Below are 48,139 nucleotides of genomic sequence, written 5' to 3' on the forward strand. Positions count from 1 at the left end.
CCGGTCGAGCCCACGAGCATGCTCACGATCTCGGCGGCGAAGACCTCGAGGTTGATCAGGTAGCGCACGGGGGTGCCGCTCTGCTGGATGAGCAGCATCGCGGGGAGCAGCCCGGCGCTGTAGGCCAGCACCAGCGTGTTGACCAGCGAGCCGATGTGGTCGAAGCCCACCGACATGGCCCGGCGGTAGAGCTCGAGCACCCCGTAGCGCGGGTTGGCCTGGAGCAAAGCCTGCACCACGGCCGCCTGGGTCACGGTCACGTCGTTCATGGCGCCCAGCGCCCCGATGACCACGCTCGCCAGGTAGAGCGAGACCAGGTCGAGGCCCTGGATGCTGCGGTAGGCGTAGAAGGCCTCCTCAGAGACCAGCCCGGTGAAGCCGAGCAACCGGGTGAACAGCGCGGCCAGCACCAGGGCCAGCAGCGTCGCCAAGGAGGTGCCGATCAGGGCCGCGGTGGTCTTGCGGTTGACGCCGTGGACGAGGTAGATGGAAAAAACCAGGATGCCGAAGGCGCCGATGAAGGTCACGAGCAGGGGGTTTACGCCCGCGTTGATCTGGGGGACGACGTAGAAGACCAGGGCCAGCAGGCTCACGGCGGTGCCCAGCAGCCCCCGCAGGCCCCGGCCGCGGCCGAAGACCAGGGCGCAGACGCAGAAAACGCCCAGCAGGATGAGCAGGTAGGGGATGCGCAGCGGCTCGGTGACGGTGACGTAGGTCTGCTGCTGGCCGCCCGCAGTGGTCACGGTGGTGCGGTAGAGCACCACGTCCGTCCCGACCCGCACCCAGCGGGGGAACCTGGCGGTGCTCGCCCCCGGCCCGATCTCCTCGATGGGCAGGTCAGCGCTTACCACGCTCCCGTCGCGCAGGCGCACCACGGCCTTGCCCCCGGCCAGCGCCTCGATGCGCCCCTCGAGGTAGCTCGACTCGCTCACCTCGCCCGGCTGCGGGGCGGGGCCGGGTTGGGCCAGGACCGGCAGGACGAAGAGCAGAAGCAGGGCCAGAACACGGATCACCAGGCTAGCTTATACCGCGGCTTGAGGGCTCCGTTAAAAAAGCGGCGGGTTTAAAGCGACGCTAAGCCCGGCAGGCCAGCAGCCGCGCCTCGATGCTCGAGCGGTGCCGCAGCAGGTGCTGGCCGATGAAGACGATCTCGGTCTCGAGCCCTTCCCCCGCGCCCTCCTGGGGGCTCGAGACCTCCTCGAGCACCTCGTACACCAGGCCCATCCCGGCGTGCTGGATCAGGACGGGCGGGTGGTCGGCGAAGGCCACGAAGCCCTTGGAGCGGAGGGCTTGTGCGGGCCAGGCGTTGAGCACCTCGGCCTCGAACTTCGTCCAGCACAGCGGCTCGGCGCAGCGGAAGACGAAGCTCTCGAAGCCGTACTCCTCGGCCTCGGAGGAGGGCTCGGACCACTCCTCCTCCCAGCCCTCGTCCCGCATGCCTTCGGCGTAGTCGTAGAGCCCGGTGTCCAGGAGCAGGGCGGGGTCGAGCCGGCCGTACACGCTGGGGTAGACGCGGGCCCCGGGGTTGAGGCCCCGGACGAAGGCCTCGAGGCGGCCCAGCTCCTCCGGGCTCACCGTGTCGGCCTTGTTGAGCACGACGACGTTGGTGAACTCGAGCTGGTCGGCCAGCAGCGGGGCGAGGGGTTCTTCGACCGCCCGGCCCTCGGCGTCCTCGGCCAGGCCCACGCGGTTCCAGGTGTCCCAGAAGTTCTGGGCGTCCACGACGGTGATGAGGCCGTCGAGGCGCACCCGCTCGGGGAGGTCGGCCATGTGGAAGGTCTGGGCGATGGGCAAAGGCTCCCCGATGCCGGTGGACTCGACGAGGATGTACTCCAGGCCCTCTACCTCCGACAGCGCGCGCAGCTCGTGCAGCAGGTCCTCGCGCAGGGTGCAGCAGATGCAGCCGTTGGAGAGCTCGACGGCGTGCTCGGTGGCGTGGCGCACTAAGCCCGCGTCGACGTTGACCGCGCCGAATTCGTTGACGATCACCGCGATCTTGCGGCCGTGGTCGGAGGAGAGGAGGTGGTTGAGCAGGGTGGTCTTTCCGGCGCCCAGAAAGCCCACCAGGACGGAGACTGGGACGGGTTTTTTCATGGTTCCTCAGGCGATGGTGCAAACAGATGGTTATACCAGATTCGGTCAGTTCGTCCCCATTCGGGAACGAACTGACCCGACCGAAGGGATACGCTTTCTTCGCCGACCGTCAGGGAGGGGTGTGCTCTAGGATTCAAAAAGATAGCCTCTGAAGGTCTTTGGTTTGGGTGATTATCTTTTTGAATCCGGTATTACAGGATGGCCGGTGCCTAGGCGCTCGAGCGCGCCGCGCCGGCCCAGCGGAGCGACAGGAAGTACAGCGGCACCCCGGCCAGGACCAGCAGCCAGCCGGCCCCGAAGACGAAGGGGCCCCAGGCGGCGCCGCCCAGCAGCAAGACCGCGGCGTTGAGCACGAACAAGAAGGCGACGAGGGCGCGCTCGAGGCCCCCCGCCCGCCGCCCGGAGCGCTGCTCGTGGAGCGCGTAGGCCACCGGCAGCAGCACGAAGACGAGCATGTACCCCACGTTGGCCACGGCCAGGATCTCGACGAGGCGGGCCTGGAAGGCCAGCAGCAGGCCGGCGTTGAGGAGGAGGTCGAGCACCAGCGAGCCCTGGGGCGTGCCGTAGCGGTTGACGGTGGCGAAGTAGGGCGGCAGCAGCCCGTCGCGGCTCATCTGGTAGACGGTGCGGGTGCTGGGGACCAGGATGGCGAGGGCGCTGTAGAGCAGGGCGGCCACCAGGAACAAGGTCAGGATCAGGGCCCCGCCCTCGCCCAGGTGGCGCACGAACAGCGGGCGCAGGCTGGCGAAGGGGTCGCTCGAGAGCGTGTCCCAGTCGGTGAGCAGGGCCAGCAGGAGCGGGATGCCCACGAAGGCCAGCACGCTCCACAGCGAGGCCCAGGCGAACATGGGCCGCGCGCGGTCCCCCCGGGTCTCGGCCACCACCGAGGAGATCATCTCGAGGCCGTAGCCGGTCCAGGCAATCACGAAGAACCACTTGAGCAGGCTCAGCCAGCCGGGGGCCTGCGCGAAGTCGAGGGTCAGGGCCAGCTTCTCGGGCGTCACGCTCTGGAAGGCCAGCCAGACCAGCACCCCCAGCGGCACGAAGACCAGCAGGGCGAGCACGTAGGACGAGACGACCACCCGCGAAAGCCCGAACCAGTTGAGCGCGTACAGCAACGCCAGGATGCCCAGCGCGAGAGGGACGGGCTCGAGCGCGGTCCCCAGGACCGACTCGAGCAGGCTGGCGCACAGGTAGCTGTTGAGCACGGTGGCCGGGGTCCAGGCGACCCAGTACCCCCAGCCCGAAAGGAAGGCCAGCACGCGGCCGCGGCCCCGGAAGAGCTCGAGCGCGTAGGTCGCGGTCCCCCCGGCCTTGTGGGGGAAGGCCCGGGCGAGGCGGTAGAGCAGCCAGGCCTGCAGCAGCCCCACCAGCACCACCGCACCCCAAACCAGCAGCGACCAGCTCCCGATCTCGCTGAGGGCCCATCCGGTTTGGTACACGCTGACGAAAAAGGCCCCACAGATCAGCAGCAGGCCTTGAAACCAATGGAGTGACGGAGGAAGCCGGTTCATAGAACAGTTCGGGAAGTATGGGATCGTACGTCCTACACCGAATGCCGAACGCCGAGAGCAGCCATCCACCAGCCCCCAGCCCTTGACTATCGACTATCGACTATCGACGGGCTTCCTGCGGAAGCCCCTAACACGCGCAACGGCTGGTGCAGCAAGCGGCCAGGTCGTCGGCCCACATGCCCCGCTTGCGGTAGACCTCGAGCGCCCCCTCGTCGAGCCCCATGCGCCGGGCGATGGCCTGCGCCACCACGGGGAAGCGGGCGCGGAACTTATAGATGAAGCAGAAGGCGGTGTTCAGGTGGTTGACCTTGGGACCGCACAGGAAGAGCCCCGGCGTGAGCGTGGACTCGTCCTGCTCGGTGAGCAGGGGCTTAGGGCCGTCGAAGGCGAAGAGGCCCCCCACCTTCTCGAGCCCCCCGCCGAAGCCGGTGGCGAGGACGGGCGGGTGGGCCACCCGGAAGCTGCCCCCCTCGTGGAGCACCTCGTAGTGGCCGTCCACGGCGCGGATCCCCTCCACTTTAAGGCGCGACAGCCGGACCCGGCCACTCTGGAGGGCGGCCTCGAGGCGCTCGTGGGTGTAGGGCGAGAGGTCGACGCTGGGCTCCCCGGTGCTCGACTCCCAGGGGGCGGCGGGGTCGGCCACCACCACCTTCTTCCCGGCCATCGCCAGGTTGTAGGCCGCGTCGATCCCCGACTCGTAACCCCCGACGACGAGGCGCTCCTCGCCCTCGAGGTCGGCCCACGAGCGCACCCGGCCGTAGTGCAGGCCGTTCCTGGCCCCCCTGAGCGATGCCTTGGGGAACTGGAACTCCCCCACCGCCCAGACCACGAAGCGGGCCTCGATGGGGCCCTGGCTGGTGTGGACCCGGAAGCCCTCGGCCAGGGGCTCGACCCGCCCGACGGCTGTCTTGGTAGCCACGGGCAGCTCGTAGTGCTTGACCAGCGCGGCGAGGTAGCGGGCGTAGTCCACGCCCGAGAGGTGCTCCTTGCCCAGGCTGTAGGCCGGGGAGGTGTCGGGGGTGAGGGCGTTGAGGTCGGGGAGGTTGAAGGCGTTGGAGGTGAAGGAGGGGGTGATGAAGCGGGTCTCCTTGGGCCAGCGGCGGAAGGAAGCCCCCACGCCGTAGCGGTCCACCAGCCCCACCCGCAGGTCCAGCTTCTGCAAGGCGATGCCAACCCCCACCCCGGCGGCTCCCGCGCCCACGACCAGCACGTCTACTCGTTCCACGATTCCTCCGTGAATGTAGGGGCTCGCGGCCCCGGCCAACGTTTCGACCAGCCTACCGCTCCGGGCCCTGCACCACCGAGCCTACGCTTTCAGTGCCGGAGACCGGCTCAGCGGAAGGCTTCGCACACCGCCTTGCCGTTGGCGCGGATGAGCTTCAGGTAGGTGTTGACGGCGGCGTCGAAGGCGTCGGAGTAGATCAGCTTGACCCTGGCCCCGGTGGCCTCGGCCAGCGCGCGGGCTTCGGCCTGGGAGAACTGGGGCTCGGCGAAGACCACCTTCACGCCCTGCTTCTTCATCTCCTGGGCCAGCTTGGCGAAGCGCTGGGGGCCGCGCTCCTGGCCCGCGAAGTCGGCGATGGACCCTACGCTGGTGATCCGGTAGCGGCGCAGGAAATAGCCCAGCGCCTCGTGCTGCGAGACCAGCTTGCGCCGGGCAAGGGGGATGGGCTCGAGGCAGGCCACCACCTCGGCGTCGGCCTTGCGGATCTCGGCGACGTAGCGGCTGGCGTTGGCGGCGTAGGTGGCCTTGCCGGCGGGGTCGGCCTGGCTGAGGGCGTCGCGGATCTTCTCCACGTAGCGCACGCCGTAGGTGGGGTCGAGCCAGAGGTGGGGGTCGTAGGCGCCGTGGGCGTGGTCCTCCCCCTTCCCCTCCTCCCCGGCGTGCTCCTCGCCCTCGAGCAGGCCCGGCATCCCCTCGGCCAGTTCGACCACGCGGGCGGTCTTGGGGAGTTGGGCCTCGAGCTTCTCGAAGAAGGGCTCGAGCCCCAGGCCGTTGGCGAACAAGAGCTTCGCGTTCGCGACCTCCCGGACTACCGAGGGTTTGGGCTCGAAGCTGTGGGGGTCGGCAGCGTTGGGCACTACCTGCACCACCCGGACCCGCTGACCGCCCACGTTCTGCACCATGTCGGCGATGAAGCCGAGGGTGGCGGCCACCCTGACCTGGGCCGAGGCCAAGCCCAGCCCGGCCACCGTGAGTATGAGAATGAGTTGGATCATGCGCATGGGTTCCTCCCGAGTCCGCTGCAACGCTCTATATTGATAATGAGTTATCATTCTTGTCAAGTCGTGGCTCTGCTATGCTGGGGCCATGGAGCGCTCCACCCGGCAACGGCAGGCCATCCGGGACACCCTGCGCGAAGCCGACCGGCCGCTGTCCCCCGGGGAGATCCTCGAGCACGCCCGCCAGCAGGTGCCGGGCCTGGGCATCGCCACCGTCTACCGCACCATCAACGCCCTGGTGGAAGAAGGCAGCGTGGTGGTCGTGGACCTGCCCGGCGAGGCCGCCCGCTACGAGATGGCCGGCAAGCAGCACCACCACCACTTCCACTGCACCTCCTGCGGCAAGGTCTTCGAGCTCATGGCCTGCCCCGGCGACCTCTCCTGGCTCGCCCCGCCCGGCTTCCGCGCCGAGCGGCACGAGATCGTGCTCTACGGCAATTGCCCGGATTGCCCGGCGTCTTAGGTTCTGCGTCTGGACCGTCGCATCGGGGCCGGTCAGGCCTTGGCAAGGCCTCCTGGCTAGAGTCGGGAACGTAGGAGGCAAGCCATGTTGAGGCAATTTTATTTCCCCGATAGATTCAGCGACTTATTGGACGAGCTCGAGACGCGCCTGGCCCAGGCCCAGGACCCCCGGCTACAGACCCTCGCGAAGGAGCTGCGCGGCCTAGCCACGAGCTTTTGGGACCTCTCGGACGAGCCCGGCCAGGGCGAGAGCCTGCTCGAGCTGCGCTTTCTGGGGCAGTCCAAGGTGCTGTTGGGGCAAAAGCTGGCCCCGCTGCGGCTGCGCTTCGCCGAGCTGCTCACCGCGCTGGCCCTGTACCCCGAGGGCTGCACCTGCGAGCAGCTGACCCTGCTGGTCTACGGCGAGGGCGGCAACCCCAATTGCTGCAAGACCGAGCTGTGCCGCCTGCGCGACCAGATGCCCATCGGCAGCCGCCCCTACCGCCTGGAGATCCCCTTCCGCGCCGACTTCCTCGAGCTGCGCGACCTGCTGGCGGCGGGCCGGGTCGAGGAGGCGGTGGCGCTGTACCAGGGGCCGCTGCTGCCCAACTCCGAGGCCCCGGTGGTGGTGGAGCTGCGGGAGACCCTCGAGGAGGCCCTGCGCCAGGCGGTGCTGGTGTGCGGCCGGGTGGACGCGCTGTGGAAGCTGGCCGGGCGGCTGCGCGACGACCTCGAGCTGTGGGAGTCGGCGCTGCGCCGCCTCAGCCGCCGCGACCCCCGCTGGGCCATCGCCTACGCGCACAACGCCCGGCTCTCGCACGACTTCGGGGTGGCTCGAGGCGGCACCCCCTTACGGGTTAAGCATTGATTAAGTGAAACCTTAATGTAACCTTCCGCGTGGTGAAATACAGCGATGTAGGTGTCTTGCGCACCGGAGCATTTCCCGACCGGGTTTTTCTTCCTGCATCGCCAGATAGACCGCGCTCTTCCCCGCGTTGCTCCCGTCCGGGGACGCAACCGTGCCGACTTCTACGCCAAGCCTCGCCGCCCCAACCGGCTCGAGCCCGTGGTGAAGAACGCTCGAGGGAGGTGTGAATTATGGCCGATGGACGCGAATTAGAGAGCTTACAGGCAGCATTGGCGAAGGAGGGCGCCCCCTGGCAGGCCGGGATCACCTCGGTCTCCGAGCTCCCGCAGAGTGAGAAGCAGCGGCTCCTGGGGGTTCCGCTCCCCGAGGGCAAGACTGAGGCCGACATCGAGCGGGAGATCGAGGCCAACCGCAGCGCCATGCGCGCGCTGGCCGCCACGGCCATCGGGGCCCCGGCGGCCATGGACTGGCGCAACGTCGGCGGCGGTAACTACGTGACCGCGGTGAAGAACCAGGGCGGTTGCGGCTCGTGCGTCGCCTTCGGCGTGCTCGCCGCGATGGAGTCGCGGCTGCGGGTGCAGCGCGGCAGCCCCGGGCTGGCCGTGGACTTCTCCGAGGCGCAGCTCTTCTACTGCCACGCCCGCGCCGAAGGGCGCAACTGCGGCAACGGCTGGTGGCCCGACAAAGCCCTCGACGCCCTGCGCGACAAGGGCGTCACCGACGAGGCCCACTACCCCTACACCGCGGCCGACCAGAATTGCAGCGGGCTGGTGGCGGGCTGGGAGAACTTCGTCTTGAAGATCAGCACCTACGACACCCTCTCCAACAACGCCGGCGCCATGAAGGAGTTCATCGCCACCAACGGCCCCATCGTGGCCTGCCTCTACGTCTACAACGACTTCTTCAACTACACCGGCGGCGTCTACCGCCACGTCTCGGGCGCGCTGGCCGGCGGGCACTGCGTGAGCATCGTGGGCTACAACGACGCCGGGGGGTACTGGATCGCCAAGAACAGCTGGGGGACCGGCTGGGGCGAGGCCGGCTTCTTCCGCATCGCCTACGGCGAGTGCGGCATCGGCAGCTACGGCGGGGCCTACGGGGTGACGCGGGTGCTCGAGAGCGGCTGGCTGTACAGCAAGAAGGTCGTCGGGCTGTGGACCAACAACGCCGACCGCAACGCCTGGGTCTACCTCAGCGGAAGCGAGGGCAACCTGGGCTGGCGCCGGCTGGCCTACGACAGCGACAACGTCACCCTCGACATGCTGACCCAGCTCTCCACCGCCAAGGCCTTCAACCGCCCCATCAACCTCTACCAGGACAACGGCGTGATCCGGGAGATCTACATACTGTAGGAGGAGAATCATGGCCAACAAGACCAGCCAAGTCCCCCAGCGGGCCCCCGAGGGCAAGGCCAAGCCCACCCTCACCCCCCCGATGACCTCGGTCATCGAGCAGGAGATCGCCAACGCCCCGCTGCCCATCGAGGACATCACGGGCCAGCAGGCGGCGGCCGAGCCCATGGCGCCCACCTTCGAGCCCCCCGCCGCGCGGGCCGTGGAAGGCATCACCGGCACCTGGATCAGCGGCAAGAAGGTCAGCATGCTGTGGGCCAACAGCGCCAACCGCAACGTCTGGCTGGCCCTCACCGACATCGGCTGGCGCAAGTTCGCCGACAACTCCGACAGCGCCGCCATGGCCTTCACCGTGCTCGCCGCCAACGCCAAGGCCACCCAAGGCCAGGTCAGCGTGCGGGAGGAAGCGGACGGCAAGATCTACGAGATCTACGTCTGGTAGAGCGGTTTGTGGGATGCCGGGCCGGCGCGGGCCGAGGCCGACCTTGCCGCAAACCACGACCAGGAAGGGATGGAAGGGGTGGGGGCCGGGGGAATGCCCCCACCCCCTGAGACCGGAGAGCCCATGAGGAAGGTGCTGACCGACGCCGACCACGACCGCGAGGTGGAGCTGCGGCCGGGGGAAGAGCTCGAGCTGCGCCTGAAGGAGAACCCCACCACCGGCTACCGCTGGAGCCTCGAGGCCCCCGACCCGGCCCTTCTCCAGCTCCTCGAGGACGACTTCGCCCTCGATCGCGGCGGGGCCATCGGCGCGGGCGGGGAGCGCATCTTCCGCTTCCGCGCCCAAGCACCCGGGCAACTCACGCTCAAGCTGCGGCACTGGCAGGCGTGGAGCGGGGAAAGCTCCGTGGACCGGCACTTCCGGCTACACCTGCGGGTGGCGGCCTGAGAGCGCTTCCCACGGCGAGCCTCCTGCGGAAGCTGCCCGCCGATAGCGGATGGCCCATAGCCGCGTCAGGCACGGCAGGGACGACCGGTCGTCCCTGCCGCGACCTTTCCCGGCGTAAGGAGCCGGTCAGCGGCGCGTGATACCCGATTCGGTCAGTCCGGCGCCGGACTGACCGGGCCGAAGTTATCCGCGTGGCGGAGGGCGGTAGCGCCCCTCGGGAGGGATGCGCTTGCTTCGCCGGCCGTCAGGGAGGGGTGTGCTCTGGGACCCGAAAAGATAGCCTCTGGGTCTCTTTGGTTCGGGTGATTATCTTTTTGAATCCGGTATGAGGGGGCCGTAGGCCTCGAGCCTGCGGCGCAGTTCCTCGTCGGCCGGGGCGCGGGCCCCGAAGCGGCCGACCACCCAGCCGGCGACCTGCACCGCCAGCCTCCCGGCAGCCTCGGCGTCCCTCGAGCGCAGGTAGTGCCCCAGGAAGGCCCCGCCGAAGGAGTCGCCGGCCCCCGTCGCGTCGATGGCCGCGTCGGCGGTGGCCTCGACCCGGACCACGCGCCCCGACTCGAAGATCAAAGCGCCCTCGGGCCCCAGCTTGAGCAGGATCACCATGCCGGGGAACAGCTCGCAAAGCGCCTCGAGCACCTCCTCGGCCTCCACCGCCCCCGTGAGGGCGCGGCCCTCGTCGAGGTTGGGCAAGAGGAAGTCCACGGAGAGCTCCTGCATCATGCGGCGGAACTTGCGCGGGCCGAGCTCGAGGATCATCTGGTAGGAGCCGGGGTCGAAGGAGACCGTCGCCCCGCCCTCGTGGGCGATCTGCGCGGCCCGGACGGCGGCCTGGCGGGGCGGGTCGGTGAAGAAGGACCAGGCGGTGAGGTGGACGTGCCCGGCCTGCCTCAGCACGGGCTCGGGCAGCTCCTCGGGCAGCAGGTCGAAGTCGGCGCCCTGCGAGGTGAGGTTGGAGCGCTCCCCGTGCGGGTCGATGAACACCAGGATGACCCCGGTGGGCCGGGCCTCGCTCCAGACCACGTGCGGGGTCACGCCCTCCGCGGCCAGGTCCTCCACGGCGTAGCGGCCGAAGCGGTCGCGGCCCACCTTGCCCACGAAGGCGGTGGGGTAGCCCACCCGCGCCGCCCACACCGCCAGGTTGGCCGCCGAGCCGCCCCCCACCAGTTGCACCCGGCCGGTGGTGTCGCCCCCGGGCAGCAGGGGGTGGTCGGGCTTGGCCAGCACGTCCCAGGCGAGGTCGCCTACGGACACCAGAAGTTTGGGTTCATGGCTCATCGGGGCATCCGGGATCGGGAGACCAGGGTCGAGGGCTAACTGAAAGCTTGTGGCTCGTGGTTAAAGGCTTTTCCCCACGGGCCTCCTTCAGGGTCTGGCGTCGGGCGTCGGGCCCGGCGCGCTCACTCCCCCCAGCGAAGCTTGGGCCTGCGGTTGGCCTGCACCTCGTCGAGGCGGCGGACCGGGGTGGTGTAGGGGGCGCCCTCGAGCCACTCCTTGTCCTTGCGGATGACCTCGCCCATGACGCGGGCGAAGGCCTCGAGCGTCTCCTTGCTCTCGGTCTCGGTGGGCTCGACCATCAAAGCCTCCTTGACGATGAGCGGGAAGTAGACCGTGGGCGGGTGGTAGCCCATCTCGAGGAGCCCCTTGGCGACGTCGAGGGTGCGGATGCCCTCGGGCGGCTGGGCCACGAACTCGTGCATGCAGGTGCGGTCGTAGGGGATGCGGAAGCCCTCGCCCTTGAGCAACTCCTTGAGGTAGTTGGCGTTGAGCACCGAAAGCGCCGCGCTCTTCTTGATGCCCTCGGCGCCCAGCATCTTGATGTAGGCGTACGAGCGCACCAGCGCCCCGAAGTTGCCGAAGAAGCTCTTGACCTGGCCGATGCTCTGGGGGCGGTCGTACTCGAGCGCGTAGCCCTCGCCCTGCCGCACCACCTGGGGAACGGGCAGGAAGGGGGCGAGGTGGGCCTTGACGCCCACCGGGCCCGAGCCAGGGCCGCCGCCGCCGTGCGGCACGGTGAAGGTCTTGTGCAGGTTGAGGTGCACCACGTCGAAGCCCATGTCGCCGGGGCGGGCCATGCCCATCACCGCGTTGAGGTTGGCCCCGTCGTAGTAAAGCTGCGCCCCCACCGCGTGGGCCGCCTTGGCGATCTCGAGGATGCGCCGCTCGAAGAGGCCCAGGGTGTTGGGGTTGGTGAGCATGATGGCCGCGACGTGGGGGCCGAGCTCGGCCTGCAGGGCCTCGAGGTTGACCTCGCCGTCGGGGCCGGAGGGGATCTCCTTGACCTGGTAGCCCGCCATGCTGGCGGTGGCCGGGTTGGAGCCGTGGGCGGAGTCGGGCACCAGCACCACCCGCCGCTGCTCGGCCTCGCCCCGGCTGGCGTGGTAGGCCCGGATGACCATGATCCCCGTGAGCTCGCCGTGGGCGCCGGCCGCGGGCTGGAGCGTCACGGCGTCCATGCCGGTGATCTCGCCCAGGTCGCGCTGGAGCTCGTACATCAGGCGCAGGGCCCCTTGTGCGGTGGAGGGGTCCTGGTAGGGGTGCAGGTCGGCGAAGAGCTGCACCGCGGCCTCGTGCACCTTGGGGTTGTACTTCATGGTGCACGAGCCCAGCGGGTAGAAGGTCACGTCGATGCCGATCTGGCGGCGCGAGAGGTTGGTGTAGTGGCGCACCAGCGTGAGCTCGTCCACCTCGGGCAGCCTGGGGGGCTCGGGACGGAGGTTCTCGGCGCCCAGCAGGGCCCCCAGGTCCACCTCAGGGGCCTTGGGGGGCAACACGCCCCGGCGGCCGGGCACGCTCTTCTCGAAGATGAGGGCGGATTCCACGGTGACTTCGGGCTTGTCGGCGATCATGCCAAAACCTCCCGCAAAGCAGCCTCCAGGCGCTCCAGGTCGGCCTCGGTGTGCTGCTCGGTGCAGGCGAAGAGGGCCAGGTGAGTCAGATTCCCTTCGGGACGGGCAGGCCCGTGCGCCTTGGGGCCATACTCCGCCGGGACCGGGCTCGCCGCGTGGATGCCGCGTTCGGCCAGGGCGCGGCGCACCTCCTCGGCGGGCTTGGGGAGCTCGAGGACGAACTCGTTGAAGAAGGGCGCGGGGGTCACCATCTTCACGCCCGGGATCGCGGCCAGCCGCTCGGCCAGGGCGTGGGCGGTGGCGACGGAGCGCACCGCGACCTCGCGCAGGCCCTGCGGCCCCAGCGCGGCCAGGTAGACCGCGCCCATCAGCGCGGTGAGCTGGGCGTTGGTGGTGATGTTGGACTTGGCCTTGGCCCGGCGGATGTACTGCTCGCGGGCCTGCAGGGTGAGGATGTAGCCGCGCTTGCCGTCGGCGTCGGTGGTCTCGGAGACCAGACGGCCCGGCAACTGGCGCACCAGCTCCGCCCGCACCGCCATGAAGCCGAAGTGGGGGCCGCCGTAGGCCATGGCGTTGCCCAAAGGCTGCCCCTCCCCTACCGCCACGTCGGCGCCGTAGGCGCCGGGGGCCTTGAGCACGGCCAGCGAGACGGGGTCCACGACCGCCACGAACTGCGCCCCCGCCGCGTGGGCGGCCTCGGCCAGGGGGGCCAGGTTCTCCACGGTGCCCAGGAAGTTGGGGTTCTGCCCCACCACCGCGCCCACCCCCTCGGGCAACCGGGGCACGGTCTTGCCCTCCACCAACGGCAGCGTCACCACCTCGGCGCCCACCGCGTCGGCGTAGGTCTGGACCACCCGGCGGTACTCGGGGTGGACCCCCTGCGAGAGGGCGACCTTCATCCGGCCGCTCTCGCGCAGCGCCAGCAGCACCCCCTCGGCCAGGGCGCTCGAGCCGTCGTACATCGAGGCGTTGGCGACCGGCAGGCCGGTGAGCTCGCTGATCATGGTCTGGTACTCGAAGATGGCCTGCAAGAGCCCCTGGCTGGCCTCGGGCTGGTAAGGCGTGTAGGCCGTGAGGAACTCCGCCCGTGCCGCCAGCGCCGGGACCACGGCGGGCACGTAGTGGCTGCGGATGCCCCCGCCCAGGAAGGAGGCCACGGCGCTGCCGTTCTGGGCGGCCAGCTCACGTAAGTGCCGCATCAGCTCGGCCTCGCTGAGCGGGGGGTCGAGCCGCAGCTCGGGGTCGCGGATCTCGGCGGGCACGTCCTCGAAGAGCTCGAGCAGGCTCCTGGCGCCCACGCGCTCGAGCATGGCCTGGAGGTCTTGGGGGGTGTGCGGGGTATAGTCCATAGCGTCTCGCTGATAGCTTATAGCCGATAGCGATAGCCAAAAGTCACCTGGGCTATCCGCTATCAGCTACGGGGCTATTGGCCTTTACTGGCTTTCCGCGAACTCCTGGTAGGCGGGCGCCTCGAGCAGTTTCTCCACGTCGGCGGGGTTGTCGGGCTTGATGCGGAAGATCCAACCCCCGCCGTAGGGCTCGGTGTTGAGCAGTTCGGGCTGGTCGTTGAGGTCGATGTTGACCTCGACGATCTCGCCGGAGACCGGGGCGTAGATGTCGGAGGCGGTCTTCACCGACTCCACCGCGGCGATGCCCTCCCCGGCGTCGACCTGTTCGCCCACGTCGGGCAGTTCCACGAACACCACGTCGCCCAAAGCGTCCTGGGCGTAGTCGGTGATGCCCACCGTCACGATGCCGTCGTTCTCCAGCAGGACCCACTCGTGCGTTTTGGTATAGCGAAGGTTATCGGGATATTCCATGATGCCTCCAAGCGTCAGGGCGCACGGCCCAACGGTTTTATCCTAACGGCGCGAACGGCAACTTGCTGACTTTTCCCGCATACAGTTTGCCACGGATTTCCACCTGCAGGGGAGTATCGACCGCGGCGTGAGCCGCGTCCACGTAGGCCAGGGCGATGCCCTTGCGGCTGAGGGGCGACAGGGTGCCCGAGGTGACGTAGCCCGCCTCCTCGCCGCCGGCGAACACCTTGTAGCCCTCCCGGGGGATGCCCTGCTCGAGCACCAGCCCCACTAGGCGCCGCTCGCAACTGCGCGCCAGCATGGCCGCCTTGCCGTAGAAGTCCTTGTGGGTCTTGACCACCCAGGCCAAGGAGGTGCACAGCGGGCTGGTCTCGTCGGTGAGCTCGTGGCCGTAGAGGGGGAGGCCCGCCTCGAGGCGCAGCGTGTCCCGCGCGCCCAGCCCGCAAGGCGTGACCCCAGCCTCCAGCAGCGCCTGCCACACCGCCTCGGCGTCGGCGGGGGCGATGAACACCTCGAAGCCGTCCTCCCCGGTGTAGCCGGTGCGGGCCAGGCGGGCGGCCTTCCCCGCGACCTCGGCCACGAAGGTGTCGTTCTTGCGGGTGGCCGAGAGGTCGGTGTTGCACAGCGTTTGCAGCTTCTCGGCGGCCTTGGGCCCCTGCACCGCGATCAGGGCCCAGTCCTCGGAGGCGTTCTCGAGCTCCACCGCGTAGCCCCCGGCCAGCGCCTGCACGTGGGCCCAGTCCTTCTCGACGTTGGCCGCGTTGACCACCATCAGGTACTCCTGCTCGCCGGTGCGGTAGACGTAGACGTCGTCGACCAGCCCGCCCTCGGCGTTGGGCAGCATGGAGTACTGCGCCCGGCCCACCTTGAGCTTGGACACGTCGTTGGGGGTGAGGTACTGCAAGAACTCCAGCGCCTGCGCCCCGCGGATCCAGAACTCGCCCATGTGGCTGACGTCGAACATCCCCGCCGCCTCGCGCACCGCCAGGTGCTCGGCGCTGATCGAGGTGTACTGGATGGGCATGTCGTACCCGGCGAAGGGCGCCATCTTCGCGCCCAGCGCCCGGTGGGCCACCGTAAGGGGTGTGGTTTTCACAAGGCTGATTATTCACCATCCCCGCCCGCGGCTGCATTGCGGTTTTTTCGGCTCGAGCGGGCCCTGGAGCTTAAGTCTGAAGGAGACACAACCAGGGCACTTCTCGGGCCACCGCATGGCACTGCCGTCTGACGCTCATCCAAAGCAAGCCGAAACCTTCAGAGGCAGGAGCTGGCACATCCACAATGCACGGCTGGGAATGCACGGATGGAAGTACATCTCGCTAGGTTCTATAATCCCTGTGCCTGGATCGCAATCACGACACCGGAGGTCAGGAGTGACGGAGGACATGCTGGAGCTGCTCCGCATCATGAACGAAGAAGGCGTGCGCTCGATCATCATCGGCGGGTACGCCCTTGCTTTCCTGGGCCAGCCGCGCTATACCAAGGACCTCGACCTGTGGGTGGACGCAAACCAGGCCGACCGCCTGCTGAGCGCCATCACCCGTTTCTTCGGCGGTGACAACCTGGGGTTGACGGTCGAGGACTTCGCCACGCCTGGGGTGATCCAGTTGGGCTATGAGCCCAACCGCGTCGACCTCATCGTGATCGAAGGCCAGGACTTCGACGGTGCCTACGAGCGCAGCCTTGACCGCAAGGTCGGGGGCGTTTCCCTCAAGGTGGTGAGTCAGGAAGACTTCGTGCGCCTGAAGCGGGCATTCGGACGCTCTATCGACCTGCGGGACATCGAGGGCTTGGACCCCGGAGGAAACCAATGAAGCTCAAGCCCGCAGCCCGCAAGTACCGCTTCGACGAGGTGCCTCCCGAGCGCGAGCGGTGGCTGGCCCTACCGCTGGAGGTGCGCCTGCGGGCGGTGGTGGAGATGGCCGAGTTCTGGGCGCGGGTGCGGCTCGAGGAGGCCCAGGCGCGAGGCGAGGCGCCCAGCCCGCCCATCTGTATCGAACGCATCTACCCGGTCGCAGTCAAACGGCCGCTGTCGAGGGGACCCCAGGCCCAAATCCCTCCAACCCCTGACCCCTCGCCCTAAGTTTCTCCAGGGTGACTCCATCAGAAGTCACCCTGGAACTCCGACAGCCGCACCAAGGCGTAGCGCGGGGGTGGCTTGCTCAGCCCGCCGTGGCGACCCTCGAGAGCACCAGGCGGCTCACCGCCTTGAGGGTTTCGAAGACGCCCACGCCCGTCGAGGCCACCGCCTCGAACATGCTGTACTTCTTGTCGGGGTCGATGACCATCTGCACCATCTCCACGGGCAGCGCGTCGGGGAGGTCGCGCTTGTTGGCCTGGAGCACGATGGGCACCTCGTCCATGGTCAGGCCGTACTCGGCGAGGTTCTCGCGCAGGTTGCGGAAGGACTCGGCGTTGGCCCGCAGGCGGTTGGGGGCGGAGTCGGCCACGAAGACGATCCCGTCGACGCCGCGCAGGATGAGCTTGCGGCTGGCGTTGTAGAAGACCTGCCCGGGGACGGTGTAGAGGTGGAAGCGGGTCTTGAAGCCCTTGACTTCGCCGAGGTCGACGGGGAGGAAGTCGAAGAACAGGGTGCGCTCGTCCTCGGTGGCGAGGGAGACCATGTCCCCGCGCCGGGTGTCGGGGATCTGGCCGAAGACCCACTTGAGGTTGGTGGTCTTGCCGGACATGCCGGGGCCGTAGTAGACGATTTTGAAGTTGATCTCGCGGGCGGCAAAGTTGATCGTGCTCATCTCAATCGGTCCTCTAGCATTCGCGCCTTAGTTTCCGAATAGCTCGTCCAGCAGTGCGTTGGCACCGTCACGGTAGTCGGTGTCGATACCGAGCTTGTTGGGCGTGACGATGGCTTCGCGGGTGAGCTGCTCGAGGGCCTGGGCGGCCTTCTTGGCCGTGAGCTTGACCCGCCCCAGCGGCGCGGAGTTGTCGAAGAGGATGGTCAGCAACGCCACCTCGCCGATCTCCTCGACGTAGAGGCCGTTCTGCTCGCCCTGGTGGACGATCTCCTGGAAGCGCGGCTCGCCGAGCATCTTGGCGAGGGCCTGGGTGGCGGCGGCGTTGCCGGCGATGAGGGTCGCGAGCGAGTCGAGCGCGGGGGGGCGAGGGGCCCAGAGGGCCTCCTTGTGCGCCAGCACGAAGCCCTTGCGGTCCAAGAGCATCACGTAGCGGGCGCCGCTCTCGCGCAGCAGCTCCTCGAGCGTCTTCATCACGCTCTGAAAGGTCGAGCCGTAGAGCGCTATTGCGGGCTCAATCATATCTAGGTAAGTTTAGCACCATGAAACTCCCCGACACGGTTATCCGTTACGCCCAGGAGACATTGCGCGACCTGGTGGCCCTCCCCTCGGTCTCGGCCGAGCACCGCGCCCTGCCCGAGACGGCCCAGCGCGTGAAGGAATTGCTCGAGGAACTGGGCCTGCGGGCCGAGATCCACCCCACGCCCGGCGCCCCGGTGGTCTACGCCGAGGGCGGGGAGGGCGGCCCTACCGTGCTGTTCTACAACCACTACGACGTGCAGCCCGCCGACCCGCTCGAGCTGTGGGAGAGCGACCCCTTCGCCATGACCGAGCGCGACGGGCACTGGTACGCGCGGGGCATCAGCGACGACAAGGGCGAGCTCACCTCGCGCCTGGCGGCGCTCAAGTGGCTCATCGACGAGCACGGCAGCCTCCCCTTCCGCGTGAAGTTCGTGGTCGAGGGCGAGGAGGAGGTGGGCAGCCCCAACCTCGAGGCCTACGTCGCGCAGAACCGCCAGCGCCTGCAGGCCGACGCGGTGATCTGGGAGTTCGGCAGCGTGGACACCTCGGGGCGCCCGCTGGTCTACTGCGGGCTCAAGGGGATCGTGGCGGTGGAGCTGCGGGTGCGGACGGCGGGCTACGACCTGCACTCTTCGCTGGGCGCGGTGGTGCAGAACCCCATCTACCGCCTCTCGGCGGCCCTGGCGAGCCTGCGCGATAACGACGGCAAGGTGCTCATCGAGGGCTTCTACGACCGGGTACGCCCGCTGAGCGAGGCCGAGGCCAAGAGTCTCGAGACCATCCCCGACGAGTCGGGGCACCTCAGCGAGCTGTACGGCGTGAAAGGGTTCCTGGGCGGGGCGAAGGGCACCGAGTTCTACCGCCGCCTGGCCGCCGAGCCGGTGGTCAACATCAACGGCTTCCACTCCGGCTACGGCGGCCCCGGCTCCAAGACGGTGCTGCCCGCCGAGGCCTTCGCCAAGCTCGACTTCCGCCTGGTCCCCGACCAGGAGCCGCTCGAGGTGGTCGAGCTGCTGCGCCGGCACCTCGACCGGCACGGCTTCGACGACGTCGAGGTGATCACGCTGGAGGCCGGGGAGCACCCCGCCCGCAGCGACCTGGGGGCCCCCTGGGCGCAGCAAGCGGTGGAGGCCCTGCGCGAAACCTACGGGCTCGAGCCCGTCGTGCACCTCAGCTCGGGCGGCAGCGGGCCGATGTACCCCTTCACCCACCACCTGGGCGCCCCGGTGGTGAGCATCGGCATCAGCTACCCCGGCAGCCGGGTGCACAGCCCCAACGAAAACATCCGCATCGCCGACTTCGAGCGCGGGGTGGCCGCCATCAAGCGGGCCCTGGAGAAGTTCGCAGGGCTGTGAGGCGGCGGGCTTTCAGCCGTCAGCGATCAGCGGAAGGCTCGTGGCGCGTGGTGGACCCCTCTCCGCCGGCGGGGAGGGGGTATCCCCCCTGCCCCCCTTGTTAAGGGGGGTGAAGAAGGGGCGTCTTGCGTCTTGCGTTTTGCGTTTGGCTTTTTGCGTACGGCGTAGGACGTACGACGTACGACCCGCGCTCAGCGTTTAGCGTCCAGCTATCAGCTATCGGCTATCGGCGTTCAGCGTTAGGCGTTTAACTCACGCATTGTGCCCTACCCCCTGGCTCATCCCCGCACCAGAAGCCTACCTTTGGCCTATGCGCTGGCTGGCTTTTCTGTTGCTGCTCGGGGCGGTTCAGGCCCAGGAGACCATCGCCGAGTTGCGAGCGCGGGGTTACGGCAAGGGCGAGCTGACCATTGAACGCACCCTGGCGCAAAACCGGGGCTTCACCCGCTACCTGGTGCGCTGGCCCTCGGAGGGCCTGACCCAGTACGGCTTCATGAACGTGCCCAGCGGCAAGGGCCCCTACCCGGTGGTGCTGGTGCTGCACGGCTACGTCAACCCCGCCACCTACCGCACCCTGGCCTACACCACCCGCTACGCCGACGCCATCGCCCGCATGGGCTACGTGGTCATCCACCCCAACTACCGGGGTCATCCCCCTTCGCAGGGCAGCCCGGAGGGGGTCTTCCGCGTCAACTACGCCATAGACGTGCTCAACCTGGCCGCCATCGTGCGCGGGCAGAGCGGCAAGGGGCCGCTCGCCAAGGCCGACGGGAGCCGGATGGGGCTGTGGGGCCACAGCATGGGCGGGGGCATCGCGCTGCGCGTCGCGGTCGTAGACCCGCGGGTCCGGGCCGTGGTGCTCTACGGCTCAATGTCGGGCGACGAGCGCAAGAACGCCAGCCAGATCTACTACGTCTACTCGGGCCGCACTCGAGGCCTGGCCGAGCTCAACGCCCCCGACGAACGCATCAAGGCCATCTCCCCCATCTACCACCTGCAAAACGCCCGCGCCGCCTTCAGCGTGCACCACGGCACCGCCGACGAGCAGGTGCCCTACGCCTGGAGCGTGGAGCTGTGCCAGAAGCTAAAGGCCCTGGGCAAGAGCGCCGAGTGCTTCAGCTACCGCGGCGCCCGCCACACCTTCCCCAGCGGAAGCCGCGCCGACGCGAGCTTCCTCGCCAAAGTGCAGGACTTTTTCGCCCGGACGCTGAAAGGTGCCGATAGTCGATAGCCGATGGCAGCGGCAGTGTGTCATCATCGACTGGCCTGACCGGCCTCCGTATGCGAAGCCTCTACGTCCACGTCCCTTTCTGCCCCACCCTCTGCCCCTACTGCGATTTTCACGTAGTGCGGCGCTACGGCGGGGTCGTGGAGGCCTACCTCGAGCGCCTCGCCGAAGAAGCCGTCGCGCTGCACGCGCGCTTCCCCGGCCCGCTGGACACGCTCTACTTCGGGGGCGGGACGCCAAGTTTCCTGCGCGGCCACGAGCTCGAGCGCCTCTTTGCCGCGCTCCCCTGGCGGCTTGAGGCCGGCGCGGAGGTGACGATGGAGGCCAACCCCGGCACCCTCAACGCCGAGCGGCTGGCGCTGCTGCGGAGCCTGGGGGTGAACCGGCTCTCCCTCGGGGTGCAGAGCTTCCAGGACGGCGTGCTGGAGAGCCTGGGGCGAGCGCACGGGCGGAAGGGGGCGCTCCGGGCCGTGGAGATGAGCCTCGAGGCAGGCTTTCACACCTCGGTGGACCTGATCCTGGGGCTCCCCGGCCAGGACTTCGCCGCCGACCTGCGCGAAGCCGCCGCGCTGGGGGTGGGGCACGTCTCGGCTTATACGCTCCAGGTCGAGCCCGGAACCCCCTTCGCGGCGCGGGGCGTGCGGCTGGACGAGGACCTCGAGGCCGCCGCCTACGAGGCGGCCGAGGCGGTGCTGGGGGAGGCGGGGCTGTCGCGCTACGAGGTCTCCAACTTCGCCCGGCCCGGCGAGGAGAGCCGCCACAACCGGGCCTACTGGCGCAACGACTTCTGGGGCGCGCTGGGGCCGGCGGCGGCGGGGCACTACCCCAAAGGGGTCGAGGGCCACGAGGTCTACTCGGTCAGGGCCACCAACCCGCCGCTCCCGCGCTGGCTGGGGGGCGAATCGCCCTGGCTCGAGGCCGTCGGCCCGCTCGAGCACGCCCGCGAGTCGCTGATGCTGGGGCTGCGGCTGCGCGAAGGGGTGGACGTGGGGGCGCTCGAGGAGCGTAGCGGGCTCGAGCTGTGGGGCCATCTTGAAAAGACGCTACGGCGGTTGGAGGAACGCGGGCTCATCTGGACACGCCACCGGCGCCTGGGGGCGACCCGCGCGGGATTGCCCCTGCTGCACCGGGTAATCCTCGAGCTGTGGGAAGCTCTCAGCGCGCTTCCCACGAATGCCCCACACGGCCTACCAGGTCGTGTGGGGTAAAACGCCGATCCCGGTGAAGGGCCGTAGGCCCCGGCGATGCCGGTACTCAGGCGGTGTTCGGGGGAAACGCGATCATGTGGATCGCTTGCGAAAGCACCCGCCAGTCACCTTGAACCGCCCTGCCTGACGCAGCTACCGGCTACCGACGACTTCCGCGGGAAGTCTAGTGCGTCGCCCTGATCTGGCCCCTGACCTCCCCGCTGGGAATGTCGCCGGGGCCGGTGTTGGGCGGGGCCACGCCGTCGTTGGTGTGGACGTTGACGTAGGCGTTGCCGGCTTCCATCGCGGCGATGAGGTCGCTGAGCGGGTGGCCTGCCAGCGGCCCGACCAGGTTGGCCGCGGTGATGGTGCCCTCGGCCAGGACGCCGTCGCTACGCCCCCCACCGGGCGCCGCCGGGCCGTACAGGAAGGCCACCACCGGGCCGTTCGCCCCCGCCGGGGCCAGGTGGATGTGCGACGCCACCACGTTTTCGATGTTGGCCACGATCAGCTTGTAGTGCAGTTCGCTGCCGTCGGCGCTGAGGCCGAAGAGCGCGTTGCCCCTGGCACGGCTGTCGTTAGCAGGCACCTCCTCCCCGCCGGAAAGCTGCGCCACGAAATCGCTGCCCACCCCCTGTATCGCGAAAACGCCCCCTGTCGCCGGGTCCATCCGGGCACACCCCGCCAGTGCGAACACCCCCACCACAGCCAATGCCCACCAATGCACTGCTTTCATGCCGACCCCCTTTCAGGCCTTACAAGCACTTTGGAGGTTCCGAAAGGTCTGGAAATACTTATATCGGATTCAAAAAGATAATCATCCGATCCGAAGAGCCCCGGGGGCTATCTTTTTGGACCCCAGAGCACACCCCTCCCTGACGGTCGGCGAAGCAAGCGCATCCCTTCCGAGGGGCGGCACCGCCCTCCGCCACGCGGATAACTTCGGTCGGCCGCCCCGCCAAGGCGGGGCGGCGCCGCCGTTCGGTGACGAACTAACCGAATCGGGTATTACATGCCTATGTACGCAGATCGCGGAGGAATGGATGCAACGGGCTCAGGTTCGGGCTCCGAACTCAGGCTCTCCTCGAGGTAAAAGGCCGGGTCTCAGACCCGGCCCTCGGCGTCTTGCGTTTAGCGTTGGGCGTTCGGCTATCCGCTAACGGCAGGTGTTCCCCCTCGAGGAGCCTACTTGGGCACACCCTCGGGCAGGTGAAAGCGCCCGTCGGGGCCGGGGTCGAAGGGCAGCACGGCGGTGACGGCCTCGAGGTTGACGGGGCCGTAGATGTGGGGGAAGTAGCCGTAGGAGTAGTCCTCGGGGCCCTCGTAAAACAGCGGCGACGTGAGCTTGGCGGGGTCGATGCACAGGAGCACCAGGCCACGGTGGCCGCTGAAGAAGGCTTCGGCCACCGCGAGGATCTGGCTGGGGGTCGAGCAGTGGATGAAACCCTCGCGCTCCAGGCTCTGCGCCCGGTACTCCCGCTGTCCCAGAGCGCGCTCCCACTCGCGGCGGGTGGTGATGTGGAAGATGGTGCGGGTGAGCTTCATGGCTAGTCCACCAGGTAGAGCAGGTCGCTCACGACCCGCGCGTACTCCTCGGGCTTGAGCCCCTTCTTAAGGATGCGGAAGCCCGGCGGGTGCTGGATGAGCTCGGGGCGCGGGGTGAGCTCGCGCAGGGCCTTGGCGTCGTAGTCGAGGGGCCAGTGGTCGAAGACGACCATCAAGTAGGTGAGGTCTTCGGTGATGGAGGCCACGCGCTTGCTCTCGGCCAGCAGGCGCAGGCGGGTGAGGGCCAGGAAGTTCTCGACCTCGGCGGGCGGCTCGCCGTAGCGCTCGCGCAGCTCCTTGCCGACGCGGGCCACCGCGGCCAGGCTCTTGCTCTCGGCCAGGCGGCCGTAGTAGCGGCTGCGGGCCTCGGCGCTGGGGACGTACTCGGGGGTGAGGCGGGCCGAGACCTGCAGGTCGAGGGTGACGTGGCGCTCGGGCTCCTTGACCTCGCCCTTGAGCTTGGCGATGGCCTCGGCCAGGAGCTCGGTGTAGACCTCGATGGAGACGGCGCGGATGTGCCCGTGCTGCTCGGGGCCCAGGATGTTGCCCACCCCCCGGATCTCCATGTCCTTCTCGGCCAGCAGGTGGCCCGAGCCCAGGTCGGAGAGGTCGGCGATGGCCGAGAGGCGGCGTTCGGCGGCCTCGGTGAGGCGCGGGGGGTGGAAGAGGTAGGCGTAGGCCTCCTTGTCGCGCCGCCCCACCCGGCCCCGGAGCTGGTAGAGCGCGGCCAGGCCCAGCCGGTCGGCCCGCTCGATGACGATGGTGTTGGCCTCGGGGATGTCCAGGCCGCTTTCGATGATGGTGGTGGCCAGCAGCACGTCGAAGGCGCCCTCGGCGAAGGCCAGCATCACCTCCTCGATCTGGCCCTCGGGCATCTGGCCGTGCACCACCCCGATGCGGACCTCGGGGACCAGGGCCTCGAGGTAGCGCCGCCGCGCCTCGATGGTGGCGACCCGGTCGTGGACGTAGAAGACCTTGCCCTCGCGCTCGAGCTCGTTCATGAGCGCCTCGCGCACCAAGCCGGGGTCGTAGGGCGCCAGGTAGGTCTGGATGGGCTTGCGGCCCGGCGGCGGGGTCTGGATGCTCGACATGTCGCGCAGGCCCACCAGGGCGCTGTAGAGCGTGCGCGGGATGGGCGTGGCCGAGAGGTAGAGGGTGTCCACCGCCTCGCGCAGCTCGCGGATGCGCTCCTTCTGGCCCACCCCGAAGCGGTGCTCCTCGTCGACGATCAGGAGGCCCAGGTCCTTGAAGCGCAGGTCGGGCGAGAGCAGGGCGTGGGTGCCCACCACGACGTCGGTCTTGCCCTCGGCCAGGCTCTTCTTGAGGGCGCTGGCCTCGGCGTCGGAGGTGAAGCGCGACAGCACCGCCACCCGCACCGGCAGCCCGGCCAGGCGGCTCTTGAAGGTCTGGTAGTGCTGCTCGGCCAGCAGGGTGGTGGGCACCAGCATCGCCACCTGGGCGCCGTGGGCCACCACCCGCCACGCCGCCCGCAACGCCACCTCGGTCTTGCCGAAGCCCACGTCGCCGGAGATCAGGCGGTCCATGGGGTGGGGGCGCTCGAGGTCGCGCAGGGTCTCCTCGAGGGCCTTCTCCTGGTCGGGGGTGAGGGTGTGGGGGAAGTTCTGCTCGACCAGAGGATCGAGCTCGGGGTTGGGCGCGAAGGCCCGGCCCGGCGTGGCGGCCCGCTTGGCGTGGAGCACGATCAGGCGGGCGGCCAGTTCCTCGGCGTCCTTCTGGGCCTTCTCCCGCGCCCGCTTCCACTCGCCCTTGCCCAGGCTGGACAGCCTCGGCGGGTCGTCGGTGGTGCCGGGGTGGCGCTTGAGGAGGGGCAGTTGCTCGACCGGCAGGTAGAGCTTGCCCTCCCCGGCGTACTGCAGGATCAGGTAGTCGCGCTTGGCCCCCAGCACCTCGCGGGGCTCCAGCCCCAAGAACTGCCCGATGCCGTGCTCGGGGTGGATCAGGTAGTCGCCCGGCTCGAGCGCCCCCACGTCCTGCACGTCCCCGCCCACCACCTTCTTGATGCGGGCCCCGCCCGCGCCGAAGGCGTAGAGGTGGGGCTCGGTGAGGTAGACCGTGCGGCGGTCGGGGTCGAGGAAAGCGCCCTCGTAGGGGCCGGGGACGAAGGTGAGGAGGCCGGGGTGGGCCTCGAGCTGCGCCGCGCTGCGCACGCTGACCCCCTCGAGCTTGCGCCTGAGGTAGTCGCGGCTCTTGGGGTGGCGGTAGAAGAACACCGCCGCGTAGCCGGCCTCCAGCCAGCCCTGGAGGTCGGCCTGGAGCTGGCTCACCCGCGCGCGGTAGGGCGGCAGGCTGGGCCAGTCCATGGGCATCACGCCCAGCTCGGGGCCGCCCAGCCCGAAGGCGATGCGGTCGCGACCCTCGATGAGCTTCCACAACTCGGCGGGGGCCAGCGCGGGGGTGTCGAGGAAGACGGGGCCGGGGAAGTGCTCGATCTTGCGGCCGGTCCAGGTCTCGGCCTTGCCGGGCTTGGCCGCGAGCACCCAGCGGGTCTGGGGCTTGCCCTCCACGCGCAGGGCCTCGAGCTCGTCCCCGAAGAACTCCAGCCGGAGGTTTTCGAGCTCCAGGACATCGCCTTGCACCTTGAAGTCCTCCTCGCGCAGGTAGCCCATGCGGTAGAGCCGGTCGAGCAGTTCGGAGCGCAGGTAGCGCTGCCCCACCTCCAGCACCAGCCGCCAGGCCGAGGGGTCTTCGGGGAAGGCCTCCATGGCCTCGTCGTAGCTGAAGACGAAGAGGGCCTTCTCGCCGTGGGCCTCGAGGCCGGGGTTGAGGTAGACGGTGCGGCCGAAGGGCCCCAGGGTGTACAGCGGCACCCGCTCGGGCGGGGCCAGCAGCACAGCGGGGGCCGGGGCCTGGGCGAATAGGAGGGCGCGGGCTACCTGCGGCAGCCCGGGCAGGTAATGGTTGTAGGGCAGGCTGATGGTCTGAGGCATGGCGGCAACCTGTCCAGTCTACCGCAAGCCCACCAGGACGGTGAATCCTGGCTCACGGAAGGCGGGCTGGCGGGACGTCGCGCTGCTGGGGGTGAGGCTCGGGGAGGGCCGCCCCCCCGTGGGCCGGCAGAGCCCGCCCCCGTCCGGGATAGGCGGCACGATTTTGTACTTCGTGAAGGATAAGCCGGATAATGCCCTCGTGGCTGGCTCGAGCCCCTCCCCCCGACCCGACCGGCGCGTCCACCGCACCCGCCGGGCGCTGGGCCAGGCCCTGGTCGAGCTCACGCTGCACAAGGGCTACGAGGCGGTAAGCATCCGCGAGCTGACCGAGCGGGCCGACATCGGCTACGCCACCTTCTTCCGCCACTACCCCGACAAGGACGCGCTGCTGCAAAGCCTGCTCGAGGAGACCCTCGCCGAGCTGCTCGAGCTGGTCATGCCGGTCGCGCACGACCCCGTGCACGCGGCCACGCGGCTTTTCCAGCACGTGCAGACCCGCCCCGACCTCTACCGGGTGCTGCTCAGCCTGCCCCCCTCCCACCCCCTCGTGCAGCGCATCTTCGCCGTGGGGGTCGAGAACATCCTCGCGTTCAGCCCACCCCGGCCCGGCGCGGCGGTGCCGGCCGACCTCGCCGCCCAGCACCTCATGGCCTCGGTGCTGCGCCTCCTGAAGTGGTGGCTCGAGCAGGGCATGCCCTACCCGCCCGCGCGCATGGGCGAGATCCTCAGCGCCCTGGTGATCGAGCCGGCCCGCCGGCTGGCCTTCGCGCCGTGACCGAGCGGGCCGGCTGGGCGACCGGGCTCAGACCGGGTAGGCGTGGAGGCCCAGCGTGCCCAGCCCGGTGTGGGCGGTCACGATGGAGCCCATGCGGATCACGCGGCCCTTGTCGAGCGTCACGCTCGTCTTGTTGATGAGCTCCTTGATCTCCTCGAGCATCTCGGCGGGCGCGTCGGCGTGGGCGACGGTGACCCGCACCCGCCGGCCCTTGAGGGGCTCGAGCAGGTTCTTGACCAGCGTCTGGGCGACCGTGTTCTCCCGCACCGCCCGCACGGTCTTGATCTTGCCTTCCTTCACGGTGAGGATCGGCCGCAGGCCCAGCAGGTCGCCGATGGTCTGCCCGATCTTGGGCAGGCGGCCCCCGCGCACGAGGTGCTCGAGGCTGGCCACGCTGAAGAACATGCTGTCCTCGCGCTGGATGCGGCGCAGCTCGCCGAGGATGGCCTCCTCGTCCCAGCCCATCGCCGCACACTCGGCCGCGCGGTAGACCAGCGCCGACACGCCGCCCGAGACGGTGCGGCTGTCGAAGACCCGGATGCGCCCCGGCGCGATCTTGTCGGCCGCCTCCCGGGCCCGCTCCACGGTGAGCGAGGTCTCCCCCGAGAGGTGGATCGACAGCAGGCGGTCGTAGTGGCGCAGGTGGCGCTCGTAGACCTCGAGGAAGTCCTCGACCGTGGGGGGCTCGGTGCTGGGTTGGGCCCCCTGGCGGATCTGGCCGTACAGGCTGTCCGGGTCGAGCTCGCGCCAGTCCTTGAAGCGGGTCGGGCCCACCTGCACGTACAGGGGCACCAGCCCCACGCCCAGCTCACGAGCGGCTACCGGGGAGAGATCGCTGGCCGAGTCGGTGATGATCCCTAGCTCCATGAAAAAACCTTCCTCCTCAACTGAAAGCTAAACCCCATACTGGACCTGCTCAAAAAGCATTGGTTCGAAGTCTACTACGCCCCGCGCCGGGAGAGGCGTAAATTTGTCACATGCCAATTCTGGTCACCGGCTTCGAACCCTTCGGCGGGATGTCCCACAACCCCAGCCAGGCGCTGCTCGAGCACCTTCCCCCGGCCGTCGGCGGGGTGCCCGTCGCCACCGCCTGCCTCCCGGTGGACTCCCGCCAGGTCGAGGCCCGGCTGCGCGAGCTCTACGCCCGGCACCGGCCCCGCGTGGCGCTGCACCTGGGGCTGGCCGCCAACCGCGCCCAGATCAGCCTCGAGCGCCTGGCGGTCAACCTCCTCGACTTCGACATCCCCGACAACGCCGGCCACCGCGCGGTAGACCAGCCCGTCCGGCCCGGCGCCCCGCTGGCCCTGCTCACCCGCCTCCCGGTGCGGGCCATCCGGCAGCGGCTGCACCAGGAGGGGATCCCCGCCCAGCTCTCCTTGAGCGCCGGGGCCTACCTGTGCAACCAGGTGATGTACCTCGCCCTCACCCTCCTCCCCCAGGAGGCGGCCTGCGGCTTCATCCACCTGCCGCCCGACGAGACGCTGGCCCTGCAGCGCGGCGGGGCCTACGTGCCGCTGGCGACCCAGGCCCGCGCCGTCGTGCTCGCGCTCGAGGCCTGCCTCGCCGAGCACCCGGCTGAGCCCCCGTCGCCCTGAGGGCAGCTCCCGCGAATACCTGCAGCAGGCAAACACCCGCCGATCCCGGCGGGTGTTTGTGGGAAATGCGATGGGATAGACTGGCACGCGTGACCCGGGTGCTCTTTCTCAGCGACGCCCCTACCATCGGCGGCAGCGAGGTCTACCTGCGCGAGATGCTCCCGAGGCTGCGGGGGCTGGGCATAGAGCCCGAGGCTGCCCTGCCCGCCCTCGAGGGCAACCGCCCCATCCGCGAGGCGCTGGCCGAGCGCGGCATCGCCGTGCACGCCTACGCCGACCCCGCCGAGATCCCCCTGCGGCACGACCTCTACCTCACCTCCACCTGGTACCCCCACAACGCCCTGCGCTTGTACCGCCTGCTGCCCGAGCCCCCGGTGATGCTGGTCCACGACCAGATCGAGGTCTGGTACCCGCTGGGGCTCCACCGGCTCTACCGGCTGGGCTACCGGAAGCTCCAGGTGCCCAACCTGCAGCGCGCCAGGGCCGTGGTCACCGTCTCGAACTGGGCCGCGCGCTGGCTGAAGGAGGTCCACGGGGTGCGGCCGGAGGTCTACGGCGTGCCCAACGGCGTGGACACCGAGAAGTTCCGGCCCCCCCTGCCGGGCGAGCGCGAGGCCCTTCGGCAGAAGCTGGGCCTCGAGCGCTTCACCGTGCTGGTCCCCCACCGCATGAGCCCGGAGAAGAACCACGGGCCCGCACTGCTGGCCGCCCGCCAGACCCCCGAGGTGGACTACCTCTTCGTGGGCGTGGGCGAGCTGATGGGCTACTGGCAGAAGATCGCCCGGCTCCTGGGGCTTCGCAACGTGCACTTCCTGGGCCGCCGCATGGACATGCCCGAGCTCTACCGCGCCGCCGACGCCATGCTCCAGCCCACCCTGGGGGAGAACCTCTCGCTGGTGACGCTCGAGGCCATGGCCAGCGGCCTGCCGGTGGTCTCCAGCCCCATCCCCGCCCAGGCCGAGCTCGTCGAGGACGGCGTCAACGGGCTGCTGGTGCCCGCACGGCCCGGCCCCCTCGCCCGCGCGGTGCGCGAGCTGGCCGCCGACGCGGCCCAGGCCCGGCGCCTCGGGGAGGCAGCGCGCGCGAAGGCCCTCCAGCACCACACTCTCGAGGCCTGCGCCACTGTTCTGGCCCAGATCTTGCGTAAACTGGTTTAGCTGGGATCGACATCCCGACGAGTGGAAACCATGTCGCAATACCGCATCTGTGCCATTTTGCCGACGCGCAACCGCAAAGCGTTGCTGCAGGAGTGCATCCGAGCACTCAAGGCCCAAACCCACCCGGTCGCCCACATCATCGTGGTGGACAACGCCAGTACCGACGGCAGCGCCGAGCTCGCCGCCCGAGAGGGGGCGGAGGTCGTGCAGTTCGAGCGCAACCTGGGGGGAGCCGCGGGCTTCCACGAGGGGATCAGCCGGGCCTACCGCGGCGGCTACGACTGGGTCTGGATCATGGACGACGACACCATCCCCCAGCCCAACGCCCTGGCCGAGCTGCTCAAGGCCGTGCCCCGCCTCGAGCGCCTGGGCCACCCGCCCGCCGTGCTGGCGAGCCGGGTGCTGTGGCAGGACGGCAGCGTCCACCCCATGAACTGGCCCTGGCCCAACCCCTTCCCCTACCGGCGCTTCCGCGCCGCCCGCCGCATGGGCTACGTGCCGGTGCGCTGGGCCGCGTTCTCCTCGGTGCTCGTGGCCCGCTGGGCCATCCACAAGTACGGGCTGCCCCACCGCGACTACTTCGTGCGCACCGACGACCTCGAGTACACCGGCCGGATCCTGCGCCGCGAAGCGGGCTACCTGGTCCCCAAGAGCCTCGCGGTGCACAAGACCCCCACCAAGTACACCCCGGCCTCGGCCCACCCCGAGCGCTTCTACTACGAGGTGCGCAACCGCATCTGGGTCATGCGCAGCCGCTCCTTCGGGGTGCTGGGCAAGGCCGCGCTGGGGGCCCACATCATGGGCGGCACGCTGGCCTACCTGGCGAAGAACCGCCCGGCCCTGGGCCTGCGCGTAGTCTGGAAGGGCCTGGTCGACGGCCTGGCGACCGACCCCGACCACCGCACCACGGTCCCGCCGCACTTGTCCGAGCTCGGCCGCTCCGCGGGCTGAGCCGGACGAGGCGGGCTCGGGCGGCTTCGCGCTTTCATCGGCGTTCTACGCTCGGGACGCTTGGATGTGCTATAAACTCCGATAATGCGTCTGTACCGGATCGGTCTGTTCACCGACGTGTACCTGCCCAACCCCAACGGCGTCTCGACGAGCATCTACCTGCTGCTGCGGGAGCTGCGGCGGATGGGCCACGACGCCTGGGTGATGGCCCCCGAAGGCCCCAACGACCCCGCCGGCGAGGAGGCAGTGGTGCGCATCCCCAGCGTGGCCTACCCCTTCTTCGAGGGGCAGCGGCTGGCCATGCCCTCCAGCCGCTACCTGCCCACCAAGTTCGAGATCATCCACACCCACACCCCGCTGTTCCTGGGCATGTGGGGCAGCGGCCTGGCCCGGCGGCGCGGCATCCCCCACGTTTCGACCTTCCACACCCACTACGAGAAGTACGCCCACTACATCCCCGGCCTGGCCGTGCTCGACCGCTACACCGGGGTCATCCAGAGCATCTCCCGCGCCTTCTACAACCGCTGCGAGGTGGTGGTCGCCCCCACCGAGCCGGTGAAGGCGCTGGTGGAGTCGTACGGGGTCGAGCGCCCCATCCGGGTCATCCCCACCGGCGTGGACACCGACATCCTCGAGCAAGCCCCCGAGGTGCCCTCCCCCTGGCCCGAGGGCAAGCGCCGCCTGATCACGGTGGGGCGGCTGGGCAAGGAGAAGAGCTTCGAGGTGGTGATCGAGGCCCTGGCCCTGGTGCGGCAGCACGCCGACGCGCACCTGGTGCACGTGGGCGAAGGCCCCGAGGAGGCCCACCTCAAGGCCTACGCGGCGAAGCTGGGGGTGCTCGAGCACGTCACCTTCGTGGGGGCAGTGCCCTACCGGGCCATCGGGGGCTACTACCGCCACGCCGAGGTGTTCGTCTTCGCCAGCGAGACCGAGACCCAGGGGCTGGTGCTGTGGGAGGCCCAGGCCATGGGCGTGCCGGTGGTGGCGGTGGGGGCCGAGGGCACGTTGCAGGGGGTGGACGAGGGCCGCAGCGGCTACCTGGTGCCCCCCCGCGACGCCGCGCAGATGGCCCGGCGCGCGCTCGAGGTCCTCTCCGACGACGCCCTGCGCCAGCGCCTGAGCCAGGGGGCCCGCAAGTTCGCCGAGGCCCGCAGCGCCCGCCGCATCGCCGAGAGCATCGTCGAGCTCTACGACGAGGCCACGGAGATCCAGCAGATCGAGCCCAAGAAGCTCATCTTCCCCTTTCCCCGTCTTCCGCGAAGTAGCCTTCCGTCCTCCCGCTGAGGTTGCGCAGCTGCTGCGCCAGGAAGGGCAGCAGCCCCTTCTTGAGCCGGCGGGCCGAGGTGCGCACCATGGCCTCGGGCACGTAGCGCACCCGCCCCCGTTCCTGCAGGGCCAGCCCCAGCAGCACGTCCTCGCGCGCGTGCACCGGGGGGTAGCCGCCGGCCTCGAGCGCCGCCTCCCGCCGGAAGGCCATGTTGGCCCCGCCCAGGTTGGGCTTGTCCAAAGCCGCCATCAGCCGCAAAAACAGCCGGTAGGCCCACTCCGAGGCCCACTCCTCCCACGGGCGCAGCCCGTAGAAGGCCATGGGACCGTACAGCGCCACCGCCCCGTCGGCGTGGCGGGCGAGGGCCTCGAGCCACTGCGGCTGTGGCAAGGAGTCGGCGTCGGTGGAGGCCACCCACTCGCCGGTGGCGGCCTCGAGGCCCGCCTGCCGCGCCGACGCGACCCCCGGGGTGGGGCAGGCGACCACCCGCGCGCCGTGCCGCCGGGCGATCTCGGCGGTGGCGTCGGTGGAGCCGTTGTCCACGACGATGACCTCGTGGGGGGGTAGGGTCTGGCGGGCGAGGGCCTCGAGCGCCCCGCCGATGAAGGCTTCCTCGTTGCGGGCCGGAATCACCACCGAAAAACGCTGCAAATCACGCCTCCGTCACATCGCCCGCGGGAAATGGCTCGGCATTTCCTCTAGGCAGGCTTTTCCGAACTCCCTTTATACTTTACCCGTGTTCCGGATCTTACCCTGGCGGCAGCGCGGTTTGGGCGCGCTGCTGCGGCTCATGCTCGCGTGGGGGCTGCTCGAGGGCGTCAGAAGCGGCTTCTACGCGGGCTACCTCATTCTCTACGGGCCCAAAGAACTCGGCCTGAACGCGGCGGTCGTGGGCCTGTCCTTCACCATTCACCTCCTGGCCGACAGCTTCGGCAAGGGGGTCGGGGGGTATTTAGTTCAGCGCTACGGGATCGGCGTGGTGACCATCTTCGGGGCGGGGATGGGGATGCTGGCGCTCTACGGCGCCTCCTCGGTGAAGTCCCCGCTGCTGCTGTTCCTGATCTCGGGGGTGTGGGGCATCTCCCTGGCGAGCATCCTGCCCGGGCTCAAGACCCTGAGCAGCCGCCTGGCCTTCCAGGGCCGCGAGGGCCGGGCCCTGACCCTCACCGACGGGCTCACCGCCCCCTGGGCCGGGATCGGCCTGCTGGGCGTGGGCTTAGTGACCAAGCACAACCCCGACCTGGCCTTCGCCCTGCTGCTGGGCGGCCAGATCGCGGCGGTGCTGCTGGGGATCAGCCTGCTGGGCCTGCCCATCGCCATGCGGCTGCACAAGCAGGAGTACTACCCCTGGCGGCGGCTGCTCATCTTCATCCCCGCGGCCTTCGGCCAGACCTTCGCCCCGGCCATGATCGGCTTCCAGGTGCTGCCCTTCGCCCAGAAGATCGGCCTGCTGCCCTGGCAGTTGGTGGTGCTGATGGTGCTGGGGGGCGGCCTGGTCTTCGCCTTGGTACCCTTCACCGGCCGCATCGCCGACCGGGTCTCGCCCCGCTGGCTGCTGATCCTGGGCCTGGCGGTCCTCGGCGTCTCGATGTTCTGGCTCGCCTCCAAGCCCGGCTTCAGCGAGATGCTCCTGCTGGCCGTGGTCGCGGGCGTCGGCTTCGCCTGCTTCGTGCCGAGCTGGAACGCGTTGGTGATCCGCATCCTGCCCGAGGCCAACCGCGCGGCGGCCTGGGGCACCATCCTGATGGTGGAAGGGCTGGGCTTCGCCCTAGGGCCCTCCGCCGGCGGGTTCATCACCGCCACGTTCAGCACCGTCTCGGTCACCGCCCGGGTCGGGGGCGCGATCTTCCTGGTGCTGAGCGTCTTCTACCTGATCGTGCTATGGAGGCCTTTCTGGAAACGCTGATCGGGCTCGCCGTACTGGCCTACGCCCTGGCCGAGGTGCTCGGCCGCTGGATGGGGGTGGGGGCCCTGGCCTGGGGCAAGCGCTCCGAGCCCAAAGTCGCCCTCACCTTCGACGACGGCCCCAGCGAGCGCACGCCCGAGCTGCTGGAGTTGCTCGAGCGCCACGGCGTCAAGGCCACGATGTTCCTCACCGGCCAAAAGGCCGAGCAACACCCCGAGCTCGTCGAGGCGATGCGGGCCGCGGGGCACCAGCTCGAGGCCCACGGCTACTGGCACCGCCCCGCGCTGCGGATGGCCCCCTGGACCGAGTGGGCCCACGTCGCCCGCAGCCCGGGGCGGCTCTACCGACCGCCCTGGGGCATCCACTCCCCCTTCACCCGCCTCTTCGCCCGGCTGCAGGGCAAGCAGGTGGCGCTGTGGGACCTCGAGTCGCGCGACTGGCTCGAGCACGACCCCGCCGCCCTGGCCGAGCGGCTGCTGTTCTACGTCAAGGGCGGCTCGGTGATCCTGCTGCACGACGGCCCCGAGCGCACGCTGCGGCTGCTCGAGCTCTTGCTGCCCAGGCTCAAGGAGTACGGCTACCAGCCCGTGCGGCTGGACGAGATGGAGCTGCGGCCCCTGGGCCCGCGGCAGGGGCTCGAGCGGGCCCTGCAGGGCAGCGAGGAGCGCTTCGACGCCAAGGCCGAGGTGTACAAGGCCGGGTACCGCTACAACAACGTCCTGAGGCTGCAAAAGCAGAAGTACCACGGCCCCGAGTTGCCGGACTACCCGCAGGGGACGCCCTGCATGTGGATCCACTTCGAGTCGGCGCGGCTGGCCGCCATGAGCCCCATGCAGGTGCTGCGGGCCTTCCGCGAGACGCTCAAGGAGGCCGCCCGGGTGCTCGAGGCCCAGCCCGACGTGCGCTTCATCTACGGCATGAGCTACCTGGGCGAGGGGGCCAAGGCGCTGGGCTTCGAGATGCACCCCCTGCCCCGCCGCGACGAGCTTTTGTCCAAGATCACCACCGCCTGGTTCTCCTGGCTCTACCGCGGCGAGCTGCCCAAGCACCTCTTCAGCGACCCTGCCCAGATCGTGTACATGACCCGCGAGACCCTGCTCAGCCGCTACGGGAGCGCGAAGCCAGCAGCCACGCCTTCTTCCCCACCCCCGGCACCCGCTGGACCGCAAACCCCGCCTGCATGAGGCCGCGCCGCACCTCCCCGGCCACCGAGTAGGTGCTCAGCAGGGTTCCGGGCATCGCGGCGGCGTAGAGGCGCTCGAGCACCGGCAGGCTCCAGGGCAGGGGGTTGACCTCCGGGCTGAAGGGGTCGAGGTAGATCGCCGTGGCCCAGCGCTCGGGGAAGGTCGCCCCCAGCACGTCCTCGAAGCGCAGCTCCAGGCGGCCCCAGTTGCCCGAGAGCTGGAGGGGCCCGGCAGGGCCGCCGGGTTCGGGCCAGCGCTCCAGCACCTCCCCCCAAACCTCCCGCGCCGCGCCCTCGAGGGGCACCTCCACCGACTCGAGCAGGGATCGCCCCAGCGGCGCGAACTCGTAGCTCAGGTACTCCAGCTCGACCCCGCGGCTCAGGGTGTTCTCCAGGGTTACCCGGAAGTTGACGCCCAGCCCGAAGCCCACCTCGAGCACCCTGGGCTTGGGGTCGAGGTGGGTGCGGGTGAGCTCGAGGTAGAGCTTGCGGGCCTGGGTGAGCGCCCCGTGCACCGAGCTGTAGGCCTCCTTGAACACGGGGTGCACCAGCGTGGCCGAGCCGTCGGCGGTCTCGAGCCGCTCGAAGCCGGCCTGAGGGAAGCGTTCAGGGCCGGGCAAGTTCCACCCTCTCGGCTTCCTGGCGCATCAGGACCCAAAGCGCCTCGACGTGGCGGCGCTCGGTGAGCTCGGCGCCGATGGACACCCGCGCCATCCAGCGGCCCTTGAGGACGGCGGGGGTCAGGTAGGCCCTGCCGGAGCGGTTGACCCGGTTCACCCAGCCCAGGGTGTGCCGGTCGAGCTCCTCGGGGCTCAGGCCCGCGGGCTCGTAGCGCACGCAGACGGTCTGGAGGGGCACCGGGGCCAGCACCTTCCAGCCGGGGGCCTGGCGCACCTGGGCCTCGAGCCAGCGGGCGTTCTCGAGGTCGCGCCGCAGCCGCGCCTGCAGGCCCTCGACCCCCTCCTCCAGCAGCGCGAACCAGATCTTGAGCGCCCGGAAGCGCCGCCCCAGCGGGATGCCCCAGTCGCGGTAGTTCCGGGCGCTGCCGTCGGCGGCGGTCTGGAGGTAGGAGGGGTTGGTGGACATCACCCGCACCAGGTGCTCGGGGTCGCGCACGTAGTAGAGCGAGCAGTCGAAGGCCGTGCCCAGCCACTTGTGGGGGTTGATCACCACCGAGTCGGCGTGCTCGACGCCGTCCCACATCCAGCGGCACTCGGGCAGGATCATGGCCGAGCCCGCCATCGCCGCGTCCACGTGCAGCCACAGCCCGTGCTTCCGGGCGATCTCGGCGACGGGGCGCACCGGGTCGAGGGCGGTGCTGGTGGTGGTGCCCACCGCCGCCACCACGGCGCAGGGCCGGCGGCCTTCGGCCAGGTCGCGCTCGATGGCCGCCTCGAGCAGGTCCACGCGCATGGCGTGGGCCTCGTCGGTCTCGATGAGCCGCAGGTTGTCGCGCCCGAAGCCCGCCAGCAGCACCGCCTTGGGCACAGAGCTGTGGGCCTGGTCCGAGACGTAGGCCACCAGCGGCCTCTCCTCGGCCTGGAGGCCCCCTCGAGCCTGCGAGTGGCCGGTGGTGCGCTCCCGCGCCGTGAGCATCGCCACCAGCGTGCCCGTGGAGGCGGTGTCCTGGATCACCCCCTGGAACTCGGGCGGCAGGCCGAACATCTGCCGCAGCCAGTCGTTCATCACCTCCTCGAGCTCGGTGAGCGCGGGGGCCGCCTGCCAGGAGAGCCCGATCTGCCCCAGCCCGGTCGCCACGATGTCGGCCAGGACCGAGTGCAGCGGCGCGTTGGAGGGGAAGTAGCCGAAGAAGTTGGGGCTCTGCCAGCCCATCAGGCCGGGAACCAGCTTCTCCAGCTCCTGAGGAATGCCCCCCAGCCCCACCCCCTGCCGGGGCGGCGTCTGCGGGAGTTGCGAGCGCAAGAACCCCGGCTCGACCTGCGCCATCACCGGCAATTCCTCGACCCGCTCGCGGTATTCGGCGATCCAGTCGATGAGCCGGTAGCCGATGCGTTTGAATTCCTCGGGGGACATGGGGATATGCTAACGCTTGCCGGGTGGGCTACGTCGAACGCTGGATGCGGAATGCTGATAGCGGATAGCCGGGCGCGGGTCGTGCGTCGTACGTCGTACGTCCTACGTCGTACGCAAGACGCAATACGCAATACGCCTTGGCCCTCGGCCCTCGACTTCCCCCGTCCCTTGACCCCCGCCCCTCGAGCCAAGACAATGCAATGCATGGAGATCACGCCCGAGTTGATCCGCCATCTCGAGCACCTCGCCCGCCTCGAGCTCTCCGCCGAGGAGGAAGCCCGCATGGCCGGGGATCTCAAGAACATCTTCGACTTCTTCGAGAAACTGGGCGAACTCGACACCGAGGGCCTACCCGAGCTGGCCCGCCCGGTCGAGCTGACCAACGTGCTGCGCGACGACGAGCCGGGGGCGGTCCTTTCCCAGGAGGAAGCGCTCTCCGTAGCCATCGAGGCCAAGGACGGTTTCTTCGTCGTGCCGAGAATGATCGAGTAATGCCGTATGCCGTACGTCCTACGCATCCGCTATCCTCTTTGGCGTACGACGTAGGACGTGATACCGGATTCAAAAAGATAATCTTCCAAATCAAAAAACTCCAGAGGCTATCTTTTTGAATCCTAGAGTACACCCCTCCCTGACGGTCGGCGAAGCAAGCGTATCCCTTCGGCCCGGTTAGTTCGCCGCCGTTCGGCGCCGAACTAACCGAATCTGGTATAAGACGTAGGACGCTCACATGCTTGACATCAAGTTCATCCGCGAAAACCCCGACCTCGTGCGCAAGGCCCTCGAGCAGAAGGGCAGCACGCTCGACCTCGACGAACTCCTAGCCCTCGACCGCACCATCGGCGACCTCAAGCGCCGGACCGAGTCCCTGCAGGCCGAGCGCAACGCCAACGCCAAGGCCGCGGCCAAGGCCACGCCCGAGGAACGCGCCGCGCTGATCGAGAAGGGCAAGCAGATCGCCCAGCAGCTCGCCGACCTCGAGCCCCAGCTCCGCGACCTCGAGGCCCAGCTCAAAAAGCTGCTCTACCTCACCCCCACCATCCCCTGGGAGGGCGCGCCCGTCGGCCCCGACGACTCCTTCAACGTCGAGACCCGCGTCCACGGCAAGCCCCGCACCTTCCTCTTCGAGCCCCTCGACCACGTCGAGCTGATCAACCGCAACGGCTGGGGGGAGCTCGAGCGCATCTCCAAGCTCTCGGGCTCGCGCTCCTACGCCCTCAAGGGCGACCTGATGGTCTACGAGCAGGCCCTGCTGCGCTTCGCCCTCGACCAGCTCGTCGCCAGCGGCTTCACCCCCGTCAGCGTGCCCGCCTACGCCCGCGAGGAGGTGTTCTACGGGCACGGCCAGTTCCCCACCGCCCGCGACCAGGTCTACAAGGTCGAGGGGGACGACATGTACCTCGCCGGGACCGCCGAGGTGCTGCTCAACTACCTCCACGCCGGCGAAATCCTCCCCGAGGCCGAGCTCCCCAAGACCTACGTGGGCGTCTCGGCCTGCTTCCGCAGCGAGGCCGGTTCGGCGGGCAAGGACGTGCGCGGGCTCATGCGCGTCCACCAGTTCAACAAGGTCGAGCAGTACGTGCTGTGCAAGGCCGACCTCGAGGAGTCGAACCGCTGGTTCGACCTCATGCTCGCCAACTCCGAGCGCATCCTGCAAGCCCTCGAGCTGCCCTACCGGGTGCTCGAGGTGAGCACCGGCGACATGGGCCTGGGCAAGTACCGGCAGGTAGACCTCGAGACCTGGGTCCCCAGCGAGAACCGCTACCGCGAGACCCACTCCTGCTCGGCGCTGCTGGACTGGCAAGCTCGCCGCGCAAATCTGCGCTACCGCGGCGAGGACGGCAAGGTGCGCTACGCCTACACCCTCAACAACACCGCCCTTGCCACCCCCCGCATCCTGGTGATGCTGCTGGAGAACCACCAGAACGAGGACGGCACCGTCACCGTGCCCGAGGCCCTGCGCCCCTACTTCGGCAAGGAGCGGCTTGAACCGACCCGTTGAATCGAAGCTTGGCCCTAACGCCTACTTACTGGGATTCCTATGTATCTCAGCAGCTTGCCTTATATCCCTACCAATATTCCTTTCCCGTCCGATTGCTGAGATTGGATGGCCTATCTGGGCTTATCTCGCCGTTACTCTGGGGTCTGCCAGGTATTTCTTCACCTCGAAGGTAGAGATACACGAACACCAGGTCCGGGTTCGGGGCTATTGGGGTTGGCGTGTGGTCGCCTACACCCAGATCCAGCGCATTCAAGAGATGGCTTCCCCTGGAAGGGAGGCGTTGATGTATCTGTTTACAGAGCCAACAATGATTCTTCACCTGAAGAATTCACCGTTTGGGGTGGTCATCCCCTTATACCTCTACTCGAACAGCCAGGAAGTACGTCGAACCATCGAACATCGCATGATGGCGCATCATGCAAGACCATTTACCGATCAGCAAAAGGTTTAGCATTTCTTACTCGGCATTTACGGCAAATGGCCCTCGAGCCGCTCCAGAATCTCCGGCGGGATGCGCGTGGCCCGCCCCTCCCGGTTCTGGCAGAGGTGGCGGCTGTAGCCCTCGGCCAATAGGGTTTCGCCGCGCCAAACGCGGTAGTCGTAGCGCAGGGCCCTCGAGGAGAGCTCGCTCAGGCGCGCCTCGACCTCTACGGTGTCGCCGAAGCGGGCGGGGACGCGGTACTTGAGGTTGACCTCGACCACGGCGAAGGCCAGGCCCTGGGCCTCGATCTCGGTGTAGGGGAGGCCCAGGCGCTCGAGCCACTCCACGCGGGCGAGCTCGAGCCAGGGGATGTAGCGGGAGTGGTGCACCACGCCCATGGCGTCGGTCTCGGCGTAGCGCACCTTGACGGGAACGCGGATCGTCACGGGCCCTATCTTAATACCGGATTCAAAAAGATAATCACCCGATCCAAAGAGCCCCAGAGGCTATCTTTTTGAATCCTAGAGCACACCCCTCCCTGACGGTCGGCGAAGCAAGCGTATCCCTCCCGAGGGGCGCTACCGCCCTCCGCCACGCGGATAACTTCGGTCGGCCGCCCCGCCAAGGCGGGGCGGCGCCGCCGTTCGGTGACGAACTAACCGAATCGGGTATTACGGTTCAGACCGCCTCGACGAAGCGCAGGCGGGGGATGCGGCGCAGCTTCATGCGCTGGGCGAGCTCGTCCTGAAGGAAGCTGTGGGCGTGGTTGAGGATGTTCACGGTGTCGGCGGTGCGCTCGAGGGCGCTGACGTACACCACCGCCGAGGCGTTGTCGGGCGAGAGGTCCACGCGCTCGATGCCGACGAACATCGGCAAGCGGGGGTCTTGCAGCTCGTCGTGGATGATCTCGGCGAGCAGGCGGGCGGCTTGTTGCTCGAGGCGTTGCTTGCTGATGCTCATGGCGAAGTCCCGGGATCTCCCCCGCTCGGGGGGAGACTCCCAAGTATGCCCCACCGGCTCGCGGGCTTTCAAGCCTGGTCGAGCTGCTGCACCAGTTGCACCATCTCGGCCGAGACGCCCTCGATCAGCTCGGCCGGCCCCTCGACCATCACGCGCACCAGCGGCTCGGTGCCCGAGGGGCGCACGTTGATGCGGCCCTGCCCCGCCAGCCGGGCCTCGGCCTGGGTGATGGCCGCGTGCAGCTCGGGCTTTTGCATCAGGGCGTGCTTGTCGCGCACCCGCACGTTCTTGAGGAGCTGGGGGAACATCGGCAGCGCGTCGTGCCACTCCACGAGGTCGCGGCCCGACTCGAGCATGGCCGAGAGGGTGAGCACGGCGGTGAGCATGCCGTCGCCGGTGGGGGCGTGGTCGAGGAAGAGCACGTGGCCGCTCTGCTCGCCCCCCAGGGTCAGGCTGCTGGCCTTGAGCTTCTCGTACACGTAGCGGTCGCCCACGGCGGTGCGGTAGAAGGTGACGCCCGCCTCGCGCAGCTTGACCTCCAGGCCCATGTTGCTCATCAGGGTGCCCACCACGCCGGGCTCGCGCCGCACCAGGGCGTTGAGGTAGAGCATGTGGTCGCCGTGGAACTCGCGCCCCTGCCGGTCGACGAGGATGGCGCGGTCGCCGTCGCCATCGAAGGCCACGCCGAGGTCGTAGCCCATCTCGACCACCTGGGCCTTGAGAAATTCGGGGTGGGTCGAGCCGCAGCCCTTGTTGATGTTGCGCCCGTCGGGGGTGTTGAACATCACGAAGACCTCGGCCCCCAAGCGCTGGAAGAGGCGGTGCGCCAGGCGGTAGGTGGCCCCGTTGGCGGTGTCGAGCACGATCTTGAGGCCCTCGAGGCTGCGACCCTTGGAGGCCAGGAAGTCGAGGTACATGCGCTCGGCCTCGCTGAAGTCGGCCACGGTGCCGATGCCGTCGGTCTTGAGGTCTTGCTCCAACAGCTTCTCGATCTCGAGCTCCACCTCGTCGGGCAGCTTGTCGCCCTGGGCGCTGAAGAACTTGATCCCGTTGTCCTGGTAGGGGTTGTGGCTGGCCGAGATCATCACCCCGGCCGTGGCCCCGAGCTGCTTGGTCAGGTAGGCCACGCCCGGCGTGGGCAGCACCCCCAGGTGCTCGACCCGCACGCCCTGCGACATGAGCCCGGCGGCCAGGGCGGCCTCGAGCAGGTCGCACGACTGCCGGGTGTCCTTGCCCAGGAGCACGACCGGCCGGCGGTCGTGGGACTTGAAGTACGCACCGGCCGCCTGGCCGAGCTTGAGGACGAATTCGGGCGTCAGGGGCGGCTCACCGGCCACGCCGCGCACGCCATCGGTGCCGAAGTATTTGCGACTCACGGCGAATAGTCTAACGGGGAATGTCGATGGTCGATAGCGGATAGTCGATAGCCGGGCGCGGGTCGTACGTCGTACGTCCTACGCCAAACGCAAGACGCCTCAGCCCTCGACCTCGAGTGCCACAGGCCCAATGTGCTCCGGACGGCCCACGACTGCCCGGATTCGCGGCATCCTGTAGGCATGCGCTGGTTGCTGGCAGGTTTGGCGGTCCTGGGGTTGGCGGGGGCGCAGCAGGCCCCGCGGGGCGGTTTCGTGGACGTGCCGCCTTGCCACTGGGCGGCGGAGGCGGTGCGGGCGCTGGCGGCGAAGGAGTTGGTCCAGGGGAGCCCGGCGGGCTCGAGGGAACTCGTAGAGAACGCCCTGCGGCAGGTGTTCGAGGGGCTCAGGTGCGGCGATCCGGGGTGGAGCCTCGAGTTCCTCGAGGGCGCCCCTCCCGGCTTCGCGACCGGCGCCGTGGGGAAGATCGACGGGTTCGAGCTCCGGGGGCTGCAAACCCGCGTCAGCGGGGGCGAGGCCACGGTCAGCTTCCAGGTGGTCATCTCGGAAGGGGGCAGCGTTTACACCCGCCGGGGCACGGCCCGGCTCGTGTCGGGTCCGGGCGGCTGGCGCGTGGTTTATAGCAGCTTAGTGGCGCTCGGCCTGCCCTACTTCAGGTAGGGTCACACCGGCCCGCACTTTTTGGGATAGATTATGAACAGGTGAACCCCTTGGGCGAGTTGCTGAACTGGTGGAACTTCGTCTTCGCCCTGCCCCTGGCGGTGGGGCTGCTGCTGAGCCTGGGGGTGGTGCTGATGGGCGCCCACGGCGATCACGCCCACGACGGCGACGCCGACCACGGCCACGGCGACCATCCCGACCCCGGCGACCACGGCCACGGCTCGCCTTTGGGCGACCTGGCAGGCTTCTTCGGCTTCGGACGCGGGATCTCCCTCTCCCTGCTGCTGCCGATGCTGATGGCGACCTGGGGGCTGGTGGGGTTGGTCAGCAACAACTGGCTCTCCAGCTTCCTGCCGCCCGCGCTGTTCTTCCCCGTCTCGGCCCTGCTGGGCCTGCTGGGCGCTGCCCTGGTGGGGCAGGGCCTGGCCCGGCTGATGGGTCGCCTCTTCGCCAGCCGCAAGAGCGCCATCCAGACCGGCGACCTGGTGGGCATGTGGGGCCGCGCGGCGTTCCGCGTCACGGCCACGGGCGGAGCGGCCAACGTGCGCGACCGCTTCGGCAACATCCACCGGGTGGTCTGCCAGACCCTACCGGGGGAGCCCGAGCTCGAGGCGGGCCGCGAAATCCTGGTGCTCGACTACGACAAGGAGCGCGGGGTCTACCTCGTGCAGGCCCACCCCTTCCCACAGGAAGCCAGGCCCAACTGACCCGCCGGCCGGCGGAAACGCTTAGAATAGCCCCGTACCACAGCTAAGCGGCTCCAGGGTGAGGCTTACGGCCTCGTCCCGACCCGAGGGAGCATGGGAGCGCCGCAGTGAGTTTGCTGCCATCGCCGTTCTGCAGACCCACTACGGTGCGGCTTAAAGCCTTCCCGCGCGGTTGCTAGGCGGCCGCAAGCCCTGTAGGATGCGCTGGTATCGGAGGTGATTCCAAAATGGTAGTGGCGTTTGTCGTGGTGTCTATCGCCCTCATCGGCCTGTCGCTCTTCGGCCCCTCGTACGTGCCCAACTGGTCGGCGCTCAACAGCGCGGTGAGCGGGGTGCTGGGGCTGGTGGTGCTGCTGGTGGGGCTGCTGGCCTGGATGATCCAGCGCTTCTACATCAAGCCCTCGGCCAACCTCGCCTACGTGATGACCGGCTTCGGCGGGCGGCGGGTGATGATCGACCGCGGCGGCTTCTTCTTCCCCATCATCCAGCGCTACGTGCCAGTGAGCCTCGAGACCATGAAGCTCGAGGTCGAGCGCAAGGGCCCCGACGCGCTCATCACCAAGGACAACCTCCGCCTCGACGTCAAGGCCGAGTTCTACATCAAGGTGCTGCCCAACGAGACCGACGTCCTGAACGCCTCGCGCTCGCTGGGCGAGAAGTCGGTGACGCCGCAGGCGGTGTCGGAGCTGGTGTTCGAGAAGCTGGTCTCGGCGCTGCGCAGCGTGGCCGCGACGCAGGACCTCGTGGAGATCCACGCCCAGCGCGACGTGTTCGCCACCTCGGTGCAGCAGCTCGTGCGCAGCGACCTCGAGCAAAACGGCCTCACGCTCGAGTCGGTGACCATCTCCCGCCTCGACCAGACCTCCCAGGACCTCCTCTCCGACTCCAACATCTTCGACGCGCAGGGCAAGCGCAAGATCACCGAGATCACCCAGGCCGCCCTCGTCGAGCGCAACCGCCTCGAGCAGGAGGCGCGGCGGGCCATCACGCTCAAGAACGTCGAGACCCAGCAGGAGATCCTCGGCCTCGAGCGCACCCAGGCCCAGGCCGAGGCCGCCCAGCAGGCCGAGATCGCCAAGGTCACGGCCGAGAAGAAGCGCGAGGCCGACATCTACCGCATCGAGCAGGAGCGCCTGACCCGCGAGGCCGAGATCGTGCAGGAACAGTCGGTCAAGACCGCCGCCATCGAGCGCGACAAGCTGCTGCTCTTGAAGGAGCAGGAGCGCCAGACCACCGACGTCGAGCGCGAGAAGGCCGTAGCCCTGGCCGAGCGCGAGCGGGAGATCGCCGTCACCGAGGCCGAACGGCGGCGGGCCGAGGCCGAGAAGGCCGCCCTCGAGGCCCAGGCCGAGCGCGAGAAGGCCAACCAATCGGTGATCACCGTGCAGCAACTGGCCGAGGCCGAGCGCGAGGCCCAGACCCGGCTCATCACCGCCAAGCAGGCCATCGAGCAGGACCGCATCCGCAAGCAGACCGAGGCCGAGGTGGCCGCCTTTGCCGAGGTGCGTAAGGCCGAAGCCGCCAAGACGGCGGCGCAGCTCGAGGCCGAGGCCGCCATCACCCGCGCCCGGGCCGAGGCGGAGGCCCAGGAACTCATCGCCAAGGGCCAAACCGCGGGCAAGATGGTGGACGTGGACGTCGAGCGCGAGCGCGTCAGCGTGGAGCAGGCCCGGGTCAACGTCGAGCGCCAGGCCCTAGAGAACAAGCAGACCTACAGCCAGGCCGCGCTCGAGTTCGAGCTGCAGAAGCTCAAGGTCGAGGCCCTGCGCGACGTGCAGGCCGAGCTCGCCCGCTCCATCGGCCAGTTCATGAGCAAGGGAAACATGAACATCTACGGCGACCCCGCCACCCTCGCCAAGATGACCGAGCAGTACACCAAGGGCCTGGGCGTGGGCAATTTCCTCGACGGCATCAGCACCGGCTCCAACGGCCAGTCCACCGAGCTCATCCAGCAGATTCTCGAGCTCGTGCAGGGGCTGGCGAACAAGAGCGGGCTCAGCACCGACAAGAACCCGCCGTCAAACAATTAGAGGCGGGGGCTTTCAGCTCTCAGCTTTCAGCCGTCAGCTATCAGCCATCGGCCGTCAGCTTGTGGCTCGCGGTTCACCCCTCCCGGCCGGCGGGGAGGGTTTATCCCCCCAGCCCCCCTTGCTAAGGGGGGGGAACAAGGCGTCTGGCGTCTTGCGTCTTGCGTCTTGCGTTTGGCGTTTGGCGTACGACGTACGACCCGCGTTCAGCGCCCGGCTATCGGCGTTCAGCGCTCGGCATTCGACGTCGGGCACGTGCGGATATCTATACTGAAACCCATGGGTGCTGCAAGCCAACTCCGGCGGATGTCCCTCGAAGAGTACTTTGCCTTCGAGGAAAAGAGCCGTCGCAAGCATGAATTCGTCAACGGCGCTGTCTACGCGATGGCCGGGGGGAGCCTCACCCATAACCGCATCGCGCTGAACATCGCCGGAGCGCTGAACGGGGCGGCTCGAGGCAGCGGCTGCCAGGTGTTCATCACCGACGTCAAGCTCAAGATCGGGGATGAGCGGGTGTACTACCCCGACGTGATGGTCACCTGTGACCCTTCCGACAACAACGAGCTCTACGTGACTCGTCCGTGCGTTCTGGTCGAGGTTCTCTCCCCTACCACCCAGCGCACCGACCGTACCGAGAAGCTCGAGAAGTACCTCGAAATCCCCAGCCTCAGGCTGTACGCCATGGTCAGCCCGTACCGGCGCCAGATCGAGGCCTACGAGCGCGCGAACGATCGGTGGGAGTTCAAGACGCTGAACGAGGGCGGCAGCCTCGAGATCCCCTGCCTGGCCGCCAGCCTCTCGCTCGATGAGGTTTACCAGGGTATCGCTATTTAGCCTCGAGCCAGTTCGACCCGGTCCCCGTGCCCACCTCCAGCGGCACCTCGAACTCCCAGGCCGTTCGCATGACCTCGCGGGCCAGCTCGGCCACCTCCTCGGCCTGGTCTTCGGGGGTTTCGATCACCAGCTCGTCGTGGACCTGGAGCACCAGGTGGGCGCCGAGGGGCTCGAGCCTAGGCCCCAGCTTGACCATGGCGAGCTTCATCAGGTCGGCGGCGGTGCCCTGCACGGGCATGTTGAAGGCCATGCGCTCGGCGGCCTGGCGCACGCTGGGCACCTTGGCCGAGAGCTCGGGCACGAAGCGCTTGCGGCCGAACAGGGTTTCCACGTAGCCGCGCTCGCGGGCCTCGGCGAGGGTCTTGTCGATCCAGGCCTGCACCTTGGGGTAGGCGGCGAAGTAGCGCTCGATGAAGCTGCTGGCCTCGGCGTAGGGGATGGCAAGCTCGTTGGAGAGCCGGTGAGCGCTCATCCCGTAAAGGATGCCGAAGTTGATGGTTTTCGCGGCCCGGCGCCGGTAGGAGTCCACGGTCTCGGGGGCGATGCCGAACATCCAGGCGGCGGTCTGGGTGTGGATGTCGCGGCCCTCGAGGAACACCTGCTTCAAGTTCTCGTCGCCCGAGAGGTGGGCGAGCAGGCGCAGCTCGATCTGGGAGTAGTCGGCGGCGACGAGGCAGAAGCCGGGGCGGGCCACGAAGGCCTTGCGGATCTTGCGGCCGACCTCGGTGCGCACCGGGATGTTCTGCAGGTTGGGGTCGGAGCTCGACAGCCGCCCCGTGGCGGTCACGGTCTGGTTGAAGCGGGTGTGCAGCCGCCCGGTCTTGGGGTGGATGAGCTTGGGCAGCGGGTCGAGGTAGGTGCCCTTGAGCTTGGAGAGCTCGCGGTACTGGAGGATCTTCTCGACGATGGGGTGAAGCGAGCGCATCTCCTCGAGCACGCTCGCGGCGGTGGAGCGCTTGCCGGTGGTGGTCTTCTTGCCCGCGCCCCCGGCCTGCAGCTTGAGCTCGTCGTAGAGGATGGCCTCGAGCTGGTCGCGCGAGTTGACGTTGAAAGGGCGCCCGGCCAGGCGGTGCACCTCGGCCTCGAGGTAGCCCACCTCCTTGCCCAGCTCCTCGGAGAGTTCCTGGAGGTAGGGCACGTCCAGGGCCACGCCCTGGGCCTCCATGCGGGCGAGGATGCCCGAGAGCGGCTGCTCGACCTCGCGGTAGAGCCACCACAGGCGCTCGTCCTTGGCGGTGCGGCGCTTCAGGGTCTCCCACAGGCTCTGGGCGGCCAGGGCCCGCTGGGCGGGGTCGGTGCTCCAGTCGCCCGCGCCGTAGCGGCGCACGGTCCCGGCGGGCTCGCTGTTGGCGGGGTCGTAGAGGTAGGCCAGCAGCATGGGGTCGTCGCCGGGGGGCACCCAGTAGCCCTCACGCAGCAGCAGCACGCTGAGGTCCTTGGCCTCGAGGCTGTCGAGGCGGCCCAGAGCTTTCAGGCCGGCCAGGCTGGTCAGGCCCGTATAGACCGTGTCGTCCTTGGCGGCGGCCAGGCCGGTGAGCTCGGCCCACATCGGCTGGGCGCGGTCGAGGGTGAAGCCCAGGAAGGCCCCTTCGGGCGGGGGCCAGGGGGCCTCGGTGGTGGGGCGGTGGGCCTCGAGGAGCCCCAGGTCGCGCAGGATGGAGCCGAACTCGAGCTGCTCGAGCATCTCCCGCAGCTCGGCGGTCTTCGGCTCGCGGCGGTGGGCCTTGGAGAAGTCGCAGAGGTCGGGCTCGAGGGGCACGTCGGTGTGGATCTCGGAGAGCTGGCGCGAGAGCAGCACGTCGTCGAGGCTGGCCCGGATGAGCTCGCGGGTGCGCTCGGGCTTGACCTCCTCGAGGTGCGCCAGGAGGTTCTCGAGGCTCCCCCACTCCTCCAGCAGCTTGACTGCCCCCTTCGGCCCGATGCCCTTGGCCCCCGGGATGTTGTCGGAGTTGTCGCCGGTGAGGGCGCGGTAGTCCACCCACTGTTCCACGCCGACGCCGTACTTCTCCTTCACCTGGTTGGGCCCGATGATCGAGCCGTCGGGGTGGAAGACCCAGACGTTCTCGCTCAGAAGCTGGTAGGCGTCGCGGTCGCCGGTGAGGATGCGCACCGGGTAACCCTCGGCCTCGGCCTTCTTCGCCAGCGTGCCGATCACGTCGTCGGCCTCGTAGCCGGGGACCTCGAGGCGCACGAGCCCCAGCAGCTCGACAACCCGCTTGATCTTGCGGATCTGCTCGGGCAGGTCCTCGGGCGTGGGGGCCCGCCCCGCCTTGTAGGCCTCGAAGTTGTCGTGCCGGAAGGTCTTGGCGGGCGCGTCGAAGACCACGATGACGCAGGAGCTGTTCTCCTTGAGGTACTTCAGCAGCGTTCGCAGGAAGCCGAAGATGGCCTGTACCGGCTCCCCGGTGGAGGTGGTGAGCTTCTCGAAGGCGAAATAGGTGCGGTACGCCAGGTGGTGCCCGTCGATCAGGATGACCCGCTCGGCGCGGGGCGCCGGAGCGGGCTGGGGGTCGGGGTCGAATAAGCCTTGCTGCACGGGGCCATTCTAACCCCATCCATTTCGCTGTGAACAGAACCAGGACGGGGTAGCCATCAGCGCTCAGTTATCAGCCTTCAGCCGTCAGCTCGTAGCCTGTGGTGAAAGGACCCCACCCCGGCCCTCCCCGCCGGCGGGGAGGGGGTATCCCCCCCGGCCCCCCTTGTTA

At 69.0% G+C, this 48,139-nt stretch carries 47 protein-coding genes (1 of these 47 running past the window's edge); 24 read left to right on the forward strand and 23 right to left on the reverse strand.

Annotated features, from left to right (window positions below; all coding sequences use genetic code 11):
- From MEICH_RS0113920 to MEICH_RS0113940, 5 genes are all read right to left on the reverse strand, one after another.
- Positions 1-1,010, reverse strand: partial view of a YibE/F family protein gene (locus tag MEICH_RS0113920; RefSeq protein WP_245587680.1) — the 5' portion only. It extends 166 nt beyond the left edge of the window; the window shows 1,010 of its 1,176 coding nt (coding positions 1-1,010); the start codon lies at positions 1,008-1,010; its stop codon lies beyond the left edge, outside the window.
- A 64-nt stretch (positions 1,011-1,074) separates the two neighbouring features.
- Positions 1,075-2,094 carry a CobW family GTP-binding protein gene (locus tag MEICH_RS0113925; protein WP_027893152.1) on the reverse strand — a complete coding sequence of 340 codons (1,020 nt, stop codon included), beginning with the start codon at positions 2,092-2,094 and terminating at the stop codon, positions 1,075-1,077.
- 209 nt (positions 2,095-2,303) lie between these two features.
- Positions 2,304-3,608 (reverse strand): APC family permease, encoded by a 1,305-nt coding sequence (locus MEICH_RS0113930; RefSeq protein ID WP_027893153.1) that lies wholly within the window; start codon positions 3,606-3,608, stop codon positions 2,304-2,306.
- Positions 3,609-3,735: 127 nt separating this feature from the next.
- Positions 3,736-4,833 carry an NAD(P)/FAD-dependent oxidoreductase gene (locus tag MEICH_RS0113935; RefSeq protein ID WP_027893154.1) on the reverse strand — a complete coding sequence of 366 codons (1,098 nt, stop codon included), beginning with the start codon at positions 4,831-4,833 and terminating at the stop codon, positions 3,736-3,738.
- A gap of 107 nt (positions 4,834-4,940) precedes the next feature.
- Positions 4,941-5,828, reverse strand: coding sequence for a metal ABC transporter substrate-binding protein (locus tag MEICH_RS0113940; protein WP_051304234.1), 888 nt, complete (start codon positions 5,826-5,828; stop codon positions 4,941-4,943).
- 91 nt (positions 5,829-5,919) lie between these two features.
- Here MEICH_RS0113940 and MEICH_RS0113945 point away from each other — a divergent pair, with 91 nt between their 5' ends.
- From MEICH_RS0113945 to MEICH_RS25095, 5 genes are all read left to right on the forward strand, one after another.
- The gene (locus MEICH_RS0113945; protein WP_027893156.1) at positions 5,920-6,294 is read left to right on the forward strand and encodes a Fur family transcriptional regulator; all 375 of its coding nucleotides are present in this window, start codon (positions 5,920-5,922) and stop codon (positions 6,292-6,294) included.
- 84 nt (positions 6,295-6,378) lie between these two features.
- Positions 6,379-7,140 (forward strand): hypothetical protein, encoded by a 762-nt coding sequence (locus MEICH_RS25085; protein ID WP_157202787.1) that lies wholly within the window; start codon positions 6,379-6,381, stop codon positions 7,138-7,140.
- 230 nt (positions 7,141-7,370) lie between these two features.
- Positions 7,371-8,492 carry a C1 family peptidase gene (locus MEICH_RS0113955; RefSeq protein ID WP_027893157.1) on the forward strand — a complete coding sequence of 374 codons (1,122 nt, stop codon included), beginning with the start codon at positions 7,371-7,373 and terminating at the stop codon, positions 8,490-8,492.
- 10 nt (positions 8,493-8,502) lie between these two features.
- Positions 8,503-8,934, forward strand: coding sequence for a hypothetical protein (locus tag MEICH_RS27245; protein ID WP_051304165.1), 432 nt, complete (start codon positions 8,503-8,505; stop codon positions 8,932-8,934).
- Positions 8,935-9,057: 123 nt separating this feature from the next.
- Positions 9,058-9,381 (forward strand): protease inhibitor I42 family protein, encoded by a 324-nt coding sequence (locus tag MEICH_RS25095; RefSeq protein ID WP_036218567.1) that lies wholly within the window; start codon positions 9,058-9,060, stop codon positions 9,379-9,381.
- Positions 9,382-9,687: 306 nt separating this feature from the next.
- On the opposite strand, the gene MEICH_RS0113970 is transcribed toward MEICH_RS25095, so the two are convergent.
- From MEICH_RS0113970 to gcvT, 5 genes are all read right to left on the reverse strand, one after another.
- On the reverse strand, positions 9,688-10,656 hold the full coding sequence (locus MEICH_RS0113970) for a carbohydrate kinase family protein (protein WP_027893158.1): 969 nt from the start codon (positions 10,654-10,656) through the stop codon (positions 9,688-9,690).
- Between the two features lie 122 nt (positions 10,657-10,778).
- Positions 10,779-12,200 (reverse strand): aminomethyl-transferring glycine dehydrogenase subunit GcvPB, encoded by a 1,422-nt coding sequence (gene gcvPB / locus MEICH_RS0113975; protein WP_027893159.1) that lies wholly within the window; start codon positions 12,198-12,200, stop codon positions 10,779-10,781.
- Between the two features lie 23 nt (positions 12,201-12,223).
- Complete coding sequence (gene gcvPA / locus MEICH_RS0113980; protein WP_027893160.1) at positions 12,224-13,576, reverse strand: aminomethyl-transferring glycine dehydrogenase subunit GcvPA; 1,353 nt, start codon at positions 13,574-13,576, stop codon at positions 12,224-12,226.
- An 84-nt stretch (positions 13,577-13,660) separates the two neighbouring features.
- Positions 13,661-14,047: a glycine cleavage system protein GcvH gene (gcvH, locus tag MEICH_RS0113985; RefSeq protein ID WP_027893161.1), complete on the reverse strand. Its 387-nt coding sequence runs from the start codon at positions 14,045-14,047 to the stop codon at positions 13,661-13,663.
- Between the two features lie 37 nt (positions 14,048-14,084).
- The gene (gene gcvT, locus MEICH_RS0113990; protein ID WP_027893162.1) at positions 14,085-15,143 is read right to left on the reverse strand and encodes a glycine cleavage system aminomethyltransferase GcvT; all 1,059 of its coding nucleotides are present in this window, start codon (positions 15,141-15,143) and stop codon (positions 14,085-14,087) included.
- A 289-nt stretch (positions 15,144-15,432) separates the two neighbouring features.
- Here gcvT and MEICH_RS0113995 point away from each other — a divergent pair, with 289 nt between their 5' ends.
- Positions 15,433-15,861, forward strand: a complete 429-nt coding sequence (locus MEICH_RS0113995) for a nucleotidyltransferase (protein WP_157202788.1) — start codon at positions 15,433-15,435, stop codon at positions 15,859-15,861.
- Positions 15,858-16,130, forward strand: coding sequence for a hypothetical protein (locus MEICH_RS25100; RefSeq protein WP_018466320.1), 273 nt, complete (start codon positions 15,858-15,860; stop codon positions 16,128-16,130). Before MEICH_RS0113995 ends, MEICH_RS25100 begins: the two co-directional genes overlap by 4 nt.
- Positions 16,131-16,209: 79 nt before the next feature.
- Here MEICH_RS25100 and mglA read toward each other — a convergent pair whose 3' ends face one another.
- Positions 16,210-16,800, reverse strand: coding sequence for a GTPase MglA (gene mglA / locus MEICH_RS0114005; protein ID WP_027893164.1), 591 nt, complete (start codon positions 16,798-16,800; stop codon positions 16,210-16,212).
- Positions 16,801-16,827: 27 nt separating this feature from the next.
- The gene (mglB, locus tag MEICH_RS0114010; protein ID WP_027893165.1) at positions 16,828-17,319 is read right to left on the reverse strand and encodes a GTPase-activating protein MglB; all 492 of its coding nucleotides are present in this window, start codon (positions 17,317-17,319) and stop codon (positions 16,828-16,830) included.
- A gap of 20 nt (positions 17,320-17,339) precedes the next feature.
- Between mglB and MEICH_RS0114015 the strand changes: the two genes are divergently transcribed.
- From MEICH_RS0114015 to hemW, 3 genes are all read left to right on the forward strand, one after another.
- Positions 17,340-18,674 carry a M20/M25/M40 family metallo-hydrolase gene (locus tag MEICH_RS0114015; protein WP_027893166.1) on the forward strand — a complete coding sequence of 445 codons (1,335 nt, stop codon included), beginning with the start codon at positions 17,340-17,342 and terminating at the stop codon, positions 18,672-18,674.
- Between the two features lie 310 nt (positions 18,675-18,984).
- Entirely contained in the window at positions 18,985-19,905 is a 921-nt protein-coding gene (locus MEICH_RS0114020) for an alpha/beta hydrolase family protein (protein WP_027893167.1), read from the forward strand.
- A 50-nt stretch (positions 19,906-19,955) separates the two neighbouring features.
- A complete protein-coding gene (hemW, locus tag MEICH_RS25105; protein ID WP_051304167.1) occupies positions 19,956-21,110 on the forward strand; it encodes a radical SAM family heme chaperone HemW in 1,155 nt (384 codons plus the stop codon).
- Positions 21,111-21,273: 163 nt separating this feature from the next.
- Here hemW and MEICH_RS0114030 read toward each other — a convergent pair whose 3' ends face one another.
- The 3 genes from MEICH_RS0114030 to mfd all read right to left on the reverse strand — a co-directional run bounded on the left by MEICH_RS0114030 (position 21,274) and on the right by mfd (position 25,582).
- Positions 21,274-21,825: a CHRD domain-containing protein gene (locus MEICH_RS0114030; RefSeq protein WP_218916406.1), complete on the reverse strand. Its 552-nt coding sequence runs from the start codon at positions 21,823-21,825 to the stop codon at positions 21,274-21,276.
- Between the two features lie 449 nt (positions 21,826-22,274).
- Entirely contained in the window at positions 22,275-22,634 is a 360-nt protein-coding gene (locus MEICH_RS0114035) for a DUF952 domain-containing protein (RefSeq protein ID WP_027893169.1), read from the reverse strand.
- Positions 22,635-22,636: 2 nt separating this feature from the next.
- Positions 22,637-25,582, reverse strand: coding sequence for a transcription-repair coupling factor (gene mfd, locus MEICH_RS0114040; protein WP_027893170.1), 2,946 nt, complete (start codon positions 25,580-25,582; stop codon positions 22,637-22,639).
- A 199-nt stretch (positions 25,583-25,781) separates the two neighbouring features.
- On the opposite strand from mfd, the gene MEICH_RS0114045 reads away from it, so the two are divergent.
- Positions 25,782-26,357 carry a TetR/AcrR family transcriptional regulator gene (locus MEICH_RS0114045; RefSeq protein WP_027893171.1) on the forward strand — a complete coding sequence of 192 codons (576 nt, stop codon included), beginning with the start codon at positions 25,782-25,784 and terminating at the stop codon, positions 26,355-26,357.
- Between the two features lie 27 nt (positions 26,358-26,384).
- On the opposite strand, the gene MEICH_RS0114050 is transcribed toward MEICH_RS0114045, so the two are convergent.
- A complete protein-coding gene (locus MEICH_RS0114050) occupies positions 26,385-27,224 on the reverse strand; it encodes a DegV family protein (protein ID WP_027893172.1) in 840 nt (279 codons plus the stop codon).
- Positions 27,225-27,334: 110 nt separating this feature from the next.
- Between MEICH_RS0114050 and MEICH_RS25110 the strand changes: the two genes are divergently transcribed.
- The 4 genes from MEICH_RS25110 (at position 27,335) to MEICH_RS0114070 (ending at position 31,344) form a co-directional block, all read left to right on the forward strand.
- Positions 27,335-27,952, forward strand: coding sequence for a pyroglutamyl-peptidase I (locus MEICH_RS25110; RefSeq protein ID WP_036218569.1), 618 nt, complete (start codon positions 27,335-27,337; stop codon positions 27,950-27,952).
- 89 nt (positions 27,953-28,041) lie between these two features.
- Positions 28,042-29,109 (forward strand): glycosyltransferase family 4 protein, encoded by a 1,068-nt coding sequence (locus MEICH_RS0114060; RefSeq protein ID WP_027893173.1) that lies wholly within the window; start codon positions 28,042-28,044, stop codon positions 29,107-29,109.
- 30 nt (positions 29,110-29,139) lie between these two features.
- On the forward strand, positions 29,140-30,060 hold the full coding sequence (locus MEICH_RS25115) for a glycosyltransferase family 2 protein (RefSeq protein WP_157202789.1): 921 nt from the start codon (positions 29,140-29,142) through the stop codon (positions 30,058-30,060).
- An 84-nt stretch (positions 30,061-30,144) separates the two neighbouring features.
- Complete coding sequence (locus tag MEICH_RS0114070) at positions 30,145-31,344, forward strand: glycosyltransferase family 4 protein (protein ID WP_027893174.1); 1,200 nt, start codon at positions 30,145-30,147, stop codon at positions 31,342-31,344.
- Here the strand turns inward: MEICH_RS0114070 and MEICH_RS0114075 are convergent.
- Positions 31,292-31,978, reverse strand: a complete 687-nt coding sequence (locus MEICH_RS0114075; protein ID WP_027893175.1) for a glycosyltransferase family 2 protein — start codon at positions 31,976-31,978, stop codon at positions 31,292-31,294. The two genes, MEICH_RS0114070 and MEICH_RS0114075, sit on opposite strands and share 53 nt — an antisense overlap.
- An 85-nt stretch (positions 31,979-32,063) precedes the next feature.
- On the opposite strand from MEICH_RS0114075, the gene MEICH_RS0114080 reads away from it, so the two are divergent.
- Both MEICH_RS0114080 and MEICH_RS0114085 read left to right on the forward strand, forming a co-directional pair.
- On the forward strand, positions 32,064-33,233 hold the full coding sequence (locus MEICH_RS0114080) for an MFS transporter (protein WP_027893176.1): 1,170 nt from the start codon (positions 32,064-32,066) through the stop codon (positions 33,231-33,233).
- The gene (locus MEICH_RS0114085) at positions 33,209-34,417 is read left to right on the forward strand and encodes a polysaccharide deacetylase family protein (protein WP_157202790.1); all 1,209 of its coding nucleotides are present in this window, start codon (positions 33,209-33,211) and stop codon (positions 34,415-34,417) included. The genes MEICH_RS0114080 and MEICH_RS0114085 overlap by 25 nt, the downstream gene beginning before the upstream one ends.
- Here MEICH_RS0114085 and mnmC2 read toward each other — a convergent pair.
- Together mnmC2 and MEICH_RS0114090 are read right to left on the reverse strand one after the other, a co-directional pair.
- Entirely contained in the window at positions 34,332-35,036 is a 705-nt protein-coding gene (gene mnmC2 / locus MEICH_RS28070; RefSeq protein WP_084542308.1) for a tRNA (5-methylaminomethyl-2-thiouridine)(34)-methyltransferase MnmC2, read from the reverse strand. The two genes, MEICH_RS0114085 and mnmC2, sit on opposite strands and share 86 nt — an antisense overlap.
- Entirely contained in the window at positions 35,023-36,450 is a 1,428-nt protein-coding gene (locus MEICH_RS0114090; protein WP_027893178.1) for a pyridoxal phosphate-dependent decarboxylase family protein, read from the reverse strand. The genes mnmC2 and MEICH_RS0114090 overlap by 14 nt, the downstream gene beginning before the upstream one ends.
- 204 nt (positions 36,451-36,654) lie before the next feature.
- On the opposite strand from MEICH_RS0114090, the gene gatC reads away from it, so the two are divergent.
- The 3 genes from gatC to MEICH_RS28790 all read left to right on the forward strand — a co-directional run bounded on the left by gatC (position 36,655) and on the right by MEICH_RS28790 (position 38,903).
- Positions 36,655-36,942 (forward strand): Asp-tRNA(Asn)/Glu-tRNA(Gln) amidotransferase subunit GatC, encoded by a 288-nt coding sequence (gatC, locus tag MEICH_RS0114095; protein ID WP_027893179.1) that lies wholly within the window; start codon positions 36,655-36,657, stop codon positions 36,940-36,942.
- 238 nt (positions 36,943-37,180) lie between these two features.
- The gene (gene serS / locus MEICH_RS0114100; protein ID WP_027893180.1) at positions 37,181-38,452 is read left to right on the forward strand and encodes a serine--tRNA ligase; all 1,272 of its coding nucleotides are present in this window, start codon (positions 37,181-37,183) and stop codon (positions 38,450-38,452) included.
- A 220-nt stretch (positions 38,453-38,672) separates the two neighbouring features.
- On the forward strand, positions 38,673-38,903 hold the full coding sequence (locus MEICH_RS28790; RefSeq protein ID WP_157202791.1) for a hypothetical protein: 231 nt from the start codon (positions 38,673-38,675) through the stop codon (positions 38,901-38,903).
- 17 nt (positions 38,904-38,920) lie between these two features.
- Here the strand turns inward: MEICH_RS28790 and MEICH_RS0114105 are convergent, their stop codons facing one another.
- The 3 genes from MEICH_RS0114105 to glmM form a co-directional block, all read right to left on the reverse strand.
- On the reverse strand, positions 38,921-39,319 hold the full coding sequence (locus MEICH_RS0114105; RefSeq protein ID WP_027893181.1) for an acyl-CoA thioesterase: 399 nt from the start codon (positions 39,317-39,319) through the stop codon (positions 38,921-38,923).
- Positions 39,320-39,551: 232 nt separating this feature from the next.
- Positions 39,552-39,833 carry a 30S ribosome-binding factor RbfA gene (rbfA, locus tag MEICH_RS25120; protein ID WP_036218571.1) on the reverse strand — a complete coding sequence of 94 codons (282 nt, stop codon included), beginning with the start codon at positions 39,831-39,833 and terminating at the stop codon, positions 39,552-39,554.
- Between the two features lie 68 nt (positions 39,834-39,901).
- Positions 39,902-41,209 (reverse strand): phosphoglucosamine mutase, encoded by a 1,308-nt coding sequence (gene glmM / locus MEICH_RS0114115; protein ID WP_027893182.1) that lies wholly within the window; start codon positions 41,207-41,209, stop codon positions 39,902-39,904.
- Positions 41,210-41,389: 180 nt separating this feature from the next.
- Between glmM and MEICH_RS0114120 the strand changes: the two genes are divergently transcribed.
- The 4 genes from MEICH_RS0114120 to MEICH_RS0114135 all read left to right on the forward strand — a co-directional run bounded on the left by MEICH_RS0114120 (position 41,390) and on the right by MEICH_RS0114135 (position 45,434).
- Complete coding sequence (locus MEICH_RS0114120; protein WP_027893183.1) at positions 41,390-41,866, forward strand: S-layer homology domain-containing protein; 477 nt, start codon at positions 41,390-41,392, stop codon at positions 41,864-41,866.
- A gap of 41 nt (positions 41,867-41,907) precedes the next feature.
- Positions 41,908-42,573, forward strand: coding sequence for an OB-fold-containig protein (locus MEICH_RS0114125; RefSeq protein ID WP_027893184.1), 666 nt, complete (start codon positions 41,908-41,910; stop codon positions 42,571-42,573).
- A 227-nt stretch (positions 42,574-42,800) separates the two neighbouring features.
- Positions 42,801-44,603 (forward strand): flotillin family protein, encoded by a 1,803-nt coding sequence (locus tag MEICH_RS25125; RefSeq protein ID WP_036218572.1) that lies wholly within the window; start codon positions 42,801-42,803, stop codon positions 44,601-44,603.
- A gap of 276 nt (positions 44,604-44,879) precedes the next feature.
- Complete coding sequence (locus tag MEICH_RS0114135; RefSeq protein ID WP_027893185.1) at positions 44,880-45,434, forward strand: Uma2 family endonuclease; 555 nt, start codon at positions 44,880-44,882, stop codon at positions 45,432-45,434.
- On the opposite strand, the gene polA is transcribed toward MEICH_RS0114135, so the two are convergent.
- Positions 45,427-47,970 (reverse strand): DNA polymerase I, encoded by a 2,544-nt coding sequence (gene polA, locus MEICH_RS0114140; protein WP_027893186.1) that lies wholly within the window; start codon positions 47,968-47,970, stop codon positions 45,427-45,429. The genes MEICH_RS0114135 and polA overlap by 8 nt on opposite strands.
- Positions 47,971-48,139 lie beyond the last annotated feature (169 nt).

The organism is Calidithermus chliarophilus DSM 9957 (assembly GCF_000430045.1).
Lineage (GTDB): Bacteria > Deinococcota > Deinococci > Deinococcales > Thermaceae > Calidithermus > Calidithermus chliarophilus.

Excerpts from the sequence above, each read along its gene's own strand:
- serS (WP_027893180.1), top strand. The coding sequence starts at position 37,181 with ATGCTTGACATCAAGTTCATCCGCGAAAACCCCGACCTCGTGCGCAAG.
- mglA (WP_027893164.1), bottom strand. The coding sequence starts at position 16,800 with ATGAGCACGATCAACTTTGCCGCCCGCGAGATCAACTTCAAAATCGTC.
- MEICH_RS0113995 (WP_157202788.1), top strand. The coding sequence starts at position 15,433 with ATGCTGGAGCTGCTCCGCATCATGAACGAAGAAGGCGTGCGCTCGATC.
- MEICH_RS0114015 (WP_027893166.1), top strand. The coding sequence starts at position 17,340 with ATGAAACTCCCCGACACGGTTATCCGTTACGCCCAGGAGACATTGCGC.
- MEICH_RS0114120 (WP_027893183.1), top strand. The coding sequence starts at position 41,390 with ATGCGCTGGTTGCTGGCAGGTTTGGCGGTCCTGGGGTTGGCGGGGGCG.
- MEICH_RS0114135 (WP_027893185.1), top strand. The coding sequence starts at position 44,880 with ATGGGTGCTGCAAGCCAACTCCGGCGGATGTCCCTCGAAGAGTACTTT.
- MEICH_RS0114030 (WP_218916406.1), bottom strand. The coding sequence starts at position 21,825 with ATGAAAGCAGTGCATTGGTGGGCATTGGCTGTGGTGGGGGTGTTCGCA.
- MEICH_RS25110 (WP_036218569.1), top strand. The coding sequence starts at position 27,335 with ATGCCAATTCTGGTCACCGGCTTCGAACCCTTCGGCGGGATGTCCCAC.
- MEICH_RS0114020 (WP_027893167.1), top strand. The coding sequence starts at position 18,985 with ATGCGCTGGCTGGCTTTTCTGTTGCTGCTCGGGGCGGTTCAGGCCCAG.
- MEICH_RS0113945 (WP_027893156.1), top strand. The coding sequence starts at position 5,920 with ATGGAGCGCTCCACCCGGCAACGGCAGGCCATCCGGGACACCCTGCGC.
- MEICH_RS25085 (WP_157202787.1), top strand. The coding sequence starts at position 6,379 with ATGTTGAGGCAATTTTATTTCCCCGATAGATTCAGCGACTTATTGGAC.
- MEICH_RS0113925 (WP_027893152.1), bottom strand. The coding sequence starts at position 2,094 with ATGAAAAAACCCGTCCCAGTCTCCGTCCTGGTGGGCTTTCTGGGCGCC.
- MEICH_RS0114085 (WP_157202790.1), top strand. The coding sequence starts at position 33,209 with ATGGAGGCCTTTCTGGAAACGCTGATCGGGCTCGCCGTACTGGCCTAC.
- MEICH_RS0113955 (WP_027893157.1), top strand. The coding sequence starts at position 7,371 with ATGGCCGATGGACGCGAATTAGAGAGCTTACAGGCAGCATTGGCGAAG.
- MEICH_RS0114035 (WP_027893169.1), bottom strand. The coding sequence starts at position 22,634 with ATGAAGCTCACCCGCACCATCTTCCACATCACCACCCGCCGCGAGTGG.
- MEICH_RS25095 (WP_036218567.1), top strand. The coding sequence starts at position 9,058 with ATGAGGAAGGTGCTGACCGACGCCGACCACGACCGCGAGGTGGAGCTG.
- MEICH_RS25100 (WP_018466320.1), top strand. The coding sequence starts at position 15,858 with ATGAAGCTCAAGCCCGCAGCCCGCAAGTACCGCTTCGACGAGGTGCCT.
- mfd (WP_027893170.1), bottom strand. The coding sequence starts at position 25,582 with ATGCCTCAGACCATCAGCCTGCCCTACAACCATTACCTGCCCGGGCTG.
- MEICH_RS25115 (WP_157202789.1), top strand. The coding sequence starts at position 29,140 with ATGTCGCAATACCGCATCTGTGCCATTTTGCCGACGCGCAACCGCAAA.
- gcvH (WP_027893161.1), bottom strand. The coding sequence starts at position 14,047 with ATGGAATATCCCGATAACCTTCGCTATACCAAAACGCACGAGTGGGTC.
- gcvPA (WP_027893160.1), bottom strand. The coding sequence starts at position 13,576 with ATGGACTATACCCCGCACACCCCCCAAGACCTCCAGGCCATGCTCGAG.
- MEICH_RS27245 (WP_051304165.1), top strand. The coding sequence starts at position 8,503 with ATGGCCAACAAGACCAGCCAAGTCCCCCAGCGGGCCCCCGAGGGCAAG.
- rbfA (WP_036218571.1), bottom strand. The coding sequence starts at position 39,833 with ATGAGCATCAGCAAGCAACGCCTCGAGCAACAAGCCGCCCGCCTGCTC.
- MEICH_RS0113970 (WP_027893158.1), bottom strand. The coding sequence starts at position 10,656 with ATGAGCCATGAACCCAAACTTCTGGTGTCCGTAGGCGACCTCGCCTGG.
- MEICH_RS25125 (WP_036218572.1), top strand. The coding sequence starts at position 42,801 with ATGGTAGTGGCGTTTGTCGTGGTGTCTATCGCCCTCATCGGCCTGTCG.
- MEICH_RS0113930 (WP_027893153.1), bottom strand. The coding sequence starts at position 3,608 with ATGAACCGGCTTCCTCCGTCACTCCATTGGTTTCAAGGCCTGCTGCTG.
- mglB (WP_027893165.1), bottom strand. The coding sequence starts at position 17,319 with ATGATTGAGCCCGCAATAGCGCTCTACGGCTCGACCTTTCAGAGCGTG.
- gatC (WP_027893179.1), top strand. The coding sequence starts at position 36,655 with ATGGAGATCACGCCCGAGTTGATCCGCCATCTCGAGCACCTCGCCCGC.
- MEICH_RS0113940 (WP_051304234.1), bottom strand. The coding sequence starts at position 5,828 with ATGATCCAACTCATTCTCATACTCACGGTGGCCGGGCTGGGCTTGGCC.
- hemW (WP_051304167.1), top strand. The coding sequence starts at position 19,956 with ATGCGAAGCCTCTACGTCCACGTCCCTTTCTGCCCCACCCTCTGCCCC.
- MEICH_RS0114050 (WP_027893172.1), bottom strand. The coding sequence starts at position 27,224 with ATGGAGCTAGGGATCATCACCGACTCGGCCAGCGATCTCTCCCCGGTA.
- MEICH_RS0114070 (WP_027893174.1), top strand. The coding sequence starts at position 30,145 with ATGCGTCTGTACCGGATCGGTCTGTTCACCGACGTGTACCTGCCCAAC.
- MEICH_RS0114090 (WP_027893178.1), bottom strand. The coding sequence starts at position 36,450 with ATGTCCCCCGAGGAATTCAAACGCATCGGCTACCGGCTCATCGACTGG.